We start from the raw sequence: 57,495 nt of genomic DNA, 5'->3' as shown, positions 1-57,495 counted from the left end.
TGCAGCCGCGCGGCCCCACGAGCACACCCCCGTTCGCCCGGGGCGGCACTGTCAGCCCAGCAGCTTGGCCACGAGGGCGCTCGCGAACTCCTCGGAGACGTCCCCGTAGTTCAGGGAGAAGTCCTCGTCCACGAGCGTGGGCAGCAGCCCCGAGCACAGCACCGTGGCGCGCCCGTACAGCCCCGGCAGGGCGGCACCGATGGGCACGGAGAGCAACCGCAGCTCGGGATCGTAGCTGACCAACGCCGTGCCGGTGTCCCGCGCCGCGAGGTGCTTGCCGAGCCCCGAGGACACGGGACGGGCGTGACCCGAGACCACGTCCTCCGCGGTGCGGTAGGCGTAGCGCGTCTTGTGGTGGTGGTTGATCCGGTACAGCCCCGCCTGGTTGCGGTCGTCCGTGGCCTCCCACGTGGCGTCCGCGGGCACGAAGCGTTCCGCGACCCCGTTGTACTGCATCTCCTTCAGGGGCAGCCCGGCGACGACCGAGGACAACGGGGGCAGGGTGTCGAGCATGACGGGCCCGGCGTCGTAGACCACGTCGCACAGCCCCTCGGGCAGCAGCTTGCTCAGCGCGTCGAGGTCCACATCCTGGAGCATGGTGGTCGCGTGGTCCTCCGGGGACAGCACCACGACCTCACCACCCTGGGCCCCGACCGCCTGCGTCACGGCGTCCTCTTGGTCGGTCTTCCACCCGCCCGTGAGCAGGATGGAGCCGTCCACGAGCTGGGTCAGGGCCGGGGAGCACACCTGCCAGCGGCGCACCGTCCAGTTCTCGTCCCGGATCACCTCCAGGAAACCGAGGGCCTGCAGGTGACCCACGAACCATTCCTCGAAGCGCTCGGAGTCCTCGAGCTGGCGCGCCACGATGGACAGGCTCGACCGCTTGCCGCCACCCAAGAACGTGAGGATGTCCTTGAACGGCGCCCAGGACCCCGGGTACTCGCCCTCGTCCGGGCCGATGAACTGCAGTGCCTCGACCGAACCCGTCTGACCCACCGCCGAGAGCTTGGTGAGCCGGCCGGGGTAGCGCTTGGTGAGCCCGCAGAACTTGCAGCGCCCGAACACCCACGGCGCCTTGGCCTTGGGATCCATGGGGGGCAGGATCACTTTGTGCTTGCCCGTGACCATGCAGGACACGTCCGGGGCCTCGGGCAGCTCGTTGCTGCGCTCGGGGAACATCTGCCCCTCGGCGGACTCCCACCCGGCGACCTCGGGCACGGGGACCTCGTCCACGGCGGCCTCGTGGGGGTCCATGTTGTCGAACGAGCCCTGGACGTACTCATCCGGGATCTCGTCCCGCGTTACCGCGGTGACGGGCCACAACGGTTCCTCCGCGACGTGGACCATCTCACCGTCGTAGCCCAGGGAACGTTGAGTGATGTAGTAGGAACTGTCCCGCACGCGGAACTCGAGGCGCTGCTTCACGGTGCGCCCGGAACGCAGCACCAGCGTGTAGTCGTTGGGCTTGAGGTGGCCGTCCTCGCGGGCCAGATCGGTCCCGCCCAGGCTCACCTGGAACGGTGGCACCCGGGGTGCGGTGAGCTTGGTGCTCATGAGCTTGAACGAGTGCGGGTTACGCCACTCGCACTCCACGGACAGGGGGTCGTCGCTGTCGGACGTGACGGTCAACTGCGGGGGCCGCAGGGCCGAGAACCGGTCCACGTCCCCGGGGATCCGCAGCCCGCCGGACAGGGTGATTGCGGGGACCAGGCGGGGTACAAGGGCCGAGAAGTTGTCGTTGACGGTCAGCGCGGGGTCACCGGCACGCAGCACCTGGACGTCGTCGAACAGCACCCAGCCCTCGCAGACCCCGTTCTCCCCCGGGCCCACCACGCGGTAGTCGGGAGAGGCCGAGTCGTCCAGGATCGCGCGGATCTGATCCACCCATTCAGGTTGATTGCGCACCATGATCCGGCACGGCCACGCCGCGGGGACGTGGTCCACGGAGATGAACGTGTCCGAGTACGCGTCCTTGGCGAAGACCACCACGGGCCGTGGATTACGCGTGAGGGTGAGCTCCCCCGCGGTGATCTGCAGCTGCCCGGACAGCAGCGTGTCACTCGTCATGCGGGCGTTGTACGCGGAGATCCCCAGGAACGCGTCCCCGATGTAGGACAGGAACATGGTGCGCGGGCCGACCGTGGTCGCGAGATCCACCTCCCGACCGGGCACCAGCCGCTTGGGCACCACGAAACCGAGTTCGTAGATGGGGTTGCCCACGTAGTCCGTGCCGTCCGTGAGGGACAACCCGGGGCTGCGCGAGCCCAGGTGCCGCGTGCCGCGGGCGGCGGCCGCGGCGGCGTCGTCCGGGGCGGACTCCCACGCGTCCAACTGGGCGAGCGCGACCTGCAACGCGGGATCGCGCGTGAGGGGGTTGGTCCAGATGCTGCGCAGGCTCTTGGACACATCGGTGTCCGCGATGTCGAGCCAGAAGTCGATGTAGATCCCGAGCTCCGCCGCGCTCATCCCCTGCGCCGTGGTCAGTTCGAGGTCCTCGAACATCTGGTGCAGTTGCCGCAGCTCGGACGGGCCGAACAGGGTCTGGGACAGAGCGAGGCCCACGGGACGGTGGTTCACGGCGTACGCGGACGGCAACCCGAGTTGGCCGTCGAAGGCCTCGAGCCAATAGCGCAGCGCGTCCCAGTAGGTCTCGGAGTCCTTGCGCACCGAGGTCTCGAGCGCCTTGACGTTGTCCTGGCCCGCTTGCAACAACACCGCGAGCGGCAGGTAGAACGTGGACACGGACTTCTTGCCCGTGCGCGCCGCGAGCGCGGACATGTGCCGCCCGGCCAGGGCGAACAGGGCCAACAGCGCCACGATGGGCGGCGGGCCGATCCTGGTGAGGTCCTCGAGCTGGCGCCGGGACGTCCGGTACCACGCCTCGGTGAGCTTGTTGAACGCGTCGAACACGGACCGGCGGGAGCCGTCCGTCACGAGCAGCGGCGTCACGGAGTCGGCGAGCGCACGCAGCGTGGCCGGGCCGTCCAGGCCGAATTCCGAGCCGATCTGTTCGAGCATCTTCTCGTCCAGGTCCAGGTGGACCAGTTCCCCGGCCCTCCTGGGACCGAAGAATGCCCGCGCCACGGCGTCGTTCCAGCGCAGGTACTCGACTTCCCGGGGTCCGGATGCCATTGCGTGGTCCCCCGTGTGGAAACCGGCAGCGTCAGCCACAAATCCTCCGTCTGCGCCGTGCGGCGCGCTCGAAACACGACAATCCCTGTCGATTATAAGTTCCCGCCCGTCGGCGGTTCACTGCCCGATCCCACCGCGCCCCCGGTTTGCACGACGACGACGCCGCTGCCCGGGCCCTCGCCCACCGGCGCCCGGCCGTGTCCGCACCGGGCGGTACGGTAGGGACCATGGATGGTGCTGCGCAGTTCACGGACGCCCGCGGTCCGGGTGCCGCCCCGGACTGGCGCAGCGAACTCTCCCGGATCGTGCCCGGCACGAGTCCCGACAGGGTCGTGGCGGACCCGGAATCCGGACCCACCGTGGCCCTCGAACTGGACCTGGCCCGGGTGCAGAACCGCACCCCGAAAGCGTGGCAGGAATCACCCCGGGAGACCCCGCTGAGTCTCACGGCCCGTCCGGTGCTGCGCGGACAGCGCCACGGGTGGGTGCACACCGGCATCGACTGGGGCAACCTGGCCTCCCACGCCCGCTCCGGGCACCTGAGCGCGGAGCAACTGGACTGGTTCGAGGAGCTGCGAGCGCTCTCCGAGTCGCACCGCGGCAGTTACGCTGCGGACCGGCACCAGCTGCACATGGAGCGCTACACCTCTCCCCTGTTGTGGCCCATCCTGGGGCGCGCCCGGGGGCTCGGGATCCCGCTCGTCTCCAAGGGCACGGGAGCACCCGTGATCGTGGATCGCGACGGCCGGTTCGAGGTGCGCGTGGATCCCGGCGAGCACGGCGAGCTCGCCCTGCACCCCCAGCTCATCGTGGGCGAGAACGAGATCCCCCTGCGCTGGACCCGGATCATCGGCCAGCCAGGTCACGGCCTGTTCTACCCGGACGCGACCCCCGCGGCCCTGGACACCGCGGAGGACCTCAACCAGTTCCCGTTGCACCTGGTCGCCCTGGGCACCCGCCTCAATCAGCAGCAGCGCTCGTTCCTGGACCGCGCCGAATCCCTCACGGTCCCGCAGGACGGTGTGGAGGAGTTCTTCGACACCTACTTCCCCCGGTTGCACCAGAGCATGCACGTGATCGCGGGCGAGGACTCCCTGGTGCTGCCCCAGGTCGCGGATCCGCAGTTCGTGCTCACCATCCACCACGACGACCTCACCGAACGCGTGGAGTGGGAGTGGGAGTACCAGAAGGGTCGCGAACGGATCCGGCTGCCCTTCCGCCCCCTGGACCCTCTCGGGGACGAGCCCGTGGCCCGCGAGTCCCGGTGGGAGTCCTCCATGGTCCAGGCCGTGCACCGCCGGATCCCCGAGTTGGACTTCAAACGCAGTTCGTACGCGGCGCAGGACGCCCTGACCCTGTTGCGGGTTTGGTTGCCGCTGCTGCGCAAGATCCCCGACCTGCGCATCGTGGAGACCGGCGGGAGTCCCGCCTACCGCGAGGTCACCGAACCCACCGAGATCACGGTGTCCACCGCGCCCACCGAACACCACGACTGGTTCGGCCTGGGTGTCACCATCAGGGTCGGTGAGCACTACCTCCCGTTCTCCCAGATCTTTCAAGCGCTCGACCGCGGCCAGGAGGTGATGCTGCTGCCGGACGGTTCCTACTTCTCCCTGGACCGCCCCGAGTTCACGCGGCTGCGCACGCTCATCGCCGAGGCCCGCACCCTGCAGGAGGACAAGGACGCGCCGCTCGCGTTGAACCGCTACCAGGCGAGCCTGTGGGAGCAGTTTGAAGACCTCGCCACGGACACCCGCCAGGCCGAGCAGTGGCGCGAGGGCGTGCGCGCACTGACCCACCTGCACGAAATCCCCTCTCCCCCGGCCCCCGAGGCCCTACAGGCCAACCTGCGCCCCTACCAGTACGAGGGCTTCCGGTGGCTGAGCTTCCTGTGGGACCACGGACTGGGCGGGATCCTCGCGGACGACATGGGCCTGGGCAAGACCGTGCAGACCATTGCCGCGATCCTGCGCGCCACGGACCGGGACCCGCAGCTGCCGCCCCACCTGGTGATCGCACCCACCTCCGTGGTGGCCAACTGGTCCGCCGAGCTGCGCCGCTTCGCGCCCTCCTTGGACATCACCGTGCTCAACCACACCAAGGACTCCGTGGCCGACGCCGCCGCGCATTCCCATGTGGTGCTCACGTCCTATGCCCTGCTGCGTCTGGACGCGGAGGCCTACCGTTCGGTCGAGTGGACCGGGGTGATCATGGACGAGGCCCAGTTCGTCAAGAACCCCCGGACCAAGGCCTACCGCGCCGTGAAGAATCTGCGGGCACGCACGTGTCTCGCGATCACCGGCACCCCCATGGAGAACAGTCTTTCCGAACTGTGGTCGTTGCTCTCGCTCACCGCCCCCGGGCTGTTCCCGTCCAAGAAACGTTTCACCGAGCACTACCAGCGTCCCATCGAACGCGCCATGGACTCGGACGCCCTGGCCCGGCTGCGGGCCCGGATGCGCCCGTTCATGCTGCGCCGCACCAAGGCGGACGTGGACCTGCAGCTGCCACCCAAGCTCGAGCACGTCCTGCCCGTGGGGTTGAACCCCGAACACCGCAGTGCGTACGACCGCCGGCTGCAGCGTGAGCGCGCCAAGATCCTGGGTCTGCTGCGCAACTTCGACAAGAACCGGTTCACCATCTTCCAGTCGCTGACCACCCTGCGGATGTTGGCGCTGGACCCCGTCCTGGTGGACCCGGAGTCCAAGGCGCCATCCTCAAAGCTGGACGTCCTCTTCGACCAGCTGCCCCAGCTCGTTCAGGAGGGCCACCGCCCGCTCGTGTTCAGCCAGTTCACGAGTTTCCTCAAGATCGTGGCCCAGCGCCTCGACGACGCCGGGATCGCCTACAGCTACCTCGACGGCAGCACGCGGGACCGCGCGGAGGCGCTCGAGAAGTTCCGCAGCGGCCGCGCCCCCGTGTTCCTGGTGAGCCTCAAGGCCGGCGGTTTCGGCATCAACCTCACCGAGGCCGACTACTGCTACCTCCTGGACCCGTGGTGGAATCCCGCGGCGGAGAACCAGGCCGTGGACCGCACCCACCGGATCGGGCAGACCAAGAAGGTCATGGTCTACCGCATGGTCGCGCAGGGCACAATCGAGGAGAAGGTCATGGACCTCAAGGCCCGCAAGGCGGACCTGTTCGGGGCCGTGCTCGACGATGAACGGTTCTTCTCCGCCACGCTCGACGCCGAGGACATCCGCGCGCTGGTTGGTGTCTGAGCGAACCCCGGGGTCCGTTGAGTACCCTGCACGGTCCCGATCACGCCGACGGTCGAGCTCGGGCGCACGCGGGAACACCGCGCGGGGTCCTTTCCGTGGAAGTCACACTCCCCCCGGCCTGTCGACCCGGCACGGTCAGCGGGTTAGCGTGAGCACAGATCACGCCGGCCCCGGCGCACCCGCACCGCGTGCGCGGACCCCTGACCCGATCCGTGGGTGTTGCGTGATCACGGTGTTGGGAGGCACTCGAGCATGTCACACAGCAGGACGCCGCACGGCCACGGTCCGAGTACCGAGGTGGCACTGCGGCGCGCCGGGATCGGTGTTGTGCTGGCCCGGGTTGCCTCCGCCGTCCCCGATCCGCCGGTCTGTCCATGGTCCCGGCTGGAGTCCGTCCTCACCGGGGCCATCGCCGGGATGCTCTGGAACGACTTCCTCATGGTCGAGTACGACCCACCGGAGGGCACCCCGGACGTTCCCGCCGCGTGGGTGCGCACGGGACCCCGCGGGGTGCAGTGCGCCCTGCAGCGCGTTGCGGGCCGTTCCGCGGCCGCCACCCACGGACCCGCCGAGTTCACCGGGCCGTGGTGTCCCGCGGAGCGGCTGAGGTCGTGGGGGTGGGACGATCCCACCGCCCCTGGACGGCCGTGGACGTGCGGACCGTGCCTGCCGCGGGCGGCCGCGCGCAGCGTCCTCGCCGGCATGCGCAGTCACCGGGCGTGCGGGGACCCGTACGAGTTCCACTGGGGCGTGGGGTCGCTCCCCGCCCCGGAGATCACCGCGAGCCGCCTGCTCGCGCTACCCTCGGCAACTACGAGTTCTCCGACGCCGTGGGCGCCTACGTGGTCGCCGCCCTCGTGAGTCTCGTGCTGGGCGCGACCGGGCTGTTCGGCAAACTCCTGGCCGCCGTACCCAAACCCATCACCGCGGGGGTGCTCGCGGGGGTCCTGTTGCCGTTCGCGACGCGGGTGGCTCCGGCCGTCGCCGAGAACCCGGCGCCGGCGGGGGCGCTCGTGATCGGGTACCTCGTGGGTCGGCGCTTCGCGCCCCGCTACGCCGTGTTCCTCGCCCTGGGCCTGGGCTTGGTGGTCGCGTGGGTGGCCGGGTCCGTCATGCCGGTGGACCTGCACCTGGGGCTCACCGCCCCGGTGCTGACCTACCCACGTTCTCCCTCGACGCGGTCGTGGGGATTTCCGTCCCGCTCGTGATCGTGACCGCCGCGGGCCAGAACGCCCCGGGGATCGAGCCGTTCGGTCTGGTGTCCGCGTTCTGGGGGATCCTGGTGGGCGCGATCGCCTACGCGATCCTGCGACGTCGCCCGGCCCGGTCGCCACCTAGCGTCCCGGCACGCTGAGCGGCCCACGGGTTGGATGGCTCCGCGGGCTGACTGGCTCCGCGGTCGATGGCGCGCAGAGCGTATTGCGGCGCAAACAGCGTTCGGCGCGGGTTCAGGTGCGAGCCAGGCGCGAGGCGGGATCCACGGCCGACGGCGCGCGAGGTGCTTCGGAGCCCCGAAACCACCGCCGGTGACCCGCGCGTAAAATTCGGGTACATGCCCGAGCACCACAGCGCTTCCTCCACCGTTCCCGAGTCACCGGAACCCACTGCCGCCCAGATCCGCAGGTGGCGTCACTACCTCGCGGACGAACTCGCCGAGGCCGCCACGTACGAACACCTGGCCCGCCACAGCTCGGGCCGCCATGCCGAGATCTTGCAGAGCGTGGCCGAGGCGGAGGGCCGCCACGCCGAACACTGGCGTCGTCTGCTCGGACCCCACGCCGATCGTCCGGCGAGACCCGCCCTGCAAGCGCAACTGCTCATGTTCTTGGCCAAGCACGTGGGATCCGTCTTCGTCCTGGCGCTGCTGCAGCGCGCCGAGTCCCGCTCCCCGTACCGCGAGGACCCGGATGCCACGGACGCCATGGCGGCGGACGAGGCCGTCCACGAGGAGATCATCCGCGCGCTCGCAACCGATGGCCGCACGCGGTTGTCCGGCAACTTCCGGGCCGCCGTGTTCGGCGCCAACGACGGCCTGGTGTCCAACCTGGCCCTGGTGATGGGCGTGGGCGCCACGGGCACGTCCAGCTCCCTGGTGCTGTTCTCGGGCATCGCCGGACTGCTCGCGGGTGCCCTGTCCATGGGAGCGGGCGAATACGTCTCCGTGCGATCCCAGCGGGAACTGCTGGACGCCTCCCAACCCACCCAGGTGACCCTGCGCGTGGCGCCGGCGTTGGACCTGAACGCCAACGAGCTCACACTGATCTACCGGGCCCGGGGCATGAGCGAGAAGGCTGCAGAGCACCGGGCGGCCGAGCGACTCGGACACTTCGACTGCGACTGCGATCCATCGCTGTCGTTCCAAGACGAGAAGGCGCGTCGTGTGCTCAACACGGAACCGGGCGAGGAGCTTCCCGCCACGGACGACAACCAGGCCCTGGGCACCGATCTGGGGGCGGCGGCGTCGAGCTTCTGCTTCTTCGCGTCCGGGGCGATCATCCCGATCCTGCCCTACCTCTTCGGCCTGGGCGGCGGAGTGGCCATGGCCGTGGGAATGGCGCTCGTGGGCATCGCGTTGTTGATCACGGGCGGTTTCGTGGGGCTGCTCTCCGGCGCCTCCCCGTTCAGGCGGGGACTACGGCAGCTCGGGATTGGGTACGGGGCCGCGATCGCCACCTACCTTCTGGGGCTCGCATTCAACACGACGGTCTCGTGAGTACCGAACGACGACTGTTCTCCGTGGGCAGAAGTGTGATTTGTGCGACATAAAAGTGGTGCGTGTCCACAATCAGGAGGCATTACTTGTCCCCTCTACGGCCTACAAGTGCAGTGAGTATTGTTGAGATATTCGCTCATTAGCATTTGTTAACCTTCGCTCACTAGGCGAAAAACCCTGTTATTGCAGGTCAGAGCGGCTTTAAGGGGTCAATTTCCGGCTGATTTACACGCATAAATCGGTGGGCCGATTGGCGCGAACCACACTTCATGAAATTTCACCGGCTCCGAGTCATCTGAGAAATTCCGATATTCTGGGGGCGTGGTTCTACGAACCACCGCAACGGGAGACTTCGCACAGGGAAATCGCCACACATGCACTGGGGGGTGCTCTGTGGTTGATGCTGTGCGTCGGTAGCCGCTCAGCCCACGGCTTGATCCCGTTGAGGCGTTATCGCCTGCCGGTGGCTGCGGGTTCTCTCGCAGAGGCGCACCTCTCCCCGCGCCGGACGGGCTCCTACCGTCCGCTCCCGCGGCCACCGGTCGTTAACGCCCCTTCCGAGATCCGGACCATCCCGCGCGCTGTGTAGCCCGGGGCGATAAGATCGTCTGCGGTCCCCGGACGGATGACATCCCGTGCTCCGGGGCCGCTCCGTTCCCCGTTCCGCGATCCCAGGAGTATTCCCTCATGTCGGCCCAGCAGCCCACGTCCGATGAACACGTCCTGACCGTCCACTGCCCCGAGGCCTACGGTCTCGTGAGCGCCGTGGCGTCGAACCTCACGGAGCAGGGTTGCGACATCTTCGACGTCAAGCATTTCTCGGACCGGCACAACGACGAATTCTTCATCCGCTGCCACACCATGAACGAACCGGGCACCGTGACCACTGAGTCCCTGATCGAGGGGTTCCGCCCGGTGGCCGAGAAGCACGACATGCGCTTCCGTCTGGTGGACGCCCGGCACAAAACCCGTGTGCTCGTCATGGTCTCCAAGATCTCGCACTGCCTCGTGAACCTGCTCCACCGAGCGCGCGTGGGCTCACTGCCCATCGAGATCGTGGGTGTGGTGTCCAATCACACGGACCTGCAACCCCTCGTGGACTTCTACGGTGTGCCGTTCCACCACGTGCCCGTCACCCGGCACACCAAGCCGCAGGCCGAGGCGCAACTGCTCGAGATCGCCGCGTCCTACGACACCGAACTCGTGGTGCTGGCCCGCTACATGCAGATCCTCTCGGACGAGCTCACACAACAGCTCGCGGGTCGGTGCATCAACATCCACCACTCGTTCCTGCCCTCCTTCAAGGGCGCCAAGCCGTACCACCAGGCCTACGAGCGCGGGGTCAAGATGGTCGGGGCCACCGCCCACTATGTCACCCCGGACCTGGACGAGGGTCCGATCATCGCGCAGCGCGTGATCCCGGTGGATCACGCGCACACCCCGGAGGACCTCGTGGCGGTGGGTTCCGAGGCGGAGACCCAGGCCCTGTCCCGCGCCGTGAAGTGGCACGCGGAGGGTCGCGTGGTGATCTCCGGCAATCGGACCATCGTCCTGGCCTGAGTCCTGACCCGAGTCACGGTCCTCATCGCGCGCCCGCATCCCGTCCGGCCGGCGCTCGACTCTCACCACGACGAACCGCGCCGCTGTCCCTCACCGGCTGACGCTCGCGTCCGAACGGCACCACGACGAACGACGCCGCTCCTCCACCGAGGTGGGCGAGCGGCGTCGTCGTGGATGCACCGGCGGCGAAGCGCCGGGAGGGGCTTACTTGCCCTCGAAGATCTCCCGCATGAGCTGCGCGGTCTCCGACGGGGTCTTGCCCACCTTCACACCGGCGGCCTCGAGGGCCTCCTTCTTGGCTTGGGCCGTGCCCGAGGAACCAGAGACGATGGCGCCGGCGTGGCCCATGGTCTTGCCCTCGGGAGCGGTGAAGCCCGCGACGTAGCCCACCACGGGCTTGGTCACGTTCGCCTTGATGAACTCCGCGGCGCGCTCCTCGGCGTCGCCGCCGATCTCACCGATCATCACGATGGCCTCGGTCTCGGGGTCCGCCTCGAAGGCCTCGAGGGCGTCGATGTGCGTGGTGCCGATGACCGGGTCACCGCCAATGCCGATGGCCGTGGTGAAGCCCAGGTCCCGCAGTTCGTACATCATCTGGTAGGTCAGCGTGCCGGACTTGGAGACCAGGCCCAGCTTGCCCTTGCCCGTGATGTTCGCGGGGGTGATCCCCAGCAGCGACTCCTCGGGGGAGATGATGCCCGGGCAATTGGGGCCGATGATCCGGGTCTTTGGCTTGCCGTCCGCGCCGGTGTTCGCCTTGGCGTGCGCCCAGAACTCGGCGGAGTCCTGCACGGGGATGCCCTCTGTGATGACCACCACGAGCGGGATCTCGGCGTCGATGGCCTCGATCACGGCGTCCTTACAGAAGGCCGGCGGTACGAACACGATCGACGCGTTCGCCCCGGTCTCCTGCACGGCCTCGCTCACGCTGCCGAACACGGGCAGTTCGACGGCGTTGCCGTCCTTGTCCTGGTGGTTCACCGTGGTGCCCGCCTTACGGGCGTTGACACCGCCGAGCACGTTCGTGCCGGCAGCGAGCATGCGCGCGGTGTGCTTGGTGCCCTCGCCGCCGGTGATGCCCTGAACGATGACCTTGGAGTCCTTGTTCAAAAAGATCGACATGTCTTCTTCCTGATAGCTGTTCGCGTGGGCGATTACTTGGCGGAGTGGGCCAGCTCGGCCGCCTTGTCGGCGCCGGAGTCCATGGTGTCCGCGGAGGTGACCAGCGGGTGGTTGGCCTCGCGCAGGATCTGGCGGCCCTCCTCCACGTTGTTGCCGTCCAGACGCACCACGATGGGCTTGGTGGCGGAGTCACCGAGGATGTCCAGCGCCTTCACGATGCCGTTGGCAACGGCGTCGCACGCGGTGATGCCACCGAAGACGTTGACGAACACGGACTTGACCTGCGGGTCATTGAGGATCACGTCCAGACCGGCGGCCATGACCTCGGCGGACGCGCCGCCTCCGATGTCCAGGAAGTTGGCGGGCTTCACGTTGCCGTGCTTCTCACCGGCGTAGGCCACGACGTCCAGGGTGGACATCACGAGACCGGCACCGTTGCCGATGATGCCCACCTCGCCGTCGAGTTTGACGTAGTTGAGGTCGTTCTCCTTGGCCTTCTCCTCGAGGGGGTCCGCGGAGGACTTGTCCGCGAGCGCCGCGTGGTCCTCGTGGCGGAACTCGGCGTTGTCGTCCAGGGAGACCTTGCCGTCCAGGGCGAGGATCTCGCCGTCGCCGGTCTTGACCAGCGGGTTGACCTCCACCAGGGTGGCGTCCTCCTTGGTGTAGACCTCACCGAGCTTGACGAGCACGGGGACGACCTTCTCGGCGGTCTCGGCGTCGAACTTGGCCTGCTCCACGATCTCGCGGGCCTTGGCCTCGGTGATGCCCTCCGCGGGGTTGACGTCCACGCGGGCCAGGGCGTCCGGGCGCTCCACGGCGAGCTGCTCGATCTCCATGCCCCCCTCGACCGAGCACATGGCCAGGTAGGAGCGGTTGGCGCGGTCCAACAGGACGGAGAAGTAGTATTCCTCGGCGATGTCCGCGCCCTGCGCGATCATCACGCGGTGCACGGTGTGGCCCTTGATGTCCATTCCCAGAATCTGCTGGGCGTACTCGTAGGCCTCGTCGGCGGACTTCGCGACCTTCACACCGCCGGCCTTGCCGCGGCCGCCCACCTTGACCTGTGCCTTGACGACGGTGACCCCGCCGATCTTCTCTGCTGCTGCCTTGGCTTCTTCTGGGGTAGTGGCGACGATGCCGGCCAGCACGGGAACGCCGTGCTTCTCGAACAGGTCGCGTGCCTGGTACTCAAACAGGTCCACGGATAAGTGTCCTTCTGCGTCGAGGTGTGTCGTTCCGCACCGGGAACCCCCGGTTGGAGCGACCTGATGTGGGGGGATGCCGCGCAGCACTGCGCTCACAGAGCCCTCCCCAGCATTTTAGGCCATGGGCCCTTGATTCGCGTCACACCCGGCCCCCGCGGACACCGCGGGACCGGGCCCGGGATTCCCGCCCGCACGGCAGCGGCTGGTTGACTGGGGGCATGCGACGCATCGGACTGCCGGAGATCTGGGACGCCCGCGAGGCGGACCCGGGGTTCATGGCCTCCTTGGCCACCTTCTCGTTCGTGGCACTCGGGCTGGAGTTGGTGGTCAGCGGGACGATCCTGACTCTCACGGGTTCGGTATCCACCTTCTATCCCCTGGGCTGGCAGGTCGTGGAATGGGTGGGTCTCGGGGCACTGTGGGTGCTGCTCGCGCGCGCCCTGGTGGCCTGGTCCCGGCGCCGCGGGGTCGATCCGCTGCCGAGCGAGGAAGCGGGCGCGGGGCGCGACGACGCGGTCGACGGCCGGGACGACGCCGCCTCGGGCACGTTCACCGCGAACAGGAGCAATACAGGCCGGGCCGCTGTGGGACGGGGTGCCGCGGGTCGGGACGACGCCGCCGCGGGCCGAGTCGGCGTCGACGGCGGGGTGGACCACCGCCGCTGGCGGGAGATCCTGTTGTGCTTCGTCCTGGCCGTGGTGCTCGCGATCGTGCTGCCCGCATTGATCGGGGCGCCGTGGGGTCTGGCCCCGCTGGACCGCTACCTGCAACTGTTCCACGTGTACGGGCCCCTCGGGTGGCTGGCGATGGTCGCGTGGGTCTGCTACCTGGTGGGCCGCAGTTTCCTAGTCGCGGGCCTGCTGGCGTACTCGCACCGTGCCATCCGGGAGGTCCTCACGTTCCAGGGGTCCCGGTGGGTCCCGTGGGGCGGTCTCGTGGCGGGCCTCACGATGGGGGCCGTGGCCTTCCTCGCCGGCGGCCAGGCGGCCGCCGTGACCACCCTGTTGAGCTGCGTGCTGCTGGGCGTGATCCACGTCCGCTCCGGCGAGTCCCTGCGCGTGACCACGCTGTTCACCGTGCTCGTGTTGATCTTCGTCTGAGCGATCACCGCCTCTACTGTCTCCATGCCGGGAGCAACCCTGATCGGTTGCGCTCCGATCCCGCCGGGCCACCCGAACGGTTCGAGCATCCGGGTGCGTCTCAGCACACCGGGCTGCACCGGGCCGCCAGATGGGTTCGCCAGGCAGGTTCGAGCCACCCGGTGCGTTTCGGCGCACCGGACGACACCGCGCGCGGCGGGGCCGCGGCGTCGTACCCCTTACGAGACCTTGGTCATGGGCGCGTAACGCAACAGGAGCCGCTTCTCCTCCGCACCGAAGCGCACCTTGGCGACCGTCTTGTCCCCGGAGCCCTCCATGGCGACCACGGAACCGCGGCCGAACGCCTTGTGCTCCACCGTGTCTCCCACGCTGAGGGAAGGAATCTCCCGCTGGGGCTGCACGCGCCCGGCGGAGGCCGGTGAGAGCCTGCGGAAACTTGCCCCGGATCCGGCGCCCGCACCCCACGAGGAACCGCGCAACGGATCGCGGGCCTGGAATCCGGCGTGCACGGGCGAACCCCATCCGCCCGCGGCGCTGGCGCCCTCGCGCTTCCACTCGATCAACCGCGAAGGGATCTCGTCCAGGAACGGGCTCGCGGGATTGAATTGGGACTGCCCCCACATGGAGCGGGACTCGGCGCGCGTGAGGTACAGCCGTTTGCGCGCCCGGGTGATCCCCACGTACGCGAGGCGGCGTTCCTCCTCCATGCTCGAGGCGTCGGCGAAGCTGCGCTGGTGCGGGAAGATCCCGTGCTCCATGCCCGTGAGGAACACGACCGGGAACTCGAGCCCCTTGGCGGTGTGCAGGGTCATGAGCGTCACGACCCCCTGGGAACGCGCTTGCGCGACCTGCTCCGCGATCTGCTGGGCACTCGCGCCGCCCTCGGGTTCGGGCTGGGTGGGGATCTGGTCCGCGTCCGCCACGAGGGCCACGTGTTCCAGGAACTCCCCGAGGCCCGCGTCCGGGCGGTCCTTCTCGAACTCGCGCACCACGGCCACGAGCTCCGCGAGGTTCTCCACACGGGACTCGTCCTGCGGGTCGGTGGACGTGCGCAGGGCCTCGAGGTACCCGGACTGTTCGAGTACGGCCTCGAGAACCGCGGTCACCGAGGCGCCCTGAGCGAGTTCCGCGAGATCGTCCATGAGCTGGGAGAACTTTTTGATGGCGTTCGCCGAGCGGGTGGCCAGGGCGGGTGCCTCGTCCAAGCGGTGCATGGCCTCGGAGAAGGAGATGCCCTCGCGGTCGGCGAGCGCCGCGATCGAGCCCTGGGCGCGGTCCCCGATCCCTCGCTTGGGCTCGTTGATGATGCGCCGCACGGTGATGTCGTCCGCGGGGTTCGCGATCGCGCGCAGGTAGGATATGGCGTCCTTGATCTCCTTGCGCTCGTAGAAGCGGGTCCCGCCCACCACCTTGTAGGGCAGTCCTACGCGCATCAGGATCTCCTCGAGGGAGCGCGATTGTGCGTTGGTGCGGTAGAACACGGCGACGTCGCCGGGGCGGATCCCGTGCTCGTCCTGCAGCGTGTCGATCTCCTCCGCGATGAAGCGAGCCTCTTCGTGTTCGTTCTCAGCGGCGTACCCGATGATGGGGGCGCCATCGCCTTCCGCGGTCCACAGTTTCTTGTCCCGGCGGTCCGCGTTCTGGGAGATCACGGAGTTGGCCGCGGAGAGGATGTTCTGCGTGGAGCGGTAGTTCTGTTCCAGCAGGATGGTGCGCGCGGAGGGAAAGTCCCGCTCGAAGTCCGTGATGTTGCGGATGTCCGCGCCGCGGAACGCGTAGATGGACTGGTCCGAGTCCCCCACCACCGTGAGTTCGGCCGGCGGGATCCCGGAGTCATCCGGGTGGTTCTCGGAACCGCCTCCCACGAGTTCCCGCACGAGCGCGTACTGGGCGTGGTTGGTGTCCTGGTACTCGTCCACGAGCAGGTGCCGGAAGCGGCGTCGGTAGTACTCGAGCACCTGAGGGAACGCGCGGAACATGTGCACGGTCTCGCCGATGAGGTCGTCGAAGTCCATGGCGTTGGCCGCGCGCAACCGCTGGGTGTAGCCCCGGTAGACCCGGGCCACGGCGGACTCGAACGGGTCCGAGGAACTCGCGCGGGCCAGGTAGGTCTCGTCGTCCACGAGCTCGTTCTTGAGGGCGGAGATCTTGTGCTGGATGGCCTTGGGCGCGAACCGCTTGGGGTCCAACTCGTGCTGCTTGGCCACCTGGGTGATCAACCGCAGGGAGTCCGCGGAGTCGTAGATGGAGAAGTTGGTGGACAGCCCCAGGGTCTTGGCCTCGCGGCGTAGGATCCGCACGCACAGCGAGTGGAACGTGGAGATCCACATGGAGCGCGCGGACTCCCCCACGAGATCCACGATCCGCTCCCGCATCTCCGCGGCGGCCTTGTTCGTGAACGTGATCGCGAGGATCTCCCCCCGGCGGGCGCGGCCCGTGGCCAGCAAGTAGGCGATCCGGTGCGTGAGGACCCTGGTCTTGCCGGAACCGGCACCGGCCACGATGAGCAGCGGGGAACCCGCGTGCTCCACGGCGGCGCGTTGGGGGTCGTTCAGTCCCTCCACGAGTTGAGCCCCGGATGCCGGGGTGGGCTGGGAGAACTCGTCCGAGTCGGGCGCGTTCGCCGAGCGCACCGAGGCCGCGGACAGGAGGGGATTGTCAGAGAGGAAGTCCATGGTGGCACCAGTTTAGCCAGCGGTGGGGACGCCCTCACCGGCCCGTGGACAACCCCGGATCACACGTAGCGCGGTTCCAACAGGTGGCGCCCGTTGGCGTCCTCGACCCACAGGTGCGAATCCGCGACGGTGACCCGCGCCGGGGCCTGCAGCACGACGTCTTCGTCGAGGTCGTCCCCGTCCTGGTCGGGCCCGCCGTAAATGGTGAAGACCTCCCCCGCGGAGGGGTCCAAATGGCGGATGGCGTCGTTGCCGGTGTCAGCGACCACCACGGAACCGTCGTAGAGGATCTGCAGGTCCTCGGGGCGGGCGAGCTTGGCGTCCGCCGCGGGGCCGTCCTGGTACCCGGCACCGTGGCGGCCGATGACCGTGACCACGTGGGGATCGCCGTCGGGCCGGTCCGTATCGATCGCAATGTAGCGCAGCGCGGAGGAATCCTTGTCCACGAGCCACAACTTGCCGTCACCGGCCTCGGTGATCGAGACCGTGGCCGCGAACTTGGCCTGAGCGATCTTCCCGTCCCGGCGGCCGGGCTCACCCGTGCCGCCGTACTCCTGGAGGGCGTCGGTGTACGGGTCCCAGCGGAACAACTGGTTCTTGTCCGGAACGGCGGCGATCACGGCGGAGAGCTTGTGGGACCACACGATGTCCGCGATCCGCGCGCCCTCCAGGACGGAGCAGTTGATCCTGCGCCGGACCGTGGTGTGATCGGCCTCGTACAGGGTGAGCTCCGTGCCGTCACCCGCGCTCATGAGCAGTCCGTCCGGCAGGCCGATGGAGAGTTCCATGACCATCACCACCCTTCCGCAGTGCCCGCGGGGCACCTGTTCACCACCTCGTCATCGAGCGTGGTACCCGTAGTCATTCACAGTACAACCCGGGGGATAATGGGGCCATGGGTATGACCAGAGCGCAGAAGGCCAGGAAGTACGGGGAGAACGCGGGCTCCGCGAAGGCGGGGTCCTCGCCCGCTCGTGCACCCCGAGTGCGCCCCGCGAGCGTCCACGAGATGCGCCCCGGTGAGCTCGCCGCGGAACCCACCAAGGCGTCGTCGGCCGGGATCCTGGTGGGCGTCGCGTTCTTCGTGGGTGCCGCGCTGTGGCTCTACTACCACCTGCTCGTGCTGCAGGGCGTCTCCGGAAACCTTGCCGGCGGCGTCACCGCGCCCGAACTCATGGCCGGCGGTTTCTCCCAGGGCCACCTCGCGGACTTCGCCCGCGGCCTGGGCGCGGACGGCCGCACCGAGTACGAGGGCGTGCACGCGACCACGGGGCTCTTCACTCCCCTTCTCATGTGCCTGGGCTGGCTGCTGTTCACCGGGCTCAACACCCCGCAGCGCGCCCGCAAATGGGTGTACTGGGCGGTCATCCTGGTCTACGCGGTGGTCTTCCTGGGGGGCAACACCGTGCTCGACGCCGCCGTGGCCGACCCCGCGGACGCGTCCGCCGTGGCACTCGCCTCGGGGCTCGTGATCGCGCGGTGGGTGTTGTTCGCTCTGCTCGTGCTGATCGCCGTGATCGTGGCGGTATCCGTGACGCGCCGCAAACTCGACGACTTCTCCGAGGGCAAGCTGCCGGGCCAGCGCCCGCGCGCCTGAGCTCGGGGATACACCCCTCGCGCTTCCCCACGCCGCGATTCAACTGAGCTGACGCAGGTCTCAGGGCCACGGGCTGCTTTTACTCCACTCATGCATCCCCGTTGATGTGCGGGGTCGGCCATTCTCACCGGGCAGGCGGGTTTCGCTGGGCGGGTCGGCCGGTTGTGGGAATGCACTGCGGGAATGACGACGTCCCGCCCGATATCAGGCGGGACGTCCTCGGTGCCCCCGATTGGATTCGAACCAACGACACCGGCTTTAGGAGAGCCGTGCTCTATCCCCTGAGCTACGGGGGCAACACTGCACCACTGTATCGACGGCGCGTTCCCCCCGCGAGTTGAGAGCACATCGGAACAGCGCACAATGGAGCCATGACCGTCTACATCGATCCACCCCGATGGCCCGCGCACGGCACGGTGTTCTCGCACCTGATCTCCGACACCTCCCTGGCCGAGCTGCACGAGTTCGCCCGCGCCCTGGGGGTCTCGGAACGTGCCTTCGACCGCGACCACTACGACGTCCCTGCGCACCGCCACGCTGACGCTGTGGCCGCGGGTGCCCTCGCTGTAGACGGCAAGAAACTCGTCCGTCTCCTGATCCACAGTGGCCTGCGGGTCCCCGCACGACGCCGCCCGGCCAAGCTCGCGGTGACCCTCACGCGCCGCTGGGCGCACCACTTCCCCGAGCATCCCGACCTGGGTGCCAAGCTGCTGAGCCGCTGGAGCGAACCGCACCGCGTCTACCACGGGCCTTCGCATCTGCTGAACGTGCTGGAAGGCATCGACCGGCTCACCCACGGCGCCCCGAGCGCGGAGCTCGTGCTCGCCGCGTGGTTCCACGATGCCGTGTATGACGGGCAAGCAGGTCAGGACGAACGGGACTCCGCCGAGCTGGCCCGGCAACGACTGTCAGGCCCGGAGTGGCCCGCGGCCATCGGGCGCCGCGTGGCGGAGCTCGTGCTCGTGACCGTGGACCACCGCCCGGATCCGAACGACGTGGACGCCTGTCGACTCGTGGACGCGGACCTGTCCGTGCTGGGCGGCAGCGAGAACGAGTACGAGCGGTATCGGACCACGGTGCGCCGCGAGTACGCCCACGTCCCGGACGAGCAGTTCAGGGCGGGCCGCGCCGAGATCCTGCGCGGACTCCTGGAAAAAGACACGTTGTTCCACGATCCTCGTGCGGTGACGTTGTGGGAGGCCCGCGCCCGGGAGAACCTGGAACGGGAGATCACGCAGCTGATCGCGGCCTGAGCCAGCCTTCGAGGTCGATTGGAAGTAACGGGGGACGGAGAGAACTCACCGCCGCGTGGAGCTCGGGGCCGGGCTGGACGGCCACGCGGACGCGTACGAATACCCAGCGAGGTCGACCCGGCTCTCCGGTGGGTGGGTCTGCGACGAGAGCCGACAGCGGCGTGCCGGGTCCCCGGTGGGACGGGCTCAGCTGCGGCGATCGGCGACGTCGTCGCCCGGCGCTGCGGGCGAGGTGGGCTGGGCTGCCCGGGCGGCCGCGCGGCGTCGCCGGAAGACGACCGTGGCGACCACGAGGCCGATGATGATCCCCACGCCACCGAAAACCGACAACCACATGGCGGCGTGGCCCAGGAACGCGGCCACTATGAACCCCACGACGATCCCCGGGATGGCACCGGCAACCATGCCCACGGCGTAGTAGGTGAATTCCTGGTCCTGCGGGGTGCGTGCGGCGGCGGAGAGATCGGAGGGCATGGCGTCCATTCTACGGGCCGGGGCTGCGCGATCGCTGGGGCCGATCCGCGATCGACGCCTGCACGACGGGGGGGGCGGGTGCGAGGAGGGCTGAGTGATCACCGCTGCCGGTCCACGTCCGGGGTCCGGGTTCCGGGTTCCGGGCACGAAAAAACGTACGGACCCTGCGGTCAACAGGGTCCGTACGTTCTCTATCGCTCTCATCGGGATCGGGTACACAACCGGTCCCGACTCGACACGAGGTGGGGCGCCGCGCGGATCAGCGCTGTGCCGAACTCGATCCGGTTCAGCCGACGCGGATGAACTCGGGGCCGGAGCCCACGTAGGCGCTGGTCTTCACGGTCTGGTTACCGTTCCAACCGCCGTGGATGGCCTGGCCGTTACCGGCGTAGATGGCCACGTGAGCCATGCCGGAACCGCCGTTGGCGTAGTAGGCGATGTCACCGGCGCGGGCCTGGTCCGCGGAGACCTGGGTGCCCAGCGACTTGTAGCTGGCCGGCCAGCCGTGGTGGTTGATGCCCACGGCCTTGAGGGAGTTGGTCACCAGCATGGTGCAGTCCTGGGTCACACCGAGCTGAGCCTCGGCAGCACCCAGGATGGCCTGGCCCTTCGCGGAGCCGGACACGGAGGAGGCCTTGGCGGCGGGAGCAGCCTGAGCCTTCGCCTGGGTGTTGGATTGCGTGGTCACCTGGGTGGCGGCGGGAGCAGCCTCGGCCCTGTCTCTTATACCACATCTAAAAAAAAAAAAATGCCTGCGCCTTCGGGGCGGCCGGGGCCTGCGGAGCCTTGTAGGACGCGGGCTGGGCGGCAGCGGCACCCTGGGCGGGGGCGTAGTTCGGGATGACCGGGGAAGCCACAGCGGCGCGCTGCTCGGCGGCGGCCTCCTTGGCAACGGTCTGAGCGGTGGCGGGAGCGGCGTGGCGGCCCTGGGCCACCGGAGCCTGCTCGGCGACCGAGGTGACGTTCTCGGAAGCGGTCACGACGGTGGGGGCTGCAGCCGGAACGGCGGGAGCCTGCAGCGGGGTCACGTCGGCCACGGGAGCGGCCTGGACCACGGAGGGCTGAGCGGGAGCCTGAACGGCGGGCTGCGCCTTCTCGGTCTTCGCGGCCTTCTGCTCCTTGGCAGCGTTCTCCAGGGCCTTGTCGGCCTTGGCGGCGGGTTCCGCGGAGACGGTTTTATCGGAGGCGGGGGCCTCGGACACAGCGGCGGCGGGGGCCTGCTCGGAGGCATTCTGCGTGGCCTGCACGGACACGGTGGTCGCGAGGGCCAGACCTGAGAAGGCCGCGACGGCGGCGACGGTGCGGGCCTTACCCGCGAAGAGGCCCTTGGCGGCGTGAGGAGCGGTTTCGTTCGACATTCGTGTGGTTTCCTAACACGTTCGTGTCCACCCAGGGCACGGAGGTGTGCGGTGACCGGCACATCCGTCAGGACGCAGCAGCGGTGCACGGATTTGGGCGGGAGATTACTTTCGGTTTTCAGGTGGTTCCGGCGCGGTGTGCCGACCGAGGCCCGGGGACCCGGCCAGCACACCCGGCCGCAATGTGGCTCGGTGTGGACCGCACATCATGCTCGGGCGCGGTGTCACCGGGTCACCGGAAGGTGTAGTAACCATCCAGCTGCATGGCATTCACGGAGTGAACCTGAGTGCCCTGCGAGGGATTGAGAGCGGAGATCATCTGGCCGTTGCCGATGTAGATCCCCACGTGGGAGCCGCCGTTCTGGGAGACCAGATCGCCGGGCTGCGGGTTGGAGGTGGGGGTGCCAGCGGCGAACTGGGCCCAGGTGGTGCGGGGCAGGTTGATGCCGTTCTGGGCGTAGACCCACTGGGTGAAGCCGGAGCAGTCCCAGGCCTTGAAGCCAACGCCGCCCCAGACGTACGCGCCGCCGATGCCCTGGTAGGCGGTGCCCACCAGACCACCCGTGGAGTGGTTCGACTGGGTGCTCACGCTGGCGGCGGAGCCCACGGTGTTGGTGGTCTGCATGGTGTACGACGCGTTGTAGGCCTGCACCGAGGAGGTGGACGCCTGGTAGCCATAGGAAGCCGTGGAGCCCAGATCGACGAGACCGCTCGAGGCCTGCGCGGGGGCCGCGAGGCCGACCACGGCGGCACCAGCGACGACCGTACCGATAGTGGTGTTACGCACGAGGTGCGACTTCGTCTCGGCGCGGTGCCGGGCAGAGTTCTGCTTAATGAAAGACATATGTGTTCCTCCCTGCGCCTACGAGGTGAGCTGTCGGGTTCGGATGGGAGACATCCGGCCGCACGCACCTAGGTGCCGTGCTGGCTTGACCCCAAGGACCCGTCTGATGCAACGAGTCCGGAAGTGGTTCCCCCGCTTCTGCCATGCGGATGTTCTGTGTACGGGTCCCGGAGCGCATGGCAGAACTCGGCGAACGCTCGGGAGTGGCGATCCGACCAGTGATCGGCACGGGCATGACTGTACAGGATGGATAACGAAAATGTCACGTTTTGATTACAGCCGATCACGCATCGGGCATCGGTCGCTATGAATCACCGTGGATTACCACGACCGTCGATATCAATCGGCCGCCTCAGCACGCCCGCCCGCTCGAAAGCCCACACCACGGAAAAGGCTCCTGACCTGCGGTGATACAGGGCTCACCCAGTGAGCGAAGGTCGAAACCGCACCGATCACCCGTGATTGTCCACACAGTCGAAAGATCACGGTCAACTTCTCGAAGATCACGGCGCGTCGCGTTCCGACGTCACCGGAAGCAACCGCGGAGAGACGCAGCGGCGATCAAGCCTCGGCGGCGGCCACCCGAATGGCGCGCGCGGTGGCGGAGTCCAGGTCCAGGGACACTCCCGAATCGACCCGGGTCACCACGACCCGGTTCTCGTCCCCGGGGTTGATCTCGGCCGTGACCCTGGAGCCCGTGAGGATGCCCGCGGAGCTGAGCATCTCGATGAGTTCCTGATCCGCCTGCACCACTTCCGGCAGCAGCCGGACCACGTACTCCGTGGAGTCCTGGGCTCCGGCGACCTCGAGCAGGGTGAGGCCGTCGAAGACCTCGGCCGCGGCACCGGTGCCGTGGTGCTCGCCCCGCCCCGGGATGGGCGTGCCGTACGGGGAGTTCTCGGGATCCCCCAGGAGGTTCACGAGCCGTTGTTCCACGCGCTCACTCATCACGTGTTCCCAGCGGCAGGCCTCCTCGTGGACGTGCGCCATGTCCAGGCCCACCACATCCGCGAGGAGTCGTTCGGCGAGCCGGTGCTTGCGCATCACGGACACAGCGGTAGTGCGCCCGGCCTCGGTGAGTTGCAGGGAGCGGTCCGGCGCGACCGAGAGCAGGCCGTCGCGCTCCATGCGGGAGACGGTCTGAGACACGGTGGGGCCGGAGTGGTGCAGGCGTTCCACGATGCGGGCTCGCATGGGGGTGATCCCCTCTTCCTCCAGCTCCAGCACCGTGCGCAAGTACATTTCGGTGGTGTCGATCAGATCGCCGCTCATGGTTCGTCCTCAGATTTCTGCGCACCACAGCGCGCGGGTCAACGACCCCCGGTGGGGGCTGCCGTTCAGCCTAGTCTGAATGATTCAGGATAATTATAGCCAGTGGGTGTCCTGGCGGCAGGCGTCTCGAACGCGCCATCGACTCCCCGGGCGGGCACAATGGGGGACACACCCGACCGCCCGCCAGAGGAGCCTTCGTGACCAGCATGCCCGTGATCCCCCCGTCCCTGTTGCCCGCGGATGGCCGTTTCGGCGCGGGCCCGTCCCGGGTGCGGGCCGAGCAGGTGGCCGCGCTCGAACGCGGTGGCAGCACGCTGCTGGGTACGTCCCACCGCCAGGCCCCGGTCAAGAACCTGGTAGCGCAGGTGCAGGAGCGCCTCGCCGAGTTCTTCGCACTGCCCGAGGGGTACGAGATCGTGCTGGGTCTCGGTGGGTCCAGCACCTTCTGGGACAGCGCGGCCTTCAGCCTCGTGTCCCGGCGCGCCGAGCACCTCAGCTTCGGGGAGTTCGGCGCCAAGTTCGCGCACGTGACGGATCGCGCACCGTTCCTCGAACCCTCCGTGGTCATCGAGGCCCCGGCCGGTTCACGCCCCGAGGGGCCTCGCGTGGCGCCCGGGGTGGACGTCTACGCGTGGCCCCAGAACGAGACCTCCACCGGCGTCGCCATGCCCGTACAGCGCGTTCACGCGGACGACGGCGCTCTGACGGTCATCGACGCGACGTCCGCCGCGGGTGGGATGGCGGTCGACCTCTCTGAGACCGATGTCTACTACTTCTCCCCGCAGAAGAACTTCGGCAGTGACGGCGGGATCTGGTTCGCCGCCTTCTCCCCCGCCGCGCTCGAGCGGGTCGAGCGCATCGCCGCGTCCGGTCGCTGGATCCCGGACGTGCTGTCCCTTGCCACGGCCGTGGAGAACTCCCGCAAGCACCAGACCTACAACACCCCCGCACTCGCGGGGCTCGTGATGCTCAACGAGCAGGCGGGCTGGCTCAACGCCCAGGGCGGTCTGGACTGGGCATCCCGCCGCACGGCCGAGACCTCGGGGCTCGTCTACGACTGGGCGCAACGCAGCGACGTCGCCGCCCCGTTCGTCACGCTGGCCGAGCACCGCTCCCCCGTGGTGTGCACGGTGGACTTCGACGACGCGGTGGATGCCGCCCGGATCGCGGCCGTCCTGCGCGCGAACGGCGTGGTGGACGTTGAGCCGTACCGCAAGCTCGGGCGCAACCAGTTGCGGATCGCCACGTTCGTCTCCGTACCGTCGGAGGACGTCCGCGCCCTGTTGGAGTGCATCGACTGGACCGTGGCGAACGGCCTGGACTGAGCGGACTCAGCCGCGCGACGTCGTCCCCGGCGCCGCCGTGGACGACGCCGCGAGCTGCCGTTCCCGGCGCAGTCGCCACGCGAAGCACGCGCCGATCAGCGCGCCCACGACCCCGGCGAGCACCGCCGCACCCATGCCCCACCGCGCCCCGAGCGTGTCGGTCAGCCACCCCACGGTGGGTGCGCCGATCGGCGTACCGCCCATGAAGATGGCCATGTAGAGACTCATCACGCGCCCGCGCATCGCGGGTGCGGTGGTCGTCTGGACATAGGCGTTGGCGGTGGTCATGATCGTGAGCGACGCGATGCCGCACGGGATCAGCCACAGCGCGAAAACCCACAGCGTGGGGGCGGTGGCCGCACCCAGGCACGTGATCGCGAAGGCCACGCAGCCTAAGAAGATGTAGCGCAACCGCGCCCGCGCGCGGCGGGCGGAGAGCAACGCCCCGGTCAGGGTGCCTACTGCCAGGATCGAGTTGAGGACGCCGAACTCCTCGGAGCCGCGCCCGAACACGGAACCACCCATGGCCGCGAGGAACACGGCGAAGTTCATCCCGAACGTGCCGATCATGAAGATCGTGCTCATGACCGCCACGAGGTCCGGGCGGTGGAGCACATAGCCGATGCCCTCCCGGATCTGCCCGCGTGCCCGCCGCGCGCGTGGAGCGGGACGCAACTTGGCGGCGTCGATCAGCACGATCGCGCAGATCATCGCGGCGAACGTGAGGGTGTTGATCATGAAGACCCACCCCGTGCCCACGGCGGCGACCAGCACACCGGCGACCGCGGGACCGATCAACCGCGCCGAGTTGAACGATGTGGAATTCAGGGCCACTGCGTTGGACACGTGGGTGTCCGGGACCATCTCCGAGACGAACGTCTGCCGGACGGGGGCGTCGAACGTCGCGACGATCCCCAGACCCAGCGCGAACGCGTACACGGTGGGCAACTGCGCGACGTCCAGGAGCAACAGGATGCCCAACCCCAGGGCCAGCAGTGCCATGACACCCTGCGTGATCACAAGGATCCGGCGCCGGTCGTAGCGGTCCGCGAGCACCCCCGCGTAGGGGGCGAGCAGCAATTGCGGAACGAACTGCAGGGCCATCACCACGCCCATGGCCGTGGCGTCGTGATCTGTCAGTTCATCGAACACGAGCCATGACTGGGCGGTGCGCTGCATCCACGTACCCACGTTGGACACGAGCGCACCCGTGAACCACAGACGGTAGTTACGGATGCGCAGGGACCGGAACATCCCCGACTCCGGGACCGCCGGCGGCGGGGTCCCGGGGGCGGCGGCCGGTCCACTGCCTACGATGCTGCGCCGTCCTCGGCGTCTTCCGATGCAGCGTACTCGTCCTCGGTGCGGGAGGTCTCCCCATCGGTGGGGGTCCCCTCGGCGGGTGCGGTGTCACCGTCACCGGCGTGCTCGGCGTCGGCGGAGTCCTGCCCATCGCCCGAGTGCTCGTCCCCCTCCGCCGGGGAGTCGTGCTCGTCCTGCGCCTCCTGCTCCTGGAGCGCCTGCATCCGCTCCTCCCACGGCACCCAGTCCGGGGCCAGGAGGGAATCAGGACCCGCCATGAGGCCGGTCTCGCACACGGTCACGTGCTTGCTGCGCGGGGCCCGGGCCACGGTCGCGTACCACGCCCAGCCAGGGTAGCCAGCCAGGCGACAGTCGAAGAGGTGGGTCAGCAGCCGGTCCTCGTGCACGGTGACACCGAGGTGTTCCCCCACCGAGGACGCGTCCGTCACGGGGGCCAGCACAGCCTCCCGCGCGAGATCCACCGCGCCCGTAAGCACCGGGTCCTGCTTGGGTGTGCGTGTACGCCCCGCGGGTCGCTGCGGAGCGGTCTCCGCGGTGTTCTCAGACATCGAGCTCATCCGCCACGGTGCGCAGGATGGTCGCGATCTTCTTGCCGTGCGAGTGGTCCGGGTAGCGCCCCCGGCGCAGTCCGTTGGACATCCCGTCCAACAACCGGATGAGGTCCTCGGTGAGCACGGCCATCTCCTCGGGGGGCTTGCGCGTGTTGCGAGCCACGGACTGCGGCTTGCTCAGTAAGGTCGCGGACAGGGCCTGCGCACCGCGCTTGCCGTCCGCGATCCCGAAATCCATGCGGGTCCCGGGCTTGACCGTGGTGACCCCCTTGGGCAGGGCGGACGAATGCAGGAACACTTCCTGGCCGTCGTCGGTGGCCAGGAAGCCGAAACCCTTGTCTGCGTCGAACCACTTGACCTTGCCCGTGGGCACGCGGATCACCTCAGTCTCTCGTCGCCGTGTCTGCGCGGCCACCGACGGGAACGCGGGCGGCTCGCGAAGTCAATAGTTTAGCCCCCTCATGATCGCCTCGGGCCCGGATTCAACCCACCGCGTAACCGGTCCTTGCTACCGTGAGGACCATGTCCGAACCCACCGTTCCCACCGCATCCGGCCGCACCTCCCCAAGCCCTCGCCGGGGCATGTCCCCCCTGCTCGTCGTCGCACTGGTCCTCGCGTTCATGTGCGCGCTGTCGCTGGTGGCGGTGCTCATGGCGGCCGCCGGAGGGCACGTGATCTGGGGCGGGTTCACGGTCTTCCCCGCGATCTTCCTCCCCGTGGCCTTCCTGCTGATGTGCGTGGAACTGTTGCGGGGCGCGCGACGGCGCTCGGCCCGCTGAGGCGCGCGCAGCGGCGTCGCCCTTCCAGATAACGGACCGCCGGAGAACAGAATCCATTCAGGAAACTTGGAGATACTGACGGGCGTGAACACGAAAACACCCGAAGCGAAACTGCTCGTCGTCGACGACGAACCCAACATCCTGGAACTGCTGGCCACCTCCCTGCGATTCGCGGGCTTCGAAGTGGTCACCGCGGCGAACGGCCGGGACGCCCTGCTCAAGGCCGAGGCCGAGGACCCGGACCTCGCCGTGCTGGACGTCATGCTCCCGGACATCGACGGATTCTCCGTGACCCGCAAGCTGCGCGCCGCCGGACGCCACTTCCCCATCCTGTTCCTCACCGCCAAGGACGACACCGACGACAAGGTCGCCGGCCTGACCGTGGGCGGTGACGACTACGTGACAAAGCCGTTCAGCCTGGACGAGGTCGTCGCCCGCATCCGCGCTGTCCTGCGCCGCACCCAGCCGCTCGAGGAGGAGGACTCCCGGCTGCGCGTGGACGACCTGGTCCTGGACGACGACGCCCACGAGGTCTTCCGCGGCGGGCGCGAGATCGACCTGTCCCCCACCGAGTTCAAGCTGCTGCGCTACCTCATGCTCAACCCGAACCGGGTGCTGTCCAAGGCCCAGATCCTGGACCACGTGTGGGAGTACGACTTCAACGGGGACGCCTCCATCGTGGAGTCCTACATCTCCTATCTGCGCCGCAAGATCGACAACGACCCCGAGCAGCCGTCCCTGATCCACACCAAGCGCGGCGTGGGTTACCTCTTGCGCTCGACGGACAAGCGCCACTGAACCGTTGAACGTCCTCACCCGCCGGTTCCGCTCCGCATCCCTGCGTTCCCAGCTGATGGCCCTCACAGGGCTGTTGCTGGCCATCAGCATCTCGGTGACCACGCTCGTGGCCGTGTCCGTGCTGCGCGACTCGCTCGTGACCAGCATGGACCAGGAACTGCGCGGGTCCGTAAACACCGTGGCCCCGGTGCTCACGGGAGCGCTGCAGGGTGACGTGACCACACCGGTGCCCAATTCGGGGTACCTGCTGGATCAGAACGGCAACGTGGTGGCGAGCGCTCGCAGCGGTACCGGCACGTCCCCGGACAGATCGAGTCCAGATCTGAGCGGGATGACCCTGGACTACGTCATGGCCCACGACGGCCAGGCGGAGACCGTGGGATCCGTGGGCGTCCCCGAGCGCAAGTGGCGGGTGGTGCCCACCAAGCTCACGGCGTTCGACATGTCCGTGGTCGTGGCCGAACCCCTGGACCGCACCAACGCGATCATCTCCGGCGTGGGGTTGCTGACGTTCAGCTTCGGCCTGGCCACCCTGCTCGCGGCCATGACCGTGGGCTGGGTCATGGTCACCCGGGCGTTCCAACCGTTGCGGCAGGTCGAGGCCACGGCCGCCCGGATCGCGGAGGGAGACCTCTCCCAGCGCATGGAGGGTTATAATCCCCAGACCGAGATTGGACAGCTCTCGGGCTCGCTTAACGCGATGCTCGGCCACATCGAGGACGCGTTCGACGCCCGCACCCGCTCCGAGATCAAACTGCGGCGGTTCGTGGCGGACGCCTCCCACGAGCTGCGCACCCCCCTGGTGTCGATCCGCGGGTACTCGGAGCTGTACCGCCACGGCGCGCTGCAGACGCCCGAGGACGTGGGCAAGGCCATGGAACGCATCGAGTCCGAGTCCAAGCGGATGACCCAGCTCGTGGAGGACCTGCTGACACTGGCCCGGTTGGACGAACGCAGGGTCGCCACCACGCGACCCGTGGACCTCTTGCACCTGGCGTACGACGCCGCGTCCGACGCCCACGCCACGGCACCGGACCGCACGGTGCGGGTCGTGGGGCTGCACGACGCCCAGCCCGAGGCCGCGTGGGTGCACGGGGACGAGTCCAAGCTGCGCCAGGTCGTGGCCAATCTGATCACCAACGCCCTGCGCTACACCCCCGCGGGATCGCCGCTCGAACTTGCGGTGGGTCTGGAGAGTGCCGTGGACGGCGGGTTCACCTCCGTGCTGCAGGTACGCGACCACGGGCCCGGCATCGACCGGGAGGACGCCGAGCGCGTCTTCGAACGCTTCTACCGCGCGGATTCCTCCCGCACCCGCGAGACCGGCGGCACGGGGCTGGGCCTGTCCATCGTGGCCGCGATCATCGCCCAGCACGACGGCGCGGTGAAACTCGAGGAGACCGACGGCGGCGGGGCGACCTTCACCGTGCGGATCCCCCACACGAAACCTGTGGACGAGGACTCCGAGGACGCCTGAGTCCCCATCCCCTCCCTCTCCGGGGCGTTGCGCGGCACGTGCTGCCTAGCGTGGATCGGGCCCGGCAATCCACCGGCCACCGCATCCGCTCCAGGGAGGAAACACCATGGCCCACTTCGTCGTGGACAGTGACACCATTGCCGCCAAGTCTCAGCAGGCCCACGGGCACATCGAACGGCTCAGCTCCGAGGTCAACGGCATGAGCGCCACGCTCGCCGATCTCCAGGCCTCGTGGACCGGCACCGCCTCGGCCAGCTTCCAGGAGGCCTTCCACTCCTGGCGCTCCGCGCAGGCCCAGATGGAACAGGCCGTGGCCCAGATCAACCAGGCGCTCGCGACCGCGGGCACCCAGTACGCCGAGACCGAGGCCGCGAACGCGCGGATGTTCGCCGGGTGAGCCCGGGCTCAGACCTCCGCCGTGACCTGGTGGTACCGCAGTAGCCATGGGCCCATGTCGTGGTGCTGGTCCTCGCGGACCCACACGGAACTGCGCCGGGTCACGACGGATGTCTCCTCGAGCCGGTAGCTCACGTGGTAGGCATGCGCGCCCAGGGCCGTGACCCGCAGCTCCCGGGGCTCACACCCTGCCGCTTCGACGATGCTCAGCACGGACTCGGGGGCTGCCGTGGCACCTCGCCGGTCCACGCACACCAGGTCGGGGTGCAGGGACTCCCCCGGTCCACCGGGAGCATTCCCGCGGCCGAGAACCGTGGCCTCACGCGAGGCCGCGTCCGAGATGAGATGCTCGGGGGTGCCGCCGGAATCCGGGGAGTCCGTGGACCCGGCGTGACCCGCCGGAAGGTCCTCCGAGGAGGCCCACGCGGAGAAAAGATCCGGTTCCACGTCTCCCGCCTCGATTCCGCGGCCCGCGTCGTCCCGGAAGCCCGGCCCCGCGGGCATGTCCTCCGGCGCGGTGCCGGACTGGTAGGCCGTGGCCATGGCGCGGGCGCGCTCGTCCGCGGCCTCGTTGAGCTCGTGACCCGCGTGCCCCTTGACCCACTCGAAGCTGACGTCCCGACCGGAGAGCTCGCGGTCCAGCGCCTTCATGATCTCCATGTTGAGCACGGGTTTGCCGTCGCGCTTCTTCCAGCCCTTCTTCTTCCAGCCCGGCATCCACTTGGTGACCGAGTTGATCACGTACTGGCTGTCGCACAGCACCCGCAGCGGTTCGTCCGCGCGGTGCCGGGTGGAGCGGAGCAGATCGAGCACCGCGGTGAGCTCGCCCATGTTGTTGGTCCCGTGGGCCCAACCCCCCGCGCGCCACGAAGTGGGATCGATGTACCAGGCCCACCCCGCGGGTCCGGGGTTGCCGAGTGCGGAGCCGTCCGCGGAAGCGATGATCGTCATGCGCTCATCCTCGCAAAACCTTCCGACACGTTGAACCACCGCCGCTGACAGGCGATCGTCCGGTCCCGCATTGGCCCGCGGTTCAGCGGACCACCCCGGGGCCACCACCCGGGCGCGCGAAGAGCACCCGGGTGCGCGAGCGCTCCCGGAGATGCGAGAACCCCGGGGACAGCACGTGTCCCCGGGGTTCTCGAAATGCCCACCCGTGTAGCGGGCGGAACTCACTCAGAAGAGCGAGATCACATCATGCCGCCCATGCCACCCATGGGATCGGCACCCGCGCCCGCACCGGCGGCCTCGGGCTCGGGCTTGTCCGCGACCACGGCTTCCGTGGTCAGGAACAGCCCGGCGATGGACGCCGCGTTCTGCAGGGCGGAACGGGTCACCTTGACGGGGTCGTTGATGCCCGCGGCCATGAGGTCCTCGTACTCGCCGGTGGCGGCGTTGAGGCCCCAACCGGTCTCGAGCCCGCGCACCTTGTCCACAACCACGCCCGGCTCGAGACCGGCGTTCAGCGCGATCTGCTTGAGCGGCGCGTCGATCGCGACCTTGACGATGTTGGCACCGGTCGCCTCGTCCCCGGACAGCCCGAGGGACTCGAAGACCTTGGCACCGGCCTGGATCAGGGCCACGCCACCACCAGCGACGATGCCCTCCTCCACGGCGGCCTTGGCGTTGCGCACGGCATCCTCGATGCGGTGCTTGCGCTCCTTGAGCTCGACCTCGGTGGCGGCACCCGCCTTGAGGACGGCCACTCCGCCGGCCAGCTTGGCCAGCCGCTCTTGCAGCTTCTCGCGGTCGTAGTCGGAGTCGGAGTTGTTGATCTCCGCGCGGATCTGGGCCACGCGACCCTCGATCTCCTCCTGCGTACCGGCGCCGTCCACGATGGTGGTCTCGTCCTTGGTCACCACGACCTTGCGGGCCTGGCCCAGCAGGTCGATCGTGGCGGACTCGAGCGACAGGCCCACCTCTTCGGTGATGACCTGGCCGCCGGTGAGGATCGCGATGTCCGCAAGCTGCGCCTTGCGGCGGTCACCGAAGCCGGGGGCCTTGACGGCCACGGACTTCACGGCACCGCGCATCTTGTTCAGCACGAGCATGGCGAGCGCTTCGCCGTCCACGTCCTCGGCGATGATCAGCAGCGGCTTGCCGGCCTGCATGATCTTCTCGAGTACGGGGACCAGGTCCTTCACGGCGGAGATCTTGGAGTTGACGATCAGGATGTAGGGGTCCTCGAGGACGGCTTCCTGACGGTCGGCGTCGGTCACGAAGTAACCGGAGAGGTAGCCCTTGTCGAAGCGCATGCCCTCGGTCAGCTCAAGGTCCAGCCCGAAGGTGTTGGACTCCTCGACGGTGATGACGCCTTCCTTGCCGACCTTCTCCATGGCCTCGGCGATGAGCTTGCCGATCTCCGGGTCCGCGGCGGAGATGGACGCGGTCGCGGCGATCTCCTCCTCGGTCTCGATCTCCTTGGCGGAGGACAGCAGCTGCTCGGTCACGGCGGCCACGGCCTTCTCGATGCCACGCTTGAGGGACAGCGGGTCCGCACCGGCGGCCACGTTGCGCAGGCCCTCCTTCACGAGGGCCTGGGCCAACACCGTGGCTGTGGTGGTGCCGTCACCGGCGACGTCGTCGGTCTTCTTGGCGACCTCCTTGACGAGCTCGGCGCCGATCTTCTCGTACGGCTCCTCGAGCTCGATCTCCTTGGCGATGGACACGCCGTCGTTGGTGATCGTGGGGGCGCCCCAGGACTTCTCGAGGACCACGTTGCGTCCGCGCGGGCCGAGGGTGACCTTGACGGCGTCCGCGAGGGTGTTCAGGCCCCGCTCGAGGCCGCGGCGGGCTTCTTCGTCGAATGCGATCATCTTTGCCATGTGTTTCGTCCCTCCTGGACGGTTGACAAACAAGACTTGTCATCACGATGCCCGCGACGGACGGTGCCGCGCCGCGATCCTCACCGCGCCGCAACCACCTCACCGTGATGTCACTCGTCCGCCGCGCGACCACCACCGGACCCGGTTAGCAGTCCACGCGACTGAGTGCTAATCCCATAGTGGCACTCGTCATGCCGGAACCGCAAACGCCCTGCGTCCAGTGGACTCAGGTTTCGTCCCCGGCTGAACGGGCGGGTCAGGCGGCCGCGGGGGCTCCGGGCACGACGTCGCTCGCGGCCGTCCCGAGCGCCACGGCACCCACCGCGGAGGCACCGGCCGCGGCGTCGTCGTCCGGGGACACCGCAACGGCTGCGGCGGGGAGGGCGAGCGCTTCCTGGGCCGTGCGCGGGGCGTTCACGAAGGCCACCGCCCCCAGGACGAGGGCGAGCACACCGGTCACGAGGATGACCAGGAACTTGCCCCGGGACCCCGCTCGGGCATTCGGGTTATGGCCTCGGTGGGCACCCTGCCTGGCGCCGTCCTCGGGGACGTCGTCGAACTCGTCACGGGGGTACTCGCTCATGCTGTGGCTCTCCTCAACGAACGGCGGGATCAGGGGCGCCGACCCGCGGGTGCCGGGACCGTGGGACGGCGTGCGCCCCGCCTGCCGGACCCGCGGCGGTCAGGGGTCCGCGGTGCGCTGCCCACTATCCCACGCGCACCCGGGGACCCACTCAGCGATTGCGCGCGCGGCGCAACCGGGAGATCAGCATGGGGGCGTGGCGCGCGGCGGCCTCTGAGGAGATCAGGGCGTTGAGCCGCTGATAGTAGTGCACGGGGCTCAACCCCAGGCGGGAGCGGATCGCGGACTCCTTGGCGCCGCGGTACTTCCAGTGCTCGGACTCCAGGTCCAGGATGGCCCGGTCGAGCTCGTCGAGGCCGTCGCCCGTGGTAGACATGGGCTCAACCCTAACGCTCCGGGCGGTACCCGGAGGCCGCACGCCCTGGAGGTCGCACCGTGAACACCCCGCCCCCGTTGCACGAGATCATGAACGAGGAGTGGGCCCGTGCCTTGCAACCCGTGGAGCCGCAGATTCGGGCCGTGGGCGAGTTCCTGCGCGGCGAACACGCCGAGGGCCACCACACCCTGCCCGCTGGGGACCACATCTTCCGCGCGCTTCGCGAGCCGATGTCCGCGGTCAAGGTGTTGATCGTGGGCCAGGACCCCTACCCCACCCCGGGCCACGCGATGGGCCTCTCGTTCTCGGTGGCCCCGGACGTGCGCCCGATCCCGCGGTCCCTGCAGAACATCTACAAGGAACTGCACTCCGATCTGGGGATCACACCGCCCGCGCACGGGGACCTGTCCTCGTGGGCCGAGCAGGGCGTCATGCTGCTCAACAGGGTCCTTACGGTGCGCGCGGGCTCCCCCGCGTCCCACCGGGGCAAGGGCTGGGAAGCGGTCACGGAGTGCGCGATCCGCGCGCTCGGGGCGCGCGAGCAACCCCTCGTCGGCATCCTGTGGGGTCGCGACGCCCGCGGCACCAAGGACTGGCTGGGTGGGGCGCCCACCGTGGAATCGGTGCACCCGTCCCCGTTGTCCGCGTCCCGGGGGTTCTTCGGTTCCCGCCCGTTCTCCCGCGCCAACGAGCTGCTGCAACAACAGGGCGCCCAGCCCGTCTCGTGGGAACTGCCCGCGTAGCAGCACCTACGCTGGACGCATGGCACAAACTCCGGCGCGACCCCGCAAACCCCAGCTCAACCTCACGGTTACGGACCGGATTCAGCTCTCCCCGGGCATGGTGCGCGTGGTGTGCAGGATCGAGAACGCCGACCAGTTCCAGGACATGGAGGCGCCGGAGAAGTACGTCAAGCTCGTCTTCTTCTCCGCAGCCACGCTCGCGGCGACCGCGCCCGGCGCGTTCCCCGACTACTGGGCCGCGCGCGAAAACGCCGCACCCCAGGACCAGCCCGTCACGCGGCACATGACCCTGCGCCACACGGAACCCGACACCGAGACCGTGTGGATCGACGTCGCCCTGCACGGCACCGAAGGCTATGCGGGGCCGTGGGCGGATGCCGCGTCCCCCGGCGACCGGATCGTGGCGCTCGGCCCGGGCGGCAAGTGGCTCCCGGATCCGGCCGCCGCGTGGAGCGTCTTCGCTGGCGACGACGCCGCCGTCCCCGCCGTGCTCGCGAACCTCGAGGCGCTGCCCGCCTCGGCGCGAGGAGAAGCCGTCCTCGAGGTCGAGGACGCCTCCCACGAACTCGACCTCACCGACCTCGCGATCCCCGAGGGCGTCCGGGTGCGCTGGGTGCACCGCGCCGCTCAGCAGGACGGTGAGCGCGCCCTCGTGACGGGACTCGCGAACGCCGCGTGGCCCGAGGACACCGCGGGTGTGCAGGCGTTCGTGCACGGCGAGCGCGAGACCATGAAGGCTGCCCGGAAGGAACTGCTCGACGTCCGCGGGCTCGAGCGTTCGCAGGTATCCCTGTCCGGGTACTGGGCGGCCGGGCGGGCCGAGGAGACGTTCCAGGCGGAGAAGAAGCTGCCCGTGGGCAAGATCCTCTGACCGGTCAGCGGCGGCGGTTGCGCCGCTGGGAGAGGTACTGCATCCGCTCGATGAACGGGCGCATGAGGTACTTGGCGAGCACCACGCCCGCCGCGAGCAGCACGATGGACACCATGGCGTTGACGAGTCCCGTGATGCCGTTCCCCGTGGTCTCGTTCTCCACGGTGATCGCGTACATTCCGCGGAACAAGCTCAACCCGGGCAGCAGGTAGGTCATCGCGGGGATCGCGAGGATCGCCTGCGGGATCTTGGCCCTCGCCGCGAGCAGCGCGGCCACACAACCGCTCGCCACAGCCCCCACGCCCGTGGCCAATCGTGTGCTGGGATCGAAGCTGCCGATGCCGTGGTAAAAACCGAGGCCCACGAGGGCCGCGGCCACGGCAGGCAGCAGGTGACGCGGCTTCGCCTGCATGGTGATCGCGATCAGAGCGGTGGAGATCAGCATGAACACTGTGTTGGTCATGGCTGCCGCGGGTGTGAACCCGGACTGGGAAACGTCAATCCGTGGGACCCCCAGGTGCGCGGACAAGGTGATCCCCAGGGCGATCCCGGCCACGATCCCCAGGAACGCCATGGCGGTGGACAGTAGTCGTCCGGCCGCGGTCACGGGAAAACCGTTGATCGCGTCCTGCATCGTGGAGACCATGCGGGTGGTGGGCAACAACATGATGATCCCACCGGCGATGACCCTGGGCGGGGACACCTCGACCCCCACCGCCGAGATCAACAGGGCACCGAGCGTGACCACCAGGGCGTTGGCCGCGAGGGAGAAGAACTCCGGGATGCGCCACGCCCCCAGTTTCGCCGTGACGGACTGCACCACCACGGAGGAGACCACGGCCACGAGCGCACCGGCCGGGCTGCCGCCGATCGCCAGCGTGATGGTCCCCGCCGCGATCACCGTGGCGAGCCACACGACCCACTTGGGGTAGGGCTTGGGCCGGGCGTTGATCCGGGCGAGCTCCCGTTCGGCGTCCCGCAGGGGCGTGTTGCCCTCGATGATCCGGGTTACGAGCTGATGGGAGTCCGCGAGACCCGAGTAGTTGTCGGTCCATGAACGCACCACGCGCATCACGGTGTGGCTCGAGGTCGAAGAATCGCCCCACGGGTCCTGGCCGGTGCGCGGCGCGGAGCTCCCGCGCTGTTCCCCCGTGGTCCCGGGTGTGCCCGCCAGGGCGGTCGCGGGGTGGGCGGAGGAACCGGTGTCCTCGGTGACCCGCCGCGGGGCCTCGCCGGCGGCGGTGAGTTTGCCCGTGGCCGTGGTCTCCGCGACGTAGTTGATGGTCACCGACTGGTTGGTGATGTCCACGTCCAGGTTCTCCACCCCGTACGTGGCGCACACCGCGACGATCGCGTTCTCCACGTCCAGCGCGTCCGCGCCGTAGTGGAACATGGTCTCGGCCAGGCGCAGCGCGAAGTTCAGGGTGCGCCGGGCCTGGCGGTCCGTGCTGTCCCCGAACTTGCGCAGGTGCTGGAACGGTGTGGCGGTGAGCCGGTCCACCACACGCATGGGCGCGGTGGGCGCGGCGTCCCCCTGCACGAGGGAGCGCAACAGTGCCTTGGGTGCCCGCGACGGTTTGACCCGGGTGGCCGGGTACACGCCCCGCGAGATCGCGGTGGTCGCGGGCGCCGGCTCGTGCGCCACGGTTTCCGGGCGCTCCACGGGTGAGCTCGCGGGGGCGGTGCCACGCCGGGACGGGCTGCCGATGGGTTCGGTCAATGCCGCGGGAACCGCCGCCCGGTGCCCCTGGCCCGCGCGGTCGGCGGCGATCTGGCCCGGTGTGAGGACGGGCAGGGAGGAGACCTGCGGCGTTCCGGTGCCGGTCGCGGGACCGCGCCCGGCGCTGCGGGGACGGACGCCGGGGACCCGCAGCTGCGACGTCGTCCGGGTGTCGGTGTGCACGGGCGCGCTACGCAGTTCCGCCCGGGCGGCCTGTTCCTCGGTGGGGCGCGGTGCGTAACGCGTACGACGCCCCGGACTCGTGTGCTGCACGGCGTCGCGCAGCGCGGTGTCCCCGGCGGGACCGAACGGTTCACCGTCCACCGCGTGCGGGCCCGTGCTCTCACCCGAGGACGGGTAGCCCTGGTGCGCCAGACGCGTCAATTGCTCGCTCACGCTCACGTGGGATCACCCTTCCCTGCCGCCGCAGGCACTGTTCGACTCCTGTGTGCTGGGGTGCGGCCCACACGCATCCGCTCGCGCGCCCGTGCTCGCCCACGTCCTCGCCTGCGGGCGAGCGGGGGCCGGGTGGAGGGGCCGCGGCCGCCGGTCAGTAGAAGGGCTGACCCGTGCGGCGCACCCACAACTGGCGCTGTACCTTCTCCGCCACGTTGTTCCACACAGCGTATTTCGCGCGGCTGAGTGGCTGATCCCAAACGCCCACGTAATCCACGACAGTCTTGGTGAAGCTCGTCTTGAACAACCCCAGACCGTAGTAGGGGTGCTCCTTGTTCTTGAGCTGGTCGGAGGGCGGGGTCCCGCAGAAGTCGTACTGGGTGATCTCGTGGTCCTGCTTCAGGTCCGTGATGGCGCTCCACTGCACGAGGTGCGAGTCCCCGTACTGCTTGCGCCGCGGCTTGGAGCCGCCATCCTTGTAGGTGCCCTTGCGCCCGTAGGAGATCACGTAGGCACCCACCGAGGGCTTGCCGTCCTCGTACGTGAAGTAGAGCCGGCCCTGACCGCGATCGGCAAAATTGTTCCAGAACGCCCGGTAGTACTCGTAGGAACGCAGGGTCACCTTGGCGTGACCCTGACCCACGGAATCCATGAGCGCGTACATCGCGCGCATGTTCTCCTCCGTGAGCGGGACCTGGTCCACCTCGCAGCCCTCGCGGGTCGCACGGCGCACCGCGTTGCGACCCCGCGAGTGCAGGGACTTGAGCAGGGCCTTCTCGTCCATGTCCGTGTCCAGCACGGCGGTGGAGTCGTTGGGCTGAATCTCGAAGGACTTCACGAGTCCGCTGCGCGCCATCACGCCCGCGGCATAGTCGGAGGCCACGATCTCGGGTTCGTACTTGATCGCGAACACGCCGCGCGCGGGACCCGCCACGAAGCGCTCGTTGGCCGCCACGATGCCGGGGATGTCGTCCACGCTCGCCACGTCCGGGCCCTTGATCATGTACCACAGCCTGCCCAGGGCGGGCACGGACTTCTCGAGCACCAGGTTGTAACTGGGCTGCGAACCGTCCGTGGGTTCGTACACCACGTACTGCGGCTTCCACCCGTGGTCCTTCTTGACCAGCGCGAACGCCTCCGACTGCAACAGGTTGCCACCCGAGGGGTTGGCCGTGACGTGGGAGTCCCACTCGGCGATTTCCTGATCGGTGGCAAAACGTGCCGTGAATTCTCGCAAGGCTCTCTCAATCCTGTACAGGGGGGCACTGACGACGTGAGGCGGTGCCGCGCTGTCGCGGCACCGCCTCACATGGTATCCCTCGGGCTCAGGCGAGCCCGGGGTTGCGGGTGCGTGAGTCGTCGGAGGGGTCCACGTGATCGGAGTCCGGGGACGGGTCGCTCGTCGTGTGCTGGGCACCGGCCGCGTTGCCAGGCTGCCCCTCGGGACGCCGGCTCGTGCCCGCGGTGGACTGCCCGGGGTTCGCCTCGGAGGCCTGCCCCGCGGACGGCCCGCTCGTGCGCGGCGTGGCGGACTCGGTACCGCGCTCGCCGCCGCGGGCACCGGACAGCGCCGGCTCGCGATCGTCCGCCGGCATGACGTCGCCGGGTTCCAGCGGGCTGCGGCCCTTGAACACGTACTTGCCCGGGTGACCCGGGGTGAACTTGTCCGGATCGGCGTAATCCCAGTCCTCACCCCAACCGCCTTCGACGCCCTCGAACAGCTCGCCCGGCGTGAGCCAGCGGTAGAGGGTCTCGTACGAGATGCTCTGGGTGGCCGTGACCTTGCGGCGCAGCATCTGACGCGTGAGCTCCTCGGGGTGCTCGCAGCCCATGGTGGAGATGATCTGGCCCGCTTCCTCCACGGTCAGGCGGTGGTAACGCTCCACGCGGTCACCCTTGTCCTCGATGTCCAGGGCCTTGTAGAGCTTGGGGTTCTGCGTGGTCACGCCCACGGGGCACTTGTTGGTGTGGCACGCCTGGGCCTGGATGCAGCCCACGGCCATCATCATGGCGCGCGCGCTCATGCAGAAGTCAGCACCCTGGATGATGTGGCGCACGATGTCGTGGCCCGAGGTGATCTTCCCGGCGGCGCCAATCTTGATCCGGTCCCGCAGTCCCGCACCCACGAGCGCGTTGTGCACCAGGATCAGACCCTCCACGAGCGGGGTGCCCACGTGGTCCTGGTACTCGAGCGGTGCAGCACCGGTGCCGCCCTCGGAACCGTCCACGATGATGAAGTCCGGGGTGACCTTCTCCTCGATCATGGCCTTGCAGATGGCCAGGAACTCCACGCGCGAGCCCACGCACAGCTTGAAGCCGATCGGCTTGCCGTTGGACAGTTCCCGCAGGTGGGCCACGAACTGGATCAGACCGCGCGGCGTGGTGAACGCCGAGTGGCTGGCCGGGGAGATGCAGGTCTGGCCCACGGGGACCATGCGCGCCTCCGCGATCTCCTCGGTCACCTTGGAGCCCGGCAGCACGCCGCCCAGGCCCGGCTTGGCGCCCTGGGAGAGCTTGATGTTGATGGCCTTGACCTGCGGCAGGTTGGACTTCTTGCGGAAGGCCTCCGGGTCGAAGTTGCCGTTCTCGTCACGCGTGCCGAAATACCCGGAACCGAACTCCCACATGATGTCGGCGTCGTGGGCGAGGTGGTACTTGGTCAGCCCGCCCTCACCGGTCTCCTGCGCGAACCCGCCCATGGCCGCGCCCTTGTTCATGGCGAGCACGGCGTTCTTGGACAGGGAGCCGAAGCTCATGGAGGAGATGTTCAGCAGCGATGCGTCGTACGGCTGCTTGCAGTCCGGCCCGCCCAGGCGCACGCGGTGCTCGCTCTCCGGGGCCGCCTTGGGCGCCACGGACTGGACGAAGTACTCGTAGCCCGGTTCGTTCACGTTGAGCTCGGTGCCGAACGCCTTGTCGCCCTTGAAGCCCTTGGCCCGCGAGTACACGAGCGAGCGCTGGTCACGGTTGAACGGCTTGCCGTCGTAGTTGCGCTCGATGAAGTACTGCTGGATCTCGGGGCGGATCTTCTCCATGAAGAACCGCGCGTGCCCGAGCACGGGGAAGTTGCGCAGGATCGAGTGCCTGCGCTGCGTCGCATCGCGGATGCCCACGAGCAACAGCAGGAAGAAGATGACTGCGAGGATCCACCATCCCCAGGGACCGAAGACCGCTGCGAGAACCGTGGCAATCGTGGCCACGACCAGACCTGTCAGAATGAGAAACCGCACCATGCGATTCACCGTACTCCTCGCCCTGGGCCCCGACCCCGGTCACCGGAATGCGACGATCACCCCCCGGGAAAGCGCCGACGCCGGGTGCCCACACAGGGGCGCCCGGCGCCGGCGGTGGGGAGGATCACTCGGCGTCGAGGTCCGTCTCGATGATCGAGGCGAGGTGCTCGAGGGCTTCCTCGGCGCCGTCGCCGTCGGCCGCGAGGACCACCTTGTCCCCGTGGGCCGCGCCCAGGGACATCAGGGACAGCACCGAGGACGCGTCCATGCCCTCCTCGGCGTCCTCGCCCTCGGCGCGGATGGTGATCTCCAGGTTCTCGTACTCGCCGGCGGCCTCCGCGAAGATCGCGGCGGGCCGGGCGTGCAGCCCCACACGGGAGGCCACGGTGGCAATGCGTTCTGACATGTCAGCTCCTTGCTGGGTCGGTTCGGGTGACGCTGGTTCGGGCGGGGTCACAGCCCCAGTTCGTGCAGCACGGGCAACTGTGCCCGCACGGCTTCCTTGGCCTCGCGCGCGCTCGTGGCGGACACGGCGAGTGCGGCCAGCCGCTCGGCTTGGGCGGTGTCCACGCGGGCGAGCACGGCGGCGACGGCGGCGAGCGAGCGTGCGCTCATGGACAGGGTGTCCACCCCGAGCCCCACGAGCACCACGGCGAGCGCGGGGTCCGCGGCGGCCTCGCCGCACACGCCCACGTTCTTGTGTTCACCGGACGCGTCAGACGCCGCTCGCGCACCCGCCGCGGTGCGCTCGATCATGCGCAGCACGGCCGGTTGCCACGGGGAGTTCAACTCGGCGAGTGCACCCAGCATGCGGTCCGCGGCCATCGTGTACTGGGTGAGGTCGTTGGTCCCGAGCGACACGAAGTCCACGCGCTCGAGGATCTGCTCGGCGGTGATGGCCGCGGCGGGTGTCTCGACCATGACGCCGGTGACCTGCAGCCCCTCGACGCTCGCGAGTTCGTGGAACCGGGCGGCCTCCTCCGCGGTGGCGATCATGGGTGCCATGACCCACACGTGCGCACCGGTCTCCCGGGCCGCCGCCGCGATCGCCTCGAGCTGGCGCTGCAGCACGCCCGGGGTGGTCCAGTCGGTGCGGTAGCCGCGCACACCGAGCGCGGGATTGGGCTCGGTGGTGTCCGTGAGGAAAGGCAGGGGCTTGTCCGCCCCGGCGTCGAGCGTGCGCACGACCACCTTCTTGCCCTCGAACGCCGCGAAGATTTCGGCGTACGCCTGGGTCTGTTCGGCCACGGTGGGTTCGCTGTCCCGGCCCAGGAAGCAGAACTCGGTGCGCAACAACCCCACGCCCTCGGCGCCGGCCTCGGCAGCCGCGCGGGCGTCGTCGCCGGTGCCCACGTTGGCGAGCAGCGGGACCTCGGTGCCGTCCGCGAGCGCGCCCCGGCCGTCGAAGGACGCGAGTTGCGCGGCCGCGCGCTGCCACGCGGTCACTGCCTCGCGTTCGTGCTCTGCCGGTGCCGCGACGACGGCGCCCTCGGCACCGTCCACGAACACGGGCGTCCCCGCGGGGACCTCGAGGATCCCCTCGACGGCCACGGCAGCCGGCAGCCCGAGGTTGCGCGCGAGGATCGCCGTGTGGGACTGGGGTCCGCCGGAGGCGGTCACCAGCGCCACGACGACGTCCGGATCCAGCACCGCGGTGTCCGCCGGTGCGAGGTCCTCGGCCGCGAGCACGAACGGCTCCTTGCGCTGGGGCACGCCCGGGGCGTCTTCCCCGCGCAGTCGGGCGACGATGCGCGCGCGGACGTCCTCGATGTCCGCGGCACGTTCGGCCATGTAGCCGCCCATGGCCCGCATCTGGTCCGCGTACGCGGTGGCAGCCTGCCACAGCGCCCGCTCGGGGCTGAGCTGCTGATCGGTCACGAGCTTGCCCGCGTTCTTGATCAGGGCCTTGTCCCCCGCCATGAGGGACGTGGCCTTGAGTACCTCCGCCGCGGATTCCGCGCGCGCCCGAGCGGCCCTTTCCTTGAGCTCGGCCTTGACCTCGAGCGCCGCTGCCTTGAGGCGGTCGATCGCGGCCTCGGCGTCCCCTGTGAGCGGCTCGCCCTCGGGCGGCTCGCTCACGGCGGGTGCCATGTGCACCACGGGGGCGATCACACGCCCGGGGCTGACCCCCACACCGCGCAGTTCCACGCGCTGCTGTGCGGCACCGGTCACGTCGTTGTCAGTCATGATGTCTCACACTTCCACGGTTTGTTGTGTCTGCGGAACCCCGGGGACCTCGCCCACGTGCTTTTTCACGTTGCCGATGCGCTTGAACAGGGTGACCAGCACGGCGGTGACCACGGTGCCCGCCAGGATGGCGGCCACGAAGCCCCAGCGTCCGTCCACGACCGGCAGGATCCAGATCCCACCGTGCGGGGCAGCCGAGGTCACGCCCCACGCCATCGTCAGGGCACCGGTGATCACGCCACCGGCCATCGAGGCGGGGATCACGCGCAGCGGATCGGCCGCGGCGAACGGGATGGCACCCTCGGAGATGAAGGACGCGCCGAGCAGCCACGAGGTCTTGCCGTTCTCACGCTCCGCGGCGCTGAAGTACTTGCGGCCCAGAACGGTGGAGGCGAGCGCCATCCCGAGCGGGGGCACCATGCCCGCGGCGATCACGGTGGCCATGATCTCCTGCGGCGCCGTGTTGGTCACGGTCGCGGCACCCAGTCCGGCCACGGCGAAGGAATAGGCCACCTTGTTGATGGGACCGCCCAGGTCCGAGCACATCATCAGACCAAGCACGGCACCCAGGGCCACGGCCGAGGCACCGCTCATCCCGGCGAGCAGGCTCGTGAGCCACGTCATGAACGCGGCGATGGGCCCGCCGATCAGCAGGAACAGCAACCCGCCGGCGAACAGCGTGGCGAGCAGCGGGATGATGACCACGGGCATGAGTGATCCGAGCCAGCGGGGCAGCCGGGGCAGCGTCAGCCAGTACGCGCAGATGCCGGCCAGCAGACCGCCCACGATGCCGCCGATGAACCCGGCGCCCATGAAGTTGGCCACGAGACCGGCCGCGAAGCCGGGGGCGATGCCCGGACGGTCCGCGAGCCCGTAGGCGATGTAGCCCGCGAGCGCGGGGACCAACAGGCTGATCGCCAGGTTGCCGGTCTTGAACAGCACCGCACCCAGGTACATGGCCAGGGACACGTCCCCCAGGTTGCCCAGGGTGGTGGTGGCCAGGATGTCGTCGGCCTGCTGGGCCACGAGCACCGGGTCCGCGATCATGAACGCGATCGCCATGAGCAGACCGCCCGCGGCCACGAACGGGATCATGTAGCTGACACCCGTCATCACGGCCTTGCGGATCCGCGTGCCCCACCCCTCGCTGCCGGTCACGGCGGCGGAGATCTCACCGCCGTCGCCCGTGACCTTGGGCGCCTGGGGATCGTCCGCGGCCTCGAGGGCCTCCTGGATCATCTCGCGGGGTTCGTCGATCCCGCGCTTGACCGCGGACGCGATGTACGGCAGACCCGCGAACCGCGAGCGCTCCCGCACGTCCACGTCGGTCGCGAAGATCACGGCCTCCGCCTGACCGATCACGGCCGGGTCCAGACGCGTGGCGCCCGAGGAGCCCTGGGTCTCGACCTGCAGGTCCACTCCCATTTCCTGGGCGGTGTTGGCCAGGGCGTCCGCGGCCATGTAGGTGTGGGCGATGCCGGTGGGGCACGCCGTGACGGCCACGAGCCTGCGCGGACCCCGGGCGCCCGCGTCATCGGGCGCCGTCGACGTCGCGGATTCGGTCAGCGGCGCGTGCGTTCCGGTGGGTGCCTGCGTCCCGGCGTTCGACGCCGCGGTCGCACCGCTCGCACCAGCTACGGCTGCGCCGGCAGCGGCACCGCCGGTTCCCGTGGCAGCGGACCCGTCGGCACCGGTCGCGGCGGAGGATCCCGTGGCCGCGGTTCCGGTCGCCGCGGTGGGTGCCGCAGCGGCGTCGTCCGGCTGCGGAGCGAGACCGAGGGCCGTGTCCACGATGTCCACGACCTCCTCCGGCGACTGCGCTGCGCGCAGGGACGCCACGAAGGGCTTCTTCATGAGGGAACGTGCGAGCTTGGACAGCAGCTTGAGGTGCTCCTGGTCCGCGCCGGCCGGTGCGGCGATGAAGAAGACGATGTCCGCCGGTCCGTCCTTGGCCCCGAAGTCCACGGCGGGGGCGAGCCGCGCCATGACCAGGGTGGCCTGCGTGACGGCCTCGGAGCGGCAGTGCGGGATGCCGATCCCGCCCGGGATCCCGGTGGCGTTCTTGGCCTCCCGGGCCAGGGCGTCCGCGGCGAGGGAATCCGCGGTGCTCGCGCGGCCCTCCCGGTGGACGGTGGCCGCGAGTGCACGGATCACACTCTCCGTGGACTCGCCCAGGTCCCGGTCCAACAGGACCAGGCCGGGATTGATCAGATCTGACATGTCGGTGCTCCTTGGCTACGGGGCGGTGGGTGGATCAGGTCCGGGGCTGCGTCTCGCGGGGCGCGGCCGGGTTCGGCGTCGGGACGTCCGGTGTCGCGGCGCTTTGCCGTGCGGACGTCAGCTGCGTGACCCGCACGGCGTCGGGCGTGGTCTGCGCGACCGTGGGCATCTGCGTCCCGGGCAGGGCGGCGGCGGCGGAGCCGTGGGCCACGGCCCGGCGCAGGCGTTCGGCCGGGGCCTCCCCGCGCTGGGCGGCCACGAGGTACCCGGTCAGGGCGCTGTCGCCGGCGCCCACGGTCGAGCGCACCGTGACGGGTTCGTGCACGGCGTGCCACGCGCCCTCGGGCGTCACGAGCACGGCACCGTTGCCGCCCAGAGTGCACAGCACGGCCCCCACGCCGCGGGCCACGAGCTCCCGCCCGGCGTCCGCTGCGGCGCGCGGATCGGCCTCGAGCGCATCGCCGTCGGTGCGGCCCAGCAGCTCCGCGAGTTCGTGGCCGTTGGGTTTGATCACGTCCGGCAGTACGGTGACACCCGGGGCGAGAGCCGCGCGCAGCACGTCCCCGGAGGTGTCCAGCGCGAACGACGGCGCGGCCGCACCGAGCGCGCCGCTCACGCGGGCGGCCAGCACGGCGTAGACGTCCGGGGCGGGCCCGGGCGGCACGGACCCCGCGAACACGAGCCACTGCGCACCCGCGCCGCGGGAGACGATCCGTTCCACGATCCGGTCCACGGTGTGCTCGTCCAGCGGGGGGCCGGGCTCGTTGATCTTGGTCGTGGTCCCGTCCGGTTCGGTCACGGTGATGTTGGATCGCACGGGCGCACCGATGGACACGCTGTCGTAGCGCACCCCCGCGGCGTCGAGCGCGGTGAACAGCGGATCAGTGCCGTCCCCCGGGACCACGGCCACAGTGTCCACACCGCTCGCGGCCAGCGCGCGCGAGATGTTCACACCCTTGCCCCCGGGGTCCTGGCGGGTGTCGCTCGCGCGCTGCACGCGACCGCGGGCCAGCGGGCCGGGCAGGTCCACGGTGCGGTCCACGGAGGGGTTGAGGGTCACGGTGATGATCATGCGAGAACCACTTCCACGTCGGCGTCTTCGAGGGCTTGGGCCAGCTCCCCCACGGGAGCGCGGTCGGTGATGAAGGTGTCGATCTGTTCGAGCGAGCAGAAGTGCGTGAGGGTCTCCTGGTCCTGCTTGCTCGCGTCGCACAGGACGACGACGCGGCGCGCGGCCTGCACGATCGTCGCCTTAACCACGGCCTCGATGGGGTCCGGGGTGGACAGCCCGAAGGAGGCGTGGGCGCCGTTGCAACCCACGAACGCGAGGTCCGGGCGCAACTGGTCGTAGTGCTGGGCGGCCCGCGAGCCGGTGGCCGCCCACGTGAGTTTGCGGATCCGCCCACCCACGAGCTCGAGCCCCACACCCTCGGCGTCCGCGAGTTTCGCCGCGATGTGCAGGGCGTGGGTGATGATCAGCTGTTCCTGCCCGCCGGGCAGGTGGTTGTCCCGGGCCAGCAACAGGTCCGCGAGCGCCTCGACCGTGGTGCCGGCATCCAGGACCACGGCACCGGCCTCGGCATGTTCGAGTACCTCGAGGGCTTTGCGGGCGATGGCCCGTTTCTCATCGGCCGCGAGGCGCGATCGGGAGTCCATCCCCTGTTCGCCGCTCGTGGACTGGTCCACGGACACGGCACCGCCGTGCACACGGCGCAGTTTCCCCTGGGACTCGAGCACGGCGAGATCCCGGCGGATCGTCTCCATGGTCACACCGAACCGCTTCGCCAGTCCCGCACCGTTGACACGGCGCTCGTGGCTCACGGTGCGTGTGATCTCCTCGTGGCGTTCTGCAGCGAACATCTTCACCTCACGGACCGGGGTGTCGGCGGTGAAACCCCTGTGTGATGTGAGCTTATGTCTGTTTATGTGGTTTTGCTAGCCCCTAACCCACATTTCCCACGCCCATGACGAGCAGGACCACGTTCAGCACCACCACGATCGCGGCGCTCACCCACCCGATGGCCGCGAGCACCGGGCCATTGCGGAAGCGGCCCATGAGGGAGGCCCTGCCCGTGGCGCGCACCAGGGGGATGAGCGCGAACGCGATCCCGAAGCTCAGCACCACTTGACTCCCGACCAAGGCTGCAGTGGGTTCCGCGCCGAGCGCCAGGATCACGACGGCGGGGATCACCGTGATCAGCCGCCGCGCGAGCAGCGGGATGCGCCACCGCAACAGACCCGCCGTGACCACGTCCCCCGCGTACGCACCCACTGCGGTGGAGGCGAGCCCGGAGGCCAGCAACCCCAGGGAGAAGACGACCCCCACGGCGGGCCCGAGCGCGTCGGAGATCGCGTGCTGCGCACCCTCGATCGTGTCCGTGCCCTCCACGCCGTAGAGGTTCCTGGCCGCGAGCAGGAGCATCCCTATGTTCACCGCACCGGCCACCACGAGTGCCAGCACCACGTCCACGCGGGTCGCGCGCAGGAGTTGGGAGACGCGCTCTGGGGCGTGGCCCATGCCGTGACGGTCCCGACTCAGTGCGGAGTGGATGTAGATCGCGTGGGGCATCACGGTGGCACCCAGCATCCCCGCCGCGATCACCAGGGACTCGAAGCCCTCCAGCCGCGGTACCAGACCGTCGAGCACACCCCGCGGATCGGGCGGGCCCACCACGAGTCCCCCGAGAAACCCCACCGTGATGATCCCGAGCATCCCCAGGATCACGGTCTCGAACACGCGCTGACCGCGGTGGTTCTGGAGCGCGAGCACGAGCATGGACAGCGCGGCCACGATCACCCCGCCCAGGGGCAACGGGATGCCGAACAGCAACCACAATGCGAGCGCCCCGCCGATCACCTCGGCGACGTCCGTGGCGATCGCCATGAGCTGGGCCTGGGCCCAGTAGAGCACCCGGGTACCGGGCGGCAGCGAATCGCCTAGGACCTGCGGCAGGGACAGCCCCGTCACGATCCCGAGCTTGGCGGAGAGGTACTGGATGACCATGGCCATGAGGTTGGCGAGCACGAGCACCCATACGAGCAGGTAGCCATGCCCCGCACCCGCACTCACGTTCGCGGCCACGTTGCCGGGGTCCACGTAAGCGATCGCGGCCACGAACGCCGGACCGAGTGCGGCGATGGTCCCGTGCGACGACGCCCGCGCCGTCGTACCCCCCGCACCGGTCGCGTCCTGCGGCGCTGGATTGCCCGACGTCATGGTGTCCTCCTGCTCAGGTCCACCGTCCCGCGCACCGCGTGGAACGGCAAGTTTCGGTGCACCGAAACTTTAGCGCGTGACACCCGGATCACCCGGGGTGCCCCGGTCCGTTCAGCGTGTCCCGGCCCGCGCGTATATTGGGCGCGTATTCGGCTCCCTCCGTGCTCGACGTCAGGATCGACCGTCATGCTGCTGAGTTTGTTACGCACTTTCACGCGCCCCTACGTCCCGTGGGTCGTGGGCGTTCTCGTGTTCCAACTGGCGGCCACGATCGCTACGCTCTATCTCCCGAGCCTCAATGCCCGGATCATCGACAACGGCGTGGCCCGCGGGGACACCGACTACATCTGGCGCGCCGGCGCCGTGATGCTCGCCGTGGCGTTCGCCCAGGTGATCGCTGCCGTCGTGGCCGTGTGGTGCGGTGCCCGCACGGCGATCGGTGTGGGCCGGGACCTGCGCCGGGACGTCTACCGCCGGGTCGGGCAGTTCAGCGCGCGCGAGGTCGGGAAGTTCGGGGCGCCGTCGCTGATCACGCGCACCACCAACGACGTCCAGCAGATCCAGATGCTCACCCTCATGGGCCTGAACTTCATGGTCATGGCGCCCATCATGTGCGTGGGCGGGATCGTCATGGCCCTGCGGGAGGACCCGGGGCTGTCGTGGCTCGTGTGGGTGTCCATCCCTGTAATGGGGGTGCTGCTGGGCCTCGTGGTCTCCCGGTTGATGCCGTGGTTCCGGATCATGCAGGAACGCATCGACGGGATCAACGGGGTGCTGCGCGAACAGATCACCGGGATCCGGGTGATCCGCGCCTTCGTCAAGGAGCCGTTCGAGACCGCGCGTTTTCGCAGCGCGAACCAGGACCTCACGGACATCTCCCTGCGCATCGGGGCGCTGTTCGTGCTGATGTTCCCCGTGATCAACATGGTCATGCACCTGGCCACCGCGGCCGTGCTGTGGTTCGGCGGCCACCGCGTGGACCAGGGCCAGATCCAGGTCGGGGCGCTGACCGCCTTCCTGCAGTACATGCTGCAGATCCTCATGGCCGTGATGCTGGCCACGTTCATGTTCATGATGGTCCCGCGCGCGGTCGTGTGCGCCGAGCGGATCGGGGAGGTGCTCGACACCCGCCCCACCATGCACCCGCCGCAGCGACCGGCCGTAGCACCGCGCCCGGTGGGCCACGTTCGGTTCGAGGACGTCACGTTCCAGTACCCCGGCGCGGAGGACCCCGTGCTGTCCGGGATCGACTTCGCGGCGGAACCGGGACGCACCGTGGCCGTGGTCGGGGCCACGGGTTCCGGGAAGAGCACACTTATTAGCCTGATCCCCCGCTTGCTCGATCCCGTGACCGGCCGTGTGCTGCTGGACGGGGTGGATCTGCGCGACTACGCCCCGGACGACCTCGCGGGCCGGGTGGGCCTGGTCCCGCAGCGGCCGTTCCTGTTCTCCGGGACCGTGGCGTCCAACCTGCGCTTCGGCCGCGCGGACGCCACCGACGACGAGTTGTGGGAGGCCCTGCGCGTGGCCCAGGCGGACGACTTCGTCCGCGAGATGCCCGAGGGTCTGGACGCCCCCGTGTCCCAGGGTGGGACCAACGTGTCCGGGGGTCAGCGCCAGCGGCTCAGCATCGCCCGCGCCCTCGTGGCCCGCCCCCGGGTCTACGTCTTCGACGACTCGTTCTCGGCACTCGACGTCGCCACGGACGCCCGGTTGCGCGCCGCCCTGCGCCCCGTGACCCGGCACGCCACCGTAATCACGGTGGCCCAGCGCGTCTCCACCATCACGGACGCGGACCTCATCCTGGTCCTCGAGCACGGCCGGATCATCGCGCGCGGCACCCACGAGGAGCTCGTGGCCGCGAGCGAGACCTACAGGGAGATCGTCACGTCACAGCTCTCGGCCGAACAGACCACGGGAGGCGAACGGTGAGCGAGACACAGGAACCGGCCCGGAAGCCGCAGCGCTTCTGGGCCTCGGCCGGGCGGCTCGTGAAGCTCATGGCCCCGCACAAGGCTGCGCTCGCCGTCGTCGTCGCGGCCGTCGTGCTGTCCGTGGTGCTCACGGTGTGGGCCCCGCGCGTGCTGGGACGCGCCATGGACGTGATCTTCGCCGGCGTCGTCGGCAGATCCCTGCCAGCGGGCGCGAGCCAGCAACAGGTCGAGGCCGGGCTGCGTGCGCAGGGCCAGGACACGCTCGCGGACATGATGTCCGCCATGACGCTCGTCCCGGGACAGGGCGTGGACTTCACCCGACTAGGCACCCTCATCCTCGTGGTGCTCGGCATGTACACCGTGGCCTCGGTGCTCATGTGGTTGCAGGGCTACGTGCTCAACCGCGTGGTCATGCGGGTCGTATACGACCTGCGCGAGGAGATCGAGCGCAAGGTCAACGCCCTGCCCCTGAGCTACTTCGACGCGCGCCAGCGCGGGGACGTGATGTCCCGCGTGACCAACGACGTGGACAACATCCAGACGGCGCTGCAACAGACCTTCGCGCAGCTCGTGCAGAACGTGCTGACCGTGCTCGGCATCATGGTCATGATGTTCATCGTCTCGTGGCAGTTGGCGCTCGTCGCGCTCGTGGCTCTGCCGTTGTCCGCCGTGGCGGCGGGGGTCATCGGCACCCGCTCCCAGCGGTTGTTCAAACAGCAGTGGCACGCCACGGGTCAGCTCAACGGGCACATCGAGGAATCCTTCTCGGGCCACGAACTCGTGCACGCGTACGGCCGACAGCGTCAGATGCAGCAGCAGTTCGACGAGCGCAACGAGGAACTGTACCGGGCGGCGTTCGGGGCGCAGTTCATGTCCGGGACGATCATGCCGGTCATGCAGTTCATCTCATACCTGTCCTACGTCGGCATCGCCGTGCTGGGCGGGCTGCGCGTGGCCACGGGCCAGCTGACCCTGGGGGACGCCACCGCGTTCATCCAGTACTCCCGGGAATTCACCCAGCCGCTGTCCCAGGTCGCGGGCATGGCCACCCAGTTGCAGTCCGGCATCGCCTCCGCGGAACGCACCTTCGAACTGCTCGACGCCCCCGAACAGGAACCGGAGACGCCCACCGCCCACCTGCCGGGCACGCTGCGCGGTGAGGTGCGCTTCGACCACGTGAACTTCTCCTACGACAAGGCCGCCCTGGCCCGGGGTGCCGAGCCCCTGATCGAGGACATGTGCCTGCACGTGGCTCCGGGGCGCACCGTGGCGATCGTCGGACCCACGGGCGCCGGGAAGACCACGCTCGTGAACCTCATCCTGCGCTTCTACGAGATCGACGCGGGCCGGATCAGCTTGGACGGGATCGACATCCGGGACCTCTCCCGCCACGAACTGCGTTCACAGGTGGGCATGGTGCTCCAGGACGCGTGGTTGTTCAGCGGCACCATTCGGGAGAACATCCGCTACGGCCGTCAGGACGCCACGGACGAGGAGGTACTGGCCGCTGCGCGCGCCACGTACGTGGACCGTTTCGCGCGCGCCCTGCCGGACGGGTACGACACCGTGATCTCCGAGGACGGCTCCTCGGTCTCGGCCGGTGAGAAGCAGCTGATCACGATCGCCCGGGCGTTCCTGGCGCAACCGTCCCTGCTCATCCTGGACGAGGCGACCTCCGCGGTGGACACCCGCACGGAGCTGCTCGTGCAGAAGGCCATGGCCGCGCTGCGGGAGCGCCGCACGTCCTTCGTGATCGCCCACCGGCTCTCCACCATCCGGGACGCGGACACGATCATCGTCATGGAGTCGGGGCGGATCGTGGAGCAGGGTTCCCACGACGAGCTGATCGAGGCGGACGGGGCCTACGCCAACCTCTACAGGGCGCAGTTCAACGCGGCGGACCCCGCCTCGTGAGCGCGCGCGGCGGTGGCAATCACCGCGGCGCCCGTCTACCGTGGACGTGACGGTCCACCCCACAGAATGGATGTTCACGTGACCAACTTCGCCAATGTCGAACGTCGTCATCTTGCCGCGCTGCTGCGCCGTGTGGGGCCGGACGCCCCCACCCTGTGCGAAGACTGGGACGCCCGGGACCTCGCGATCCACCTGATCATCCGTGATTCCCGTCCGGACGCGGTCGCCGGGATGCTCTCCCCCAAGCTGCCCGTGCTCGGGCGCCACGCCAAGTCGGTGGACGCCGACTACCGGGAGATGCCGTGGGAGAAGCTCGTGGACCTCGTGGAGCGCCCCCCGCTCTTCTCCCCGGGTCGCTGGTCCCCGATCGATAAGCGGATGAACACCGGGGAGTTCTTCATCCACCACGAGGACGTCCGCCGCGCGCAGCCTCAGTGGCACGCCCGGCAGTTGCTCAACGACGAGCAGAAAGACCTGTGGAACGTGCTCAAGCTCATGGGCCCGGCACTGCTGCGCAAGAAGTCCGAGTCCGTGGTGCTGCTCGCGGGCGGTTTCGGTGCGGTGCGCGGCGGCAAGAAGTCCGCCCGGCGCGTGGAACTCGTGCGCGGTGAACCGTCCGAGCTGCTCTTGTGGGCCTTTGGCCGCGAGGAGCAGGCGGACGTGGAGAGCACCCAGGAGTAGTACCCGCCATGCAGGAAGAACCGGCCCCGCTCAAGCGGGGCCGGTTCTTCCGTGTTCTTCCGTGTTCGGGCGTTTTCGGGGGCGCCCGGACCGGGCAAGGTGCGCTCAGTCGGCCCGGACTGGCCGGGAACCCAGTTCGGAGTCCAGGCGCAACAGGCCGGGCCCGTCGTTGTGGACCAGGCGCACCTGGTCGCAGATCTCCTCCACGGTGGCCTCCTCCTCGATCTGCTCGCTGATGAACCAGTGCAGCAGGGGCATGGCATCGATGTCGCCTTCTTCCTGCGCCAGCCGGTACAGGTTGCGGATCGATTCGGATACCTTGCGCTCGTGCGCGAGCGCGGCCTCGAAGCACCCCAGGACGGATTTGTCGGCGATGTTCGGACCGGCCATATCCCCGATCTGCGGATCACCGCCGCGGTCCACGATGTGGTCGATGAACTTCTCGGCGTGCGTGATCTCCTCGGCCGCCTGGGCGCGGAACCACTGCGAGAAACCGGGCAGACTCGCCACGTCCATCTCAATGGACAACTGGCGGTAGACCACGGTCGCCTGCAGCTCCATGGTGATCTGGTCGTTGAACGCTTCTGCCATTCTTCCCTTGATTTCCATGACCCCATCGAAGCAGTTTTTCTCCGGCATGGGTAGGTAGCACGCCACCGCATGACGGGTCCCGCCGCCCCGGCCGGTTCCCGCGCGCCGGGTGCCCGCCCTCGGCGCGTCGTCCAGTACCATGGAGCGGTCCCGTGATCGCACTGGGCAGCAGTGCCTCCTTAGCTCAGATGGCCAGAGCATCTGTCTTGTAAACAGAGGGTCGCCGGTTCGAATCCGGCAGGGGGCTCCGAACCCGGGCACGGCGCCGTCGTCCCCGCGTGACAGACGATGAGAGCCCCGGTCGGGATGACCGGGGCTCTCGTCGCGTCGGGGGCATCGCCCGCGTCACTTCTTCTCGTCGACCGCCTTCTTCAGTGCGTCCTGGAAGTTGCCTCCCTCGTAACGCTTGCCGTCGATGAAGATGGTGGGCGTCCCGGCCACACCGTTGTTGATGGACTCGCGGGACATCACGTTGACCATGGGGCGGTAGGTGTTCTCACCGAGCTGGCCCGCCGTCACGTTCGCGCCGTGCTTGTTGGCGATGTCCGCGATCTGCTGGTCGCTCAGGCCGCCGGTGCCCTGGTGGCTGAACAGCTCCTGGGCGAACTCCATGTACTGGTCGCTGTCGACCTGCTCGGCGACCACGTAGGCCGCGTTGGCGGCGCGGGACGAGTACTGATCGCGGGTGGCCCGGTCCAGGAAGTTGAGGTTGCGGTACTCCACCTGCACGTCACCGGCGTCCACGGCCCGCTTGATCGCGTCCGCGTTCTGCTTCTCGAAGTCGGCGCAGTGCACGCACTCGAAGTCCTGGAAGATCACGACCTGCACGGGCTTGCCGTTGCTCGCGGCCTGGTCCTGGTCCACGACCCCCGGGGGCGTCTTGGAGGTGTCCGCGGTGGCAGCGGGCTCGGGCTCCTGGGAGAGGTCCCGTTCCTGGACGTCCGAGCTGTTCTGCACGATCCCGTCCTTCGTGACCGTGATGCCGCCGTACTGGTTAGCGCTCGCGGGCACGGGGCCGGCGTCGGGGATCCTGGCCCTGTTGTTCTGCCACACGACCACCCCGATGATCAGCGCGATGATCACGAGCAGCGCGATGACGGCGGCGATCAGCCCCACGGGTTTACCGTTGGAGCGGCGGGACTGCCGGTCTGCGATCTGGCGTGCCCGCTCCCGGGCCTGGTCCGAGGACGAGGAACCGGCGGTGTTGTTCTTGGAAGCCATGGGGGCCCGGGTTTCCTTCCGATGTGCTACACGGGTGTCGGTCTTCGTCCCCAGATTACCCGGGCCCGGCGGGGCCCCGATTCAGCCCGTTCCCAGCTGCCGGGGACGATGCCGCTCGGGCCTCGTCGCGGCCGCCCCGCACCGGCGCGGCGTCGTGCTCCCGTCCCGTCGGCGACTTCTCCCCCGGTGCCGGTGGTACGCACACTTAGGATGGGGGTGAACAGCCGCCCCGGGGAAGGAAGCGATCGTGTCCGCAGACCAGTCTCTTGAGAAGGTGCCCGTCCCGCAGGACGGCTACGACTTCGTGGTGGTGTCCAACCGTCTTCCCGTGGACCGGGACGTGGACGAGGACGGCAACAGCACGTGGCGCCGCTCCCCCGGCGGGTTGGTGAGCGCCCTGGCACCCGTGATGGCCCAGCGCGGCGGCGCGTGGGTGGGGTGGCACGGCGCCCCGGACGAGACGCTGGAGCCGTTCGACCACGACGTCTTCCATCTCGTGCCGGTGAGCCTGTCCGAGCTCGAGGTCAAGCGCTACTACGAGGGCTTCTCGAACGCCACGCTGTGGCCGCTGTACCACGATGTCATCGCGCCGCCCGAGTTCCACCGCACGTGGTGGTACGCCTACCGTCGCGTCAACGAGCGCTTCGCGCGCCGGGCCGCGGAGACGGCCTCCCAGGGTGCGACCGTGTGGGTCCAGGACTACCAGTTGCAGTTGGTGCCGCGCATGCTGCGTCGGTTGCGCCCGGACGTGACCATCGGGTTCTTCAACCACATCCCGTTCCCGCCCACCGAGATCTACTCCCAGTTGCCGTGGCGCAAGGCCGTGCTGGAGGGTCTCACGGGTGCGGACCTGATCGGCTTCCAGCGCCCCGGGGACGCCCAGAACTTCCAGCGCTGCGTGCGCAAGTACCTGGGGGTGCAGTTCACCAAGGGCAGCGCCCGGTTCTCCGAGGACACGGCGGACGGCGAGAGCACCGAGTGGGCCGTCAACGCGGGCTCGTACCCCATCTCGATCGACGTGGAATCCATCAAGGAACTCGCGTCGGACCCGCAGGTCCAGGCCCGGGCGCGGGAGATCCGCGAGGAGCTGGGCAACCCGGACACCGTGTTCCTGGGAGTGGACCGCCTGGACTACACCAAGGGCATCCGGCACCGCATCAAGGCCTACGGCGAGCTGCTCGAGGACGGGGAGATCTCCGTGGAGAACTCGGTGCTCGTCCAGGTCGCGAGCCCGTCGCGCGAGCGCGTGGACTCCTACCGGCAACTGCGCGAACTCGTGGAGGGCATGGTGGGGCGGATCAACGGCCAGTTCGACACCATTTCCCACACCGCCGTCCGCTACCTGCACCACGGCTACCCGTTCGAGGAGATGGTGGCCCTGTACCTCGCCGCGGACGTCATGCTCGTCACGGCCCTGCGGGACGGGATGAACCTCGTAGCCAAGGAGTACGTCGCGGCCCGGCAGGACCGCTCGGGTCGACTCGTGCTCTCGGAGTTCACCGGCGCCGCCGAGCAGCTCAAGCAAGCGGTGCTCGTCAACCCGCACGACATCGACGGGCTCAAGTCCGCCATGCTGCACGCGCGGGACATGTCCGACGCCGAGGCCCGCAAGCGCATGTCCTCGATGCGCCGGCAGGTGCTCACGCACGACGTCGTCGACTGGTCCCACCGTTTCCTCGACGACCTCGCCGCGCACGCCCCGGAGCTCGAGCAGGGCGCCGCGCCCGGGCGGGATTCCGCGCACGACGACGGCGCCGCGGCCGACACGACGCCCGGAGCGGATCGTGACTGACTCGCTCGCGGACGCCCTCGCCACCGCGGCCACGGCCGACACCATGTTGCTGGCCCTGGACTTCGACGGCACCCTGGCACCGTTCACCGAGGACCCCGAGGATTCCCGGCCGCTGCCCGCCGCGCGGGACGCGCTCGACGCGCTCGCCGGACTGCCCCGCACCACGGTCGCGATCATCTCGGGGCGGCCCCTCGAGTTCCTGCGCACCGTAGTGGACCCGCGGCGCCGCATGGTGCTCTCCGGTTCGCACGGCGCGGAGCTGGACCTCGGCGCCGCGCCCGGCTTCGGTGCGGACACCGAGATCGAACTGACCGAGCACCAGTTGGCATTGCTGGACCGGGCGATCGATGCGACGTACGGGTTCGTGCAGCGCTATCCGGGCTCGCGGGCAGAACTCAAACCCGCGGGTGTGGCCTTCCACACGCGTCCCATGGAAGACCCGGACACCGCCCGGCGAGCGCTGGACGAGATGACCGAGGCCTATGCCGCGATGCCCGGCCTGCGATTGACCCCGGGTCAGCAGGTCATCGAGTGCTCGGTGCTCAGCGCGACCAAGGGGGACGGTCTCACGGCCATCCGCGGAGCCGTGCACCCGCAGGTCACGGTCTTCGCCGGTGACGACGACACCGACGAGGACGCCATAGCGATCCTGGGACCCCACGACGTGGGGATCAAGGTGGGCACCAAGGACTCCACGGCCCCGTGGCGCGTGGCGGATCCGGACGAACTGACCCGGCTGCTCACGGAATTCGCCCGGCAGCGGGCCCGTGCGGTGACTAGCATGAACTGACATGACCGCCTCCCCGTCCCCCGAG

The 57,495-nt window shown here is 69.2% G+C and carries 48 protein-coding genes, 2 tRNA genes, 1 pseudogene and 1 riboswitch; of the genes and pseudogenes, 22 read left to right on the top strand and 29 right to left on the bottom strand.

Annotation, left to right across the window (positions count from 1 at the left end; translation table 11 throughout):
* Window positions 1-51 precede the first annotated feature (51 nt).
* The gene (locus J1M36_RS10870; protein WP_241247066.1) at window positions 52-3,132 is read right to left on the bottom strand and encodes a hypothetical protein; all 3,081 of its coding nucleotides are present in this window, start codon (window positions 3,130-3,132) and stop codon (window positions 52-54) included.
* Between the two features lie 227 nt (window positions 3,133-3,359).
* On the opposite strand from J1M36_RS10870, the gene J1M36_RS10865 reads away from it, so the two are divergent.
* From J1M36_RS10865 to purU, 6 genes are all read left to right on the top strand, one after another.
* Window positions 3,360-6,353, top strand: a complete 2,994-nt coding sequence (locus J1M36_RS10865; protein WP_206479584.1) for a DEAD/DEAH box helicase — start codon at window positions 3,360-3,362, stop codon at window positions 6,351-6,353.
* A gap of 252 nt (window positions 6,354-6,605) precedes the next feature.
* Complete coding sequence (locus tag J1M36_RS12890; RefSeq protein WP_241247206.1) at window positions 6,606-7,214, top strand: hypothetical protein; 609 nt, start codon at window positions 6,606-6,608, stop codon at window positions 7,212-7,214.
* The gene (locus tag J1M36_RS12885) at window positions 7,184-7,561 is read left to right on the top strand and encodes a benzoate/H(+) symporter BenE family transporter (protein ID WP_342358337.1); all 378 of its coding nucleotides are present in this window, start codon (window positions 7,184-7,186) and stop codon (window positions 7,559-7,561) included. Before J1M36_RS12890 ends, J1M36_RS12885 begins: the two co-directional genes overlap by 31 nt.
* Window positions 7,558-7,707 (top strand): hypothetical protein, encoded by a 150-nt coding sequence (locus J1M36_RS12880; protein ID WP_241247065.1) that lies wholly within the window; start codon window positions 7,558-7,560, stop codon window positions 7,705-7,707. Before J1M36_RS12885 ends, J1M36_RS12880 begins: the two co-directional genes overlap by 4 nt.
* Window positions 7,708-7,905: 198 nt before the next feature.
* A complete protein-coding gene (locus tag J1M36_RS10855) occupies window positions 7,906-9,066 on the top strand; it encodes a VIT1/CCC1 transporter family protein (RefSeq protein ID WP_064847198.1) in 1,161 nt (386 codons plus the stop codon).
* A 687-nt stretch (window positions 9,067-9,753) separates the two neighbouring features.
* Window positions 9,754-10,626, top strand: a complete 873-nt coding sequence (purU, locus tag J1M36_RS10850) for a formyltetrahydrofolate deformylase (RefSeq protein ID WP_193519794.1) — start codon at window positions 9,754-9,756, stop codon at window positions 10,624-10,626.
* 204 nt (window positions 10,627-10,830) lie between these two features.
* On the opposite strand, the gene sucD is transcribed toward purU, so the two are convergent.
* Window positions 10,831-11,748, bottom strand: a complete 918-nt coding sequence (sucD, locus tag J1M36_RS10845) for a succinate--CoA ligase subunit alpha (protein ID WP_064847200.1) — start codon at window positions 11,746-11,748, stop codon at window positions 10,831-10,833.
* A 32-nt stretch (window positions 11,749-11,780) separates the two neighbouring features.
* On the bottom strand, window positions 11,781-12,950 hold the full coding sequence (sucC, locus tag J1M36_RS10840) for an ADP-forming succinate--CoA ligase subunit beta (RefSeq protein WP_064847201.1): 1,170 nt from the start codon (window positions 12,948-12,950) through the stop codon (window positions 11,781-11,783).
* 221 nt (window positions 12,951-13,171) lie between these two features.
* Here sucC and J1M36_RS12875 point away from each other — a divergent pair, with 221 nt between their 5' ends.
* Window positions 13,172-14,053 carry a hypothetical protein gene (locus tag J1M36_RS12875; RefSeq protein WP_241247064.1) on the top strand — a complete coding sequence of 294 codons (882 nt, stop codon included), beginning with the start codon at window positions 13,172-13,174 and terminating at the stop codon, window positions 14,051-14,053.
* Window positions 14,054-14,271: 218 nt separating this feature from the next.
* Here J1M36_RS12875 and pcrA read toward each other — a convergent pair whose 3' ends face one another.
* The gene (gene pcrA, locus J1M36_RS10830) at window positions 14,272-16,728 is read right to left on the bottom strand and encodes a DNA helicase PcrA (protein WP_206479582.1); all 2,457 of its coding nucleotides are present in this window, start codon (window positions 16,726-16,728) and stop codon (window positions 14,272-14,274) included.
* A 59-nt stretch (window positions 16,729-16,787) separates the two neighbouring features.
* On the bottom strand, window positions 16,788-17,516 hold the full coding sequence (locus J1M36_RS10825) for an integrase (RefSeq protein WP_231885634.1): 729 nt from the start codon (window positions 17,514-17,516) through the stop codon (window positions 16,788-16,790).
* A 107-nt stretch (window positions 17,517-17,623) separates the two neighbouring features.
* On the opposite strand from J1M36_RS10825, the gene J1M36_RS10820 reads away from it, so the two are divergent.
* The gene (locus J1M36_RS10820; RefSeq protein WP_098054945.1) at window positions 17,624-18,325 is read left to right on the top strand and encodes a hypothetical protein; all 702 of its coding nucleotides are present in this window, start codon (window positions 17,624-17,626) and stop codon (window positions 18,323-18,325) included.
* A gap of 223 nt (window positions 18,326-18,548) precedes the next feature.
* Here J1M36_RS10820 and J1M36_RS10815 read toward each other — a convergent pair.
* Window positions 18,549-18,621 (bottom strand) — tRNA-Arg (locus tag J1M36_RS10815).
* Window positions 18,622-18,696: 75 nt separating this feature from the next.
* On the opposite strand from J1M36_RS10815, the gene J1M36_RS10810 reads away from it, so the two are divergent.
* The gene (locus tag J1M36_RS10810; protein ID WP_206479572.1) at window positions 18,697-19,578 is read left to right on the top strand and encodes a DUF4031 domain-containing protein; all 882 of its coding nucleotides are present in this window, start codon (window positions 18,697-18,699) and stop codon (window positions 19,576-19,578) included.
* A 186-nt stretch (window positions 19,579-19,764) separates the two neighbouring features.
* Here the strand turns inward: J1M36_RS10810 and J1M36_RS10805 are convergent, their stop codons facing one another.
* From J1M36_RS10805 to J1M36_RS10785, 5 genes and pseudogenes are all read right to left on the bottom strand, one after another.
* Window positions 19,765-20,052, bottom strand: a complete 288-nt coding sequence (locus tag J1M36_RS10805) for a hypothetical protein (RefSeq protein WP_206479570.1) — start codon at window positions 20,050-20,052, stop codon at window positions 19,765-19,767.
* 286 nt (window positions 20,053-20,338) lie between these two features.
* Window positions 20,339-20,704, bottom strand: a pseudogene (locus J1M36_RS12870) (NlpC/P60 family protein); the annotation flags it as partial.
* A gap of 82 nt (window positions 20,705-20,786) precedes the next feature.
* Entirely contained in the window at window positions 20,787-21,410 is a 624-nt protein-coding gene (locus tag J1M36_RS10795; RefSeq protein WP_241247063.1) for a hypothetical protein, read from the bottom strand.
* Window positions 21,411-21,642: 232 nt separating this feature from the next.
* Window positions 21,643-22,254 (bottom strand): C40 family peptidase, encoded by a 612-nt coding sequence (locus J1M36_RS10790; RefSeq protein ID WP_206479565.1) that lies wholly within the window; start codon window positions 22,252-22,254, stop codon window positions 21,643-21,645.
* Between the two features lie 3 nt (window positions 22,255-22,257).
* Window positions 22,258-22,456: riboswitch (cyclic di-AMP (ydaO/yuaA leader) on the bottom strand.
* 359 nt (window positions 22,457-22,815) lie between these two features.
* The gene (locus tag J1M36_RS10785) at window positions 22,816-23,526 is read right to left on the bottom strand and encodes a metal-dependent transcriptional regulator (RefSeq protein WP_064847209.1); all 711 of its coding nucleotides are present in this window, start codon (window positions 23,524-23,526) and stop codon (window positions 22,816-22,818) included.
* A 206-nt stretch (window positions 23,527-23,732) separates the two neighbouring features.
* On the opposite strand from J1M36_RS10785, the gene serC reads away from it, so the two are divergent.
* Window positions 23,733-24,851, top strand: a complete 1,119-nt coding sequence (gene serC / locus J1M36_RS10780; RefSeq protein WP_206479921.1) for a phosphoserine transaminase — start codon at window positions 23,733-23,735, stop codon at window positions 24,849-24,851.
* 6 nt (window positions 24,852-24,857) lie between these two features.
* Here the strand turns inward: serC and J1M36_RS10775 are convergent, their stop codons facing one another.
* The 3 genes from J1M36_RS10775 to J1M36_RS10765 are packed head-to-tail and all read right to left on the bottom strand — an operon-like array spanning window position 24,858 to window position 27,098.
* Window positions 24,858-26,105: an MFS transporter gene (locus J1M36_RS10775; RefSeq protein WP_206479557.1), complete on the bottom strand. Its 1,248-nt coding sequence runs from the start codon at window positions 26,103-26,105 to the stop codon at window positions 24,858-24,860.
* A gap of 56 nt (window positions 26,106-26,161) precedes the next feature.
* Window positions 26,162-26,722, bottom strand: a complete 561-nt coding sequence (locus J1M36_RS10770; RefSeq protein ID WP_241247062.1) for a DUF3027 domain-containing protein — start codon at window positions 26,720-26,722, stop codon at window positions 26,162-26,164.
* Window positions 26,715-27,098 (bottom strand): cold-shock protein, encoded by a 384-nt coding sequence (locus J1M36_RS10765; RefSeq protein WP_064847236.1) that lies wholly within the window; start codon window positions 27,096-27,098, stop codon window positions 26,715-26,717. Before J1M36_RS10765 ends, J1M36_RS10770 begins: the two co-directional genes overlap by 8 nt.
* 149 nt (window positions 27,099-27,247) lie before the next feature.
* On the opposite strand from J1M36_RS10765, the gene J1M36_RS10760 reads away from it, so the two are divergent.
* The 4 genes from J1M36_RS10760 (at window position 27,248) to J1M36_RS10745 (ending at window position 30,177) form a co-directional block, all read left to right on the top strand.
* Complete coding sequence (locus J1M36_RS10760) at window positions 27,248-27,505, top strand: hypothetical protein (RefSeq protein WP_206479552.1); 258 nt, start codon at window positions 27,248-27,250, stop codon at window positions 27,503-27,505.
* Window positions 27,506-27,589: 84 nt separating this feature from the next.
* The gene (locus J1M36_RS10755) at window positions 27,590-28,303 is read left to right on the top strand and encodes a response regulator transcription factor (RefSeq protein WP_206479549.1); all 714 of its coding nucleotides are present in this window, start codon (window positions 27,590-27,592) and stop codon (window positions 28,301-28,303) included.
* Between the two features lie 4 nt (window positions 28,304-28,307).
* A complete protein-coding gene (locus J1M36_RS10750) occupies window positions 28,308-29,780 on the top strand; it encodes a HAMP domain-containing sensor histidine kinase (RefSeq protein ID WP_206479547.1) in 1,473 nt (490 codons plus the stop codon).
* Window positions 29,781-29,886: 106 nt separating this feature from the next.
* A complete protein-coding gene (locus J1M36_RS10745; RefSeq protein ID WP_064847213.1) occupies window positions 29,887-30,177 on the top strand; it encodes a WXG100 family type VII secretion target in 291 nt (96 codons plus the stop codon).
* Window positions 30,178-30,185: 8 nt separating this feature from the next.
* On the opposite strand, the gene J1M36_RS10740 is transcribed toward J1M36_RS10745, so the two are convergent.
* The 4 genes from J1M36_RS10740 to J1M36_RS10725 form a co-directional block, all read right to left on the bottom strand.
* Window positions 30,186-31,127, bottom strand: a complete 942-nt coding sequence (locus J1M36_RS10740; RefSeq protein ID WP_193519804.1) for an RNase H family protein — start codon at window positions 31,125-31,127, stop codon at window positions 30,186-30,188.
* Window positions 31,128-31,366: 239 nt separating this feature from the next.
* Complete coding sequence (gene groL, locus J1M36_RS10735; protein WP_064847215.1) at window positions 31,367-33,001, bottom strand: chaperonin GroEL; 1,635 nt, start codon at window positions 32,999-33,001, stop codon at window positions 31,367-31,369.
* A 256-nt stretch (window positions 33,002-33,257) separates the two neighbouring features.
* Window positions 33,258-33,584: a hypothetical protein gene (locus tag J1M36_RS12865; RefSeq protein ID WP_241181032.1), complete on the bottom strand. Its 327-nt coding sequence runs from the start codon at window positions 33,582-33,584 to the stop codon at window positions 33,258-33,260.
* Between the two features lie 151 nt (window positions 33,585-33,735).
* Window positions 33,736-33,960: a DUF3263 domain-containing protein gene (locus J1M36_RS10725; protein WP_035963809.1), complete on the bottom strand. Its 225-nt coding sequence runs from the start codon at window positions 33,958-33,960 to the stop codon at window positions 33,736-33,738.
* Window positions 33,961-34,019: 59 nt separating this feature from the next.
* Here J1M36_RS10725 and J1M36_RS10720 point away from each other — a divergent pair, with 59 nt between their 5' ends.
* Together J1M36_RS10720 and J1M36_RS10715 are read left to right on the top strand one after the other, a co-directional pair.
* A complete protein-coding gene (locus tag J1M36_RS10720; protein WP_082943443.1) occupies window positions 34,020-34,703 on the top strand; it encodes a uracil-DNA glycosylase in 684 nt (227 codons plus the stop codon).
* A 19-nt stretch (window positions 34,704-34,722) separates the two neighbouring features.
* A complete protein-coding gene (locus J1M36_RS10715; RefSeq protein WP_206479545.1) occupies window positions 34,723-35,574 on the top strand; it encodes a siderophore-interacting protein in 852 nt (283 codons plus the stop codon).
* A gap of 4 nt (window positions 35,575-35,578) precedes the next feature.
* Here J1M36_RS10715 and J1M36_RS10710 read toward each other — a convergent pair whose 3' ends face one another.
* From J1M36_RS10710 to J1M36_RS10670, 9 genes are all read right to left on the bottom strand, one after another.
* On the bottom strand, window positions 35,579-37,690 hold the full coding sequence (locus J1M36_RS10710) for a threonine/serine exporter family protein (protein ID WP_342358336.1): 2,112 nt from the start codon (window positions 37,688-37,690) through the stop codon (window positions 35,579-35,581).
* Between the two features lie 154 nt (window positions 37,691-37,844).
* Window positions 37,845-38,927 (bottom strand): peptidoglycan bridge formation glycyltransferase FemA/FemB family protein, encoded by a 1,083-nt coding sequence (locus tag J1M36_RS10705; protein WP_035963815.1) that lies wholly within the window; start codon window positions 38,925-38,927, stop codon window positions 37,845-37,847.
* Between the two features lie 88 nt (window positions 38,928-39,015).
* A complete protein-coding gene (locus J1M36_RS10700) occupies window positions 39,016-40,923 on the bottom strand; it encodes an FMN-binding glutamate synthase family protein (RefSeq protein ID WP_206479541.1) in 1,908 nt (635 codons plus the stop codon).
* Between the two features lie 124 nt (window positions 40,924-41,047).
* Window positions 41,048-41,329 (bottom strand): HPr family phosphocarrier protein, encoded by a 282-nt coding sequence (locus J1M36_RS10695; RefSeq protein ID WP_035963817.1) that lies wholly within the window; start codon window positions 41,327-41,329, stop codon window positions 41,048-41,050.
* Between the two features lie 47 nt (window positions 41,330-41,376).
* The gene (gene ptsP, locus J1M36_RS10690) at window positions 41,377-43,110 is read right to left on the bottom strand and encodes a phosphoenolpyruvate--protein phosphotransferase (RefSeq protein ID WP_206479534.1); all 1,734 of its coding nucleotides are present in this window, start codon (window positions 43,108-43,110) and stop codon (window positions 41,377-41,379) included.
* 6 nt (window positions 43,111-43,116) lie between these two features.
* Window positions 43,117-45,330, bottom strand: a complete 2,214-nt coding sequence (locus J1M36_RS10685; RefSeq protein WP_206479527.1) for a fructose-specific PTS transporter subunit EIIC — start codon at window positions 45,328-45,330, stop codon at window positions 43,117-43,119.
* Between the two features lie 34 nt (window positions 45,331-45,364).
* A complete protein-coding gene (locus J1M36_RS10680) occupies window positions 45,365-46,402 on the bottom strand; it encodes a 1-phosphofructokinase family hexose kinase (protein WP_082943444.1) in 1,038 nt (345 codons plus the stop codon).
* On the bottom strand, window positions 46,399-47,190 hold the full coding sequence (locus J1M36_RS10675; protein ID WP_064847222.1) for a DeoR/GlpR family DNA-binding transcription regulator: 792 nt from the start codon (window positions 47,188-47,190) through the stop codon (window positions 46,399-46,401). Before J1M36_RS10675 ends, J1M36_RS10680 begins: the two co-directional genes overlap by 4 nt.
* A gap of 82 nt (window positions 47,191-47,272) precedes the next feature.
* Window positions 47,273-48,547, bottom strand: coding sequence for an Nramp family divalent metal transporter (locus J1M36_RS10670; RefSeq protein ID WP_064847223.1), 1,275 nt, complete (start codon window positions 48,545-48,547; stop codon window positions 47,273-47,275).
* A 186-nt stretch (window positions 48,548-48,733) separates the two neighbouring features.
* Here J1M36_RS10670 and J1M36_RS10665 point away from each other — a divergent pair, with 186 nt between their 5' ends.
* From J1M36_RS10665 to J1M36_RS10655, 3 genes are all read left to right on the top strand, one after another.
* Window positions 48,734-50,479, top strand: coding sequence for an ABC transporter ATP-binding protein (locus J1M36_RS10665; RefSeq protein WP_206479518.1), 1,746 nt, complete (start codon window positions 48,734-48,736; stop codon window positions 50,477-50,479).
* Window positions 50,476-52,395: an ABC transporter ATP-binding protein gene (locus J1M36_RS10660; protein WP_144998635.1), complete on the top strand. Its 1,920-nt coding sequence runs from the start codon at window positions 50,476-50,478 to the stop codon at window positions 52,393-52,395. The genes J1M36_RS10665 and J1M36_RS10660 overlap by 4 nt, the downstream gene beginning before the upstream one ends.
* A gap of 78 nt (window positions 52,396-52,473) precedes the next feature.
* Complete coding sequence (locus J1M36_RS10655; RefSeq protein ID WP_240918952.1) at window positions 52,474-53,076, top strand: TIGR03085 family metal-binding protein; 603 nt, start codon at window positions 52,474-52,476, stop codon at window positions 53,074-53,076.
* 105 nt (window positions 53,077-53,181) lie between these two features.
* Here the strand turns inward: J1M36_RS10655 and J1M36_RS10650 are convergent, their stop codons facing one another.
* Window positions 53,182-53,667, bottom strand: coding sequence for a ferritin (locus J1M36_RS10650; protein ID WP_167318787.1), 486 nt, complete (start codon window positions 53,665-53,667; stop codon window positions 53,182-53,184).
* A 173-nt stretch (window positions 53,668-53,840) separates the two neighbouring features.
* On the opposite strand from J1M36_RS10650, the gene J1M36_RS10645 reads away from it, so the two are divergent.
* Window positions 53,841-53,914 (top strand) — tRNA-Thr (locus J1M36_RS10645).
* Window positions 53,915-54,012: 98 nt separating this feature from the next.
* Here J1M36_RS10645 and J1M36_RS10640 read toward each other — a convergent pair.
* Window positions 54,013-54,888, bottom strand: a complete 876-nt coding sequence (locus J1M36_RS10640) for a thioredoxin domain-containing protein (RefSeq protein ID WP_206479515.1) — start codon at window positions 54,886-54,888, stop codon at window positions 54,013-54,015.
* A gap of 247 nt (window positions 54,889-55,135) precedes the next feature.
* Here J1M36_RS10640 and J1M36_RS10635 point away from each other — a divergent pair, with 247 nt between their 5' ends.
* Entirely contained in the window at window positions 55,136-56,680 is a 1,545-nt protein-coding gene (locus J1M36_RS10635; protein WP_131333359.1) for a trehalose-6-phosphate synthase, read from the top strand.
* On the top strand, window positions 56,673-57,470 hold the full coding sequence (gene otsB, locus J1M36_RS10630; protein ID WP_342358335.1) for a trehalose-phosphatase: 798 nt from the start codon (window positions 56,673-56,675) through the stop codon (window positions 57,468-57,470). The genes J1M36_RS10635 and otsB overlap by 8 nt, the downstream gene beginning before the upstream one ends.
* Window positions 57,471-57,495: the final 25 nt, after the last annotated feature.

Source organism: Kocuria sp. KRD140 (assembly GCF_017168375.1).
Lineage (GTDB): Bacteria > Actinomycetota > Actinomycetes > Actinomycetales > Micrococcaceae > Kocuria > Kocuria marina.
This window is presented reverse-complemented; position numbering and strand designations above follow the sequence as displayed.

What these genes read in the sequence shown, in the direction of transcription:
- J1M36_RS12865 (WP_241181032.1), bottom strand. Translation starts at nt 33,584, where the DNA reads ATGAGCGAGTACCCCCGTGACGAGTTCGACGACGTCCCCGAGGACGGC.
- J1M36_RS10795 (WP_241247063.1), bottom strand. Translation starts at nt 21,410, where the DNA reads ATGTCGAACGAAACCGCTCCTCACGCCGCCAAGGGCCTCTTCGCGGGT.
- J1M36_RS10820 (WP_098054945.1), top strand. Translation starts at nt 17,624, where the DNA reads ATGGGTATGACCAGAGCGCAGAAGGCCAGGAAGTACGGGGAGAACGCG.
- J1M36_RS12875 (WP_241247064.1), top strand. Translation starts at nt 13,172, where the DNA reads ATGCGACGCATCGGACTGCCGGAGATCTGGGACGCCCGCGAGGCGGAC.
- J1M36_RS10790 (WP_206479565.1), bottom strand. Translation starts at nt 22,254, where the DNA reads ATGTCTTTCATTAAGCAGAACTCTGCCCGGCACCGCGCCGAGACGAAG.
- J1M36_RS10650 (WP_167318787.1), bottom strand. Translation starts at nt 53,667, where the DNA reads ATGGCAGAAGCGTTCAACGACCAGATCACCATGGAGCTGCAGGCGACC.
- J1M36_RS10865 (WP_206479584.1), top strand. Translation starts at nt 3,360, where the DNA reads ATGGATGGTGCTGCGCAGTTCACGGACGCCCGCGGTCCGGGTGCCGCC.
- J1M36_RS10680 (WP_082943444.1), bottom strand. Translation starts at nt 46,402, where the DNA reads ATGATCATCACCGTGACCCTCAACCCCTCCGTGGACCGCACCGTGGAC.
- purU (WP_193519794.1), top strand. Translation starts at nt 9,754, where the DNA reads ATGTCGGCCCAGCAGCCCACGTCCGATGAACACGTCCTGACCGTCCAC.
- J1M36_RS10825 (WP_231885634.1), bottom strand. Translation starts at nt 17,516, where the DNA reads ATGGAACTCTCCATCGGCCTGCCGGACGGACTGCTCATGAGCGCGGGT.
- sucD (WP_064847200.1), bottom strand. Translation starts at nt 11,748, where the DNA reads ATGTCGATCTTTTTGAACAAGGACTCCAAGGTCATCGTTCAGGGCATC.
- J1M36_RS10870 (WP_241247066.1), bottom strand. Translation starts at nt 3,132, where the DNA reads ATGGCATCCGGACCCCGGGAAGTCGAGTACCTGCGCTGGAACGACGCC.
- J1M36_RS10700 (WP_206479541.1), bottom strand. Translation starts at nt 40,923, where the DNA reads ATGGTGCGGTTTCTCATTCTGACAGGTCTGGTCGTGGCCACGATTGCC.
- pcrA (WP_206479582.1), bottom strand. Translation starts at nt 16,728, where the DNA reads ATGGACTTCCTCTCTGACAATCCCCTCCTGTCCGCGGCCTCGGTGCGC.
- J1M36_RS10670 (WP_064847223.1), bottom strand. Translation starts at nt 48,547, where the DNA reads ATGACGTCGGGCAATCCAGCGCCGCAGGACGCGACCGGTGCGGGGGGT.
- J1M36_RS10760 (WP_206479552.1), top strand. Translation starts at nt 27,248, where the DNA reads ATGTCCGAACCCACCGTTCCCACCGCATCCGGCCGCACCTCCCCAAGC.
- J1M36_RS10740 (WP_193519804.1), bottom strand. Translation starts at nt 31,127, where the DNA reads ATGACGATCATCGCTTCCGCGGACGGCTCCGCACTCGGCAACCCCGGA.
- J1M36_RS10745 (WP_064847213.1), top strand. Translation starts at nt 29,887, where the DNA reads ATGGCCCACTTCGTCGTGGACAGTGACACCATTGCCGCCAAGTCTCAG.
- J1M36_RS10685 (WP_206479527.1), bottom strand. Translation starts at nt 45,330, where the DNA reads ATGTCAGATCTGATCAATCCCGGCCTGGTCCTGTTGGACCGGGACCTG.
- J1M36_RS10785 (WP_064847209.1), bottom strand. Translation starts at nt 23,526, where the DNA reads ATGAGCGGCGATCTGATCGACACCACCGAAATGTACTTGCGCACGGTG.
- J1M36_RS10775 (WP_206479557.1), bottom strand. Translation starts at nt 26,105, where the DNA reads ATGTTCCGGTCCCTGCGCATCCGTAACTACCGTCTGTGGTTCACGGGT.
- J1M36_RS10695 (WP_035963817.1), bottom strand. Translation starts at nt 41,329, where the DNA reads ATGTCAGAACGCATTGCCACCGTGGCCTCCCGTGTGGGGCTGCACGCC.
- J1M36_RS10640 (WP_206479515.1), bottom strand. Translation starts at nt 54,888, where the DNA reads ATGGCTTCCAAGAACAACACCGCCGGTTCCTCGTCCTCGGACCAGGCC.
- ptsP (WP_206479534.1), bottom strand. Translation starts at nt 43,110, where the DNA reads ATGACTGACAACGACGTGACCGGTGCCGCACAGCAGCGCGTGGAACTG.
- J1M36_RS10725 (WP_035963809.1), bottom strand. Translation starts at nt 33,960, where the DNA reads ATGTCTACCACGGGCGACGGCCTCGACGAGCTCGACCGGGCCATCCTG.
- J1M36_RS10770 (WP_241247062.1), bottom strand. Translation starts at nt 26,722, where the DNA reads ATGTCTGAGAACACCGCGGAGACCGCTCCGCAGCGACCCGCGGGGCGT.
- J1M36_RS10675 (WP_064847222.1), bottom strand. Translation starts at nt 47,190, where the DNA reads ATGTTCGCTGCAGAACGCCACGAGGAGATCACACGCACCGTGAGCCAC.
- J1M36_RS10810 (WP_206479572.1), top strand. Translation starts at nt 18,697, where the DNA reads ATGACCGTCTACATCGATCCACCCCGATGGCCCGCGCACGGCACGGTG.
- groL (WP_064847215.1), bottom strand. Translation starts at nt 33,001, where the DNA reads ATGGCAAAGATGATCGCATTCGACGAAGAAGCCCGCCGCGGCCTCGAG.
- J1M36_RS10805 (WP_206479570.1), bottom strand. Translation starts at nt 20,052, where the DNA reads ATGCCCTCCGATCTCTCCGCCGCCGCACGCACCCCGCAGGACCAGGAA.
- J1M36_RS10855 (WP_064847198.1), top strand. Translation starts at nt 7,906, where the DNA reads ATGCCCGAGCACCACAGCGCTTCCTCCACCGTTCCCGAGTCACCGGAA.
- J1M36_RS10665 (WP_206479518.1), top strand. Translation starts at nt 48,734, where the DNA reads ATGCTGCTGAGTTTGTTACGCACTTTCACGCGCCCCTACGTCCCGTGG.
- serC (WP_206479921.1), top strand. Translation starts at nt 23,733, where the DNA reads ATGCCCGTGATCCCCCCGTCCCTGTTGCCCGCGGATGGCCGTTTCGGC.
- J1M36_RS12890 (WP_241247206.1), top strand. Translation starts at nt 6,606, where the DNA reads ATGTCACACAGCAGGACGCCGCACGGCCACGGTCCGAGTACCGAGGTG.
- J1M36_RS10715 (WP_206479545.1), top strand. Translation starts at nt 34,723, where the DNA reads ATGGCACAAACTCCGGCGCGACCCCGCAAACCCCAGCTCAACCTCACG.